General features: G+C 64.3%; 59 protein-coding genes, 1 other RNA gene and 1 pseudogene (2 of these 61 only partly in view). 21 read left to right on the top strand and 40 right to left on the bottom strand.

From position 1 onward, the window contains the following. From ybgF to tolQ, 7 genes are all read right to left on the bottom strand, one after another. Positions 1 to 302, bottom strand: partial view of a tol-pal system protein YbgF gene (gene ybgF, locus ACK8CP_RS19075; protein WP_414832852.1) — the 5' portion only. The gene continues 691 nt to the left of window position 1, outside the view; 302 of the gene's 993 nt are visible here — the first part of the coding sequence; it begins with the start codon at positions 300 to 302; its stop codon lies beyond the left edge, outside the window. A gap of 140 nt (positions 303 to 442) precedes the next feature. Continuing rightward, positions 443 to 946 (bottom strand): peptidoglycan-associated lipoprotein Pal, encoded by a 504-nt coding sequence (pal, locus tag ACK8CP_RS19070; protein WP_370642346.1) that lies wholly within the window; start codon positions 944 to 946, stop codon positions 443 to 445. Between the two features lie 224 nt (positions 947 to 1170). Next, positions 1171 to 1956 (bottom strand): class I SAM-dependent methyltransferase, encoded by a 786-nt coding sequence (locus tag ACK8CP_RS19065; RefSeq protein WP_414832851.1) that lies wholly within the window; start codon positions 1954 to 1956, stop codon positions 1171 to 1173. A gap of 36 nt (positions 1957 to 1992) precedes the next feature. Continuing rightward, a complete protein-coding gene (tolB, locus tag ACK8CP_RS19060) occupies positions 1993 to 3339 on the bottom strand; it encodes a Tol-Pal system beta propeller repeat protein TolB (protein ID WP_414832850.1) in 1347 nt (448 codons plus the stop codon). A 22-nt stretch (positions 3340 to 3361) separates the two neighbouring features. Then, a complete protein-coding gene (locus tag ACK8CP_RS19055; protein WP_414832849.1) occupies positions 3362 to 4372 on the bottom strand; it encodes a cell envelope biogenesis protein TolA in 1011 nt (336 codons plus the stop codon). A gap of 3 nt (positions 4373 to 4375) precedes the next feature. Continuing rightward, positions 4376 to 4828 carry a protein TolR gene (tolR, locus tag ACK8CP_RS19050; RefSeq protein WP_092815545.1) on the bottom strand — a complete coding sequence of 151 codons (453 nt, stop codon included), beginning with the start codon at positions 4826 to 4828 and terminating at the stop codon, positions 4376 to 4378. Next, entirely contained in the window at positions 4828 to 5541 is a 714-nt protein-coding gene (tolQ, locus tag ACK8CP_RS19045) for a protein TolQ (RefSeq protein ID WP_092815542.1), read from the bottom strand. Before tolQ ends, tolR begins: the two co-directional genes overlap by 1 nt. 244 nt (positions 5542 to 5785) lie before the next feature. On the opposite strand from tolQ, the gene ACK8CP_RS19040 reads away from it, so the two are divergent. After that, positions 5786 to 5923 (top strand): hypothetical protein, encoded by a 138-nt coding sequence (locus ACK8CP_RS19040; protein WP_234629031.1) that lies wholly within the window; start codon positions 5786 to 5788, stop codon positions 5921 to 5923. Positions 5924 to 5927: 4 nt separating this feature from the next. On the opposite strand, the gene ybgC is transcribed toward ACK8CP_RS19040, so the two are convergent. The 9 genes and pseudogenes from ybgC to ACK8CP_RS18995 form a co-directional block, all read right to left on the bottom strand. Then, complete coding sequence (gene ybgC / locus ACK8CP_RS19035; RefSeq protein ID WP_414832848.1) at positions 5928 to 6386, bottom strand: tol-pal system-associated acyl-CoA thioesterase; 459 nt, start codon at positions 6384 to 6386, stop codon at positions 5928 to 5930. Further along, the gene (ruvB, locus tag ACK8CP_RS19030; RefSeq protein WP_234629032.1) at positions 6370 to 7419 is read right to left on the bottom strand and encodes a Holliday junction branch migration DNA helicase RuvB; all 1050 of its coding nucleotides are present in this window, start codon (positions 7417 to 7419) and stop codon (positions 6370 to 6372) included. The genes ybgC and ruvB overlap by 17 nt, the downstream gene beginning before the upstream one ends. Further along, positions 7416 to 8042, bottom strand: coding sequence for a Holliday junction branch migration protein RuvA (gene ruvA, locus ACK8CP_RS19025; RefSeq protein ID WP_092815537.1), 627 nt, complete (start codon positions 8040 to 8042; stop codon positions 7416 to 7418). The genes ruvB and ruvA overlap by 4 nt, the downstream gene beginning before the upstream one ends. After that, positions 8039 to 8455, bottom strand: coding sequence for a type II toxin-antitoxin system VapC family toxin (locus tag ACK8CP_RS19020; RefSeq protein ID WP_128291007.1), 417 nt, complete (start codon positions 8453 to 8455; stop codon positions 8039 to 8041). The genes ruvA and ACK8CP_RS19020 overlap by 4 nt, the downstream gene beginning before the upstream one ends. After that, complete coding sequence (locus ACK8CP_RS19015) at positions 8452 to 8712, bottom strand: AbrB/MazE/SpoVT family DNA-binding domain-containing protein (RefSeq protein WP_414832847.1); 261 nt, start codon at positions 8710 to 8712, stop codon at positions 8452 to 8454. The genes ACK8CP_RS19020 and ACK8CP_RS19015 overlap by 4 nt, the downstream gene beginning before the upstream one ends. 204 nt (positions 8713 to 8916) lie before the next feature. Next, positions 8917 to 9411: pseudogene (gene ruvC / locus ACK8CP_RS19010) on the bottom strand (crossover junction endodeoxyribonuclease RuvC); the annotation flags it as partial. Positions 9412 to 9449: 38 nt separating this feature from the next. Beyond that, entirely contained in the window at positions 9450 to 10238 is a 789-nt protein-coding gene (locus tag ACK8CP_RS19005) for an SDR family NAD(P)-dependent oxidoreductase (RefSeq protein ID WP_307154276.1), read from the bottom strand. A gap of 52 nt (positions 10239 to 10290) precedes the next feature. Beyond that, positions 10291 to 11100, bottom strand: coding sequence for an SDR family oxidoreductase (locus ACK8CP_RS19000; protein ID WP_307154275.1), 810 nt, complete (start codon positions 11098 to 11100; stop codon positions 10291 to 10293). Between the two features lie 192 nt (positions 11101 to 11292). Next, positions 11293 to 13107, bottom strand: a complete 1815-nt coding sequence (locus tag ACK8CP_RS18995; protein WP_307154274.1) for a glycoside hydrolase family 15 protein — start codon at positions 13105 to 13107, stop codon at positions 11293 to 11295. Between the two features lie 179 nt (positions 13108 to 13286). Here ACK8CP_RS18995 and ACK8CP_RS18990 point away from each other — a divergent pair, with 179 nt between their 5' ends. Next, positions 13287 to 14714, top strand: coding sequence for an MATE family efflux transporter (locus ACK8CP_RS18990; protein ID WP_414832846.1), 1428 nt, complete (start codon positions 13287 to 13289; stop codon positions 14712 to 14714). A 169-nt stretch (positions 14715 to 14883) separates the two neighbouring features. Here the strand turns inward: ACK8CP_RS18990 and ACK8CP_RS18985 are convergent, their stop codons facing one another. Together ACK8CP_RS18985 and ACK8CP_RS18980 are read right to left on the bottom strand one after the other, a co-directional pair. After that, positions 14884 to 16797, bottom strand: a complete 1914-nt coding sequence (locus tag ACK8CP_RS18985; RefSeq protein WP_414832845.1) for a propionyl-CoA synthetase — start codon at positions 16795 to 16797, stop codon at positions 14884 to 14886. Between the two features lie 103 nt (positions 16798 to 16900). After that, positions 16901 to 17314 carry a universal stress protein gene (locus tag ACK8CP_RS18980; RefSeq protein ID WP_234629041.1) on the bottom strand — a complete coding sequence of 138 codons (414 nt, stop codon included), beginning with the start codon at positions 17312 to 17314 and terminating at the stop codon, positions 16901 to 16903. A gap of 245 nt (positions 17315 to 17559) precedes the next feature. Here ACK8CP_RS18980 and ssrS point away from each other — a divergent pair. The 9 genes from ssrS (at position 17560) to ACK8CP_RS18935 (ending at position 23337) form a co-directional block, all read left to right on the top strand. Then, a non-coding RNA gene (ssrS, locus tag ACK8CP_RS18975) (6S RNA) lies at positions 17560 to 17718 on the top strand. Positions 17719 to 17746: 28 nt separating this feature from the next. Further along, entirely contained in the window at positions 17747 to 18334 is a 588-nt protein-coding gene (locus tag ACK8CP_RS18970) for a 5-formyltetrahydrofolate cyclo-ligase (RefSeq protein WP_414832844.1), read from the top strand. After that, on the top strand, positions 18331 to 19161 hold the full coding sequence (locus tag ACK8CP_RS18965) for a TIGR00282 family metallophosphoesterase (protein ID WP_414832843.1): 831 nt from the start codon (positions 18331 to 18333) through the stop codon (positions 19159 to 19161). Before ACK8CP_RS18970 ends, ACK8CP_RS18965 begins: the two co-directional genes overlap by 4 nt. Positions 19162 to 19256: 95 nt before the next feature. After that, the gene (locus ACK8CP_RS18960) at positions 19257 to 19682 is read left to right on the top strand and encodes a GFA family protein (protein WP_414832842.1); all 426 of its coding nucleotides are present in this window, start codon (positions 19257 to 19259) and stop codon (positions 19680 to 19682) included. Between the two features lie 141 nt (positions 19683 to 19823). Next, positions 19824 to 20711: a transglutaminase family protein gene (locus ACK8CP_RS18955; protein ID WP_414832841.1), complete on the top strand. Its 888-nt coding sequence runs from the start codon at positions 19824 to 19826 to the stop codon at positions 20709 to 20711. A 71-nt stretch (positions 20712 to 20782) separates the two neighbouring features. Continuing rightward, entirely contained in the window at positions 20783 to 21604 is an 822-nt protein-coding gene (locus tag ACK8CP_RS18950) for a transglutaminase-like domain-containing protein (RefSeq protein WP_414832840.1), read from the top strand. A gap of 96 nt (positions 21605 to 21700) precedes the next feature. Then, positions 21701 to 22126, top strand: coding sequence for an aldo/keto reductase (locus ACK8CP_RS18945; RefSeq protein ID WP_414832839.1), 426 nt, complete (start codon positions 21701 to 21703; stop codon positions 22124 to 22126). A gap of 3 nt (positions 22127 to 22129) precedes the next feature. Continuing rightward, a complete protein-coding gene (locus ACK8CP_RS18940; protein WP_414832838.1) occupies positions 22130 to 22678 on the top strand; it encodes an NADPH-dependent FMN reductase in 549 nt (182 codons plus the stop codon). A gap of 137 nt (positions 22679 to 22815) precedes the next feature. Continuing rightward, entirely contained in the window at positions 22816 to 23337 is a 522-nt protein-coding gene (locus ACK8CP_RS18935; protein ID WP_414832837.1) for a GNAT family N-acetyltransferase, read from the top strand. 10 nt (positions 23338 to 23347) lie between these two features. Here ACK8CP_RS18935 and ACK8CP_RS18930 read toward each other — a convergent pair whose 3' ends face one another. Then, positions 23348 to 25897: an HWE histidine kinase domain-containing protein gene (locus ACK8CP_RS18930; protein WP_414832836.1), complete on the bottom strand. Its 2550-nt coding sequence runs from the start codon at positions 25895 to 25897 to the stop codon at positions 23348 to 23350. Next, positions 25890 to 26468, bottom strand: coding sequence for a biliverdin-producing heme oxygenase (locus tag ACK8CP_RS18925; protein ID WP_128290990.1), 579 nt, complete (start codon positions 26466 to 26468; stop codon positions 25890 to 25892). The genes ACK8CP_RS18930 and ACK8CP_RS18925 overlap by 8 nt, the downstream gene beginning before the upstream one ends. Before the next feature lie 394 nt (positions 26469 to 26862). Between ACK8CP_RS18925 and ACK8CP_RS18920 the strand changes: the two genes are divergently transcribed. From ACK8CP_RS18920 to ACK8CP_RS18905, 4 genes are all read left to right on the top strand, one after another. Further along, complete coding sequence (locus ACK8CP_RS18920) at positions 26863 to 27624, top strand: Crp/Fnr family transcriptional regulator (RefSeq protein ID WP_414832835.1); 762 nt, start codon at positions 26863 to 26865, stop codon at positions 27622 to 27624. Between the two features lie 191 nt (positions 27625 to 27815). Beyond that, positions 27816 to 29288 carry a sensor histidine kinase gene (locus ACK8CP_RS18915; protein WP_414832834.1) on the top strand — a complete coding sequence of 491 codons (1473 nt, stop codon included), beginning with the start codon at positions 27816 to 27818 and terminating at the stop codon, positions 29286 to 29288. Positions 29289 to 29327: 39 nt separating this feature from the next. Then, positions 29328 to 29747, top strand: a complete 420-nt coding sequence (locus ACK8CP_RS18910) for a response regulator (protein ID WP_205649856.1) — start codon at positions 29328 to 29330, stop codon at positions 29745 to 29747. Positions 29748 to 29771: 24 nt separating this feature from the next. Continuing rightward, positions 29772 to 30791 carry a histidine kinase dimerization/phosphoacceptor domain -containing protein gene (locus ACK8CP_RS18905; RefSeq protein WP_128290986.1) on the top strand — a complete coding sequence of 340 codons (1020 nt, stop codon included), beginning with the start codon at positions 29772 to 29774 and terminating at the stop codon, positions 30789 to 30791. A gap of 46 nt (positions 30792 to 30837) precedes the next feature. On the opposite strand, the gene ACK8CP_RS18900 is transcribed toward ACK8CP_RS18905, so the two are convergent. Beyond that, the gene (locus ACK8CP_RS18900; RefSeq protein ID WP_128290985.1) at positions 30838 to 31095 is read right to left on the bottom strand and encodes a YjhX family toxin; all 258 of its coding nucleotides are present in this window, start codon (positions 31093 to 31095) and stop codon (positions 30838 to 30840) included. Positions 31096 to 31443: 348 nt separating this feature from the next. Between ACK8CP_RS18900 and ACK8CP_RS18895 the strand changes: the two genes are divergently transcribed. Then, positions 31444 to 32193 carry a YebC/PmpR family DNA-binding transcriptional regulator gene (locus ACK8CP_RS18895; protein WP_414832833.1) on the top strand — a complete coding sequence of 250 codons (750 nt, stop codon included), beginning with the start codon at positions 31444 to 31446 and terminating at the stop codon, positions 32191 to 32193. Positions 32194 to 32267: 74 nt separating this feature from the next. On the opposite strand, the gene ACK8CP_RS18890 is transcribed toward ACK8CP_RS18895, so the two are convergent. From ACK8CP_RS18890 to ACK8CP_RS18880, 3 genes are all read right to left on the bottom strand, one after another. Beyond that, complete coding sequence (locus ACK8CP_RS18890) at positions 32268 to 33029, bottom strand: TSUP family transporter (protein WP_414832832.1); 762 nt, start codon at positions 33027 to 33029, stop codon at positions 32268 to 32270. A 46-nt stretch (positions 33030 to 33075) separates the two neighbouring features. After that, positions 33076 to 33762 (bottom strand): DUF1013 domain-containing protein, encoded by a 687-nt coding sequence (locus tag ACK8CP_RS18885; protein WP_092815458.1) that lies wholly within the window; start codon positions 33760 to 33762, stop codon positions 33076 to 33078. Positions 33763 to 33901: 139 nt separating this feature from the next. Beyond that, the gene (locus tag ACK8CP_RS18880; RefSeq protein ID WP_414832831.1) at positions 33902 to 34906 is read right to left on the bottom strand and encodes an NAD(P)H-quinone oxidoreductase; all 1005 of its coding nucleotides are present in this window, start codon (positions 34904 to 34906) and stop codon (positions 33902 to 33904) included. A gap of 139 nt (positions 34907 to 35045) precedes the next feature. Here ACK8CP_RS18880 and ACK8CP_RS18875 point away from each other — a divergent pair, with 139 nt between their 5' ends. Continuing rightward, complete coding sequence (locus ACK8CP_RS18875) at positions 35046 to 35234, top strand: DUF1192 domain-containing protein (RefSeq protein ID WP_128290982.1); 189 nt, start codon at positions 35046 to 35048, stop codon at positions 35232 to 35234. A gap of 319 nt (positions 35235 to 35553) precedes the next feature. After that, the gene (locus ACK8CP_RS18870) at positions 35554 to 36078 is read left to right on the top strand and encodes a DUF1465 family protein (protein WP_414832830.1); all 525 of its coding nucleotides are present in this window, start codon (positions 35554 to 35556) and stop codon (positions 36076 to 36078) included. Positions 36079 to 36361: 283 nt separating this feature from the next. On the opposite strand, the gene rpmE is transcribed toward ACK8CP_RS18870, so the two are convergent. Beyond that, on the bottom strand, positions 36362 to 36583 hold the full coding sequence (gene rpmE / locus ACK8CP_RS18865; protein WP_092816464.1) for a 50S ribosomal protein L31: 222 nt from the start codon (positions 36581 to 36583) through the stop codon (positions 36362 to 36364). Positions 36584 to 36792: 209 nt separating this feature from the next. On the opposite strand from rpmE, the gene ACK8CP_RS18860 reads away from it, so the two are divergent. Beyond that, positions 36793 to 38601 carry an ABC transporter transmembrane domain-containing protein gene (locus ACK8CP_RS18860; protein ID WP_414832829.1) on the top strand — a complete coding sequence of 603 codons (1809 nt, stop codon included), beginning with the start codon at positions 36793 to 36795 and terminating at the stop codon, positions 38599 to 38601. A gap of 141 nt (positions 38602 to 38742) precedes the next feature. Here the strand turns inward: ACK8CP_RS18860 and efeO (ACK8CP_RS18855) are convergent, their stop codons facing one another. The 4 genes from efeO (ACK8CP_RS18855) to efeU are packed head-to-tail and all read right to left on the bottom strand — an operon-like array spanning position 38743 to position 42982. Then, positions 38743 to 39579: an iron uptake system protein EfeO gene (gene efeO, locus ACK8CP_RS18855; protein ID WP_414832828.1), complete on the bottom strand. Its 837-nt coding sequence runs from the start codon at positions 39577 to 39579 to the stop codon at positions 38743 to 38745. 29 nt (positions 39580 to 39608) lie between these two features. Continuing rightward, positions 39609 to 40940 carry an iron uptake transporter deferrochelatase/peroxidase subunit gene (gene efeB, locus ACK8CP_RS18850; protein ID WP_414832827.1) on the bottom strand — a complete coding sequence of 444 codons (1332 nt, stop codon included), beginning with the start codon at positions 40938 to 40940 and terminating at the stop codon, positions 39609 to 39611. Position 40941: 1 nt separating this feature from the next. Further along, entirely contained in the window at positions 40942 to 42084 is a 1143-nt protein-coding gene (gene efeO, locus ACK8CP_RS18845; RefSeq protein ID WP_414832826.1) for an iron uptake system protein EfeO, read from the bottom strand. Positions 42085 to 42115: 31 nt separating this feature from the next. Further along, positions 42116 to 42982 carry an iron uptake transporter permease EfeU gene (gene efeU, locus ACK8CP_RS18840; protein WP_414832825.1) on the bottom strand — a complete coding sequence of 289 codons (867 nt, stop codon included), beginning with the start codon at positions 42980 to 42982 and terminating at the stop codon, positions 42116 to 42118. 252 nt (positions 42983 to 43234) lie between these two features. Between efeU and ACK8CP_RS18835 the strand changes: the two genes are divergently transcribed. Beyond that, a complete protein-coding gene (locus ACK8CP_RS18835) occupies positions 43235 to 44044 on the top strand; it encodes a DUF2189 domain-containing protein (RefSeq protein WP_414834301.1) in 810 nt (269 codons plus the stop codon). Between the two features lie 3 nt (positions 44045 to 44047). Here ACK8CP_RS18835 and ACK8CP_RS18830 read toward each other — a convergent pair whose 3' ends face one another. From ACK8CP_RS18830 to ACK8CP_RS18795, 8 genes are all read right to left on the bottom strand, one after another. Next, positions 44048 to 45163, bottom strand: a complete 1116-nt coding sequence (locus tag ACK8CP_RS18830; protein WP_414832824.1) for an Acg family FMN-binding oxidoreductase — start codon at positions 45161 to 45163, stop codon at positions 44048 to 44050. A 256-nt stretch (positions 45164 to 45419) separates the two neighbouring features. Continuing rightward, entirely contained in the window at positions 45420 to 46448 is a 1029-nt protein-coding gene (locus tag ACK8CP_RS18825) for a peptidoglycan -binding protein (RefSeq protein WP_414832823.1), read from the bottom strand. Between the two features lie 3 nt (positions 46449 to 46451). Next, on the bottom strand, positions 46452 to 47516 hold the full coding sequence (locus tag ACK8CP_RS18820; RefSeq protein ID WP_234629065.1) for a flagellar motor protein MotA: 1065 nt from the start codon (positions 47514 to 47516) through the stop codon (positions 46452 to 46454). 83 nt (positions 47517 to 47599) lie between these two features. Further along, positions 47600 to 48394, bottom strand: a complete 795-nt coding sequence (locus ACK8CP_RS18815; RefSeq protein ID WP_234629066.1) for an inositol monophosphatase family protein — start codon at positions 48392 to 48394, stop codon at positions 47600 to 47602. A 16-nt stretch (positions 48395 to 48410) separates the two neighbouring features. Further along, positions 48411 to 48974: an elongation factor P gene (efp, locus tag ACK8CP_RS18810; RefSeq protein ID WP_234629067.1), complete on the bottom strand. Its 564-nt coding sequence runs from the start codon at positions 48972 to 48974 to the stop codon at positions 48411 to 48413. 49 nt (positions 48975 to 49023) lie between these two features. Beyond that, positions 49024 to 50133, bottom strand: coding sequence for a 5-(carboxyamino)imidazole ribonucleotide synthase (locus ACK8CP_RS18805; protein WP_414832822.1), 1110 nt, complete (start codon positions 50131 to 50133; stop codon positions 49024 to 49026). Beyond that, on the bottom strand, positions 50123 to 50587 hold the full coding sequence (purE, locus tag ACK8CP_RS18800) for a 5-(carboxyamino)imidazole ribonucleotide mutase (RefSeq protein WP_234629400.1): 465 nt from the start codon (positions 50585 to 50587) through the stop codon (positions 50123 to 50125). The genes ACK8CP_RS18805 and purE overlap by 11 nt, the downstream gene beginning before the upstream one ends. A 213-nt stretch (positions 50588 to 50800) precedes the next feature. Next, on the bottom strand, positions 50801 to 51028 hold the full coding sequence (locus ACK8CP_RS18795) for a YdcH family protein (protein ID WP_092816487.1): 228 nt from the start codon (positions 51026 to 51028) through the stop codon (positions 50801 to 50803). A 213-nt stretch (positions 51029 to 51241) separates the two neighbouring features. Here ACK8CP_RS18795 and ACK8CP_RS18790 point away from each other — a divergent pair, with 213 nt between their 5' ends. Then, positions 51242 to 51424 (top strand): YdcH family protein, encoded by a 183-nt coding sequence (locus tag ACK8CP_RS18790; RefSeq protein WP_128290971.1) that lies wholly within the window; start codon positions 51242 to 51244, stop codon positions 51422 to 51424. A gap of 339 nt (positions 51425 to 51763) precedes the next feature. On the opposite strand, the gene ACK8CP_RS18785 is transcribed toward ACK8CP_RS18790, so the two are convergent. The 3 genes from ACK8CP_RS18785 to ACK8CP_RS18775 all read right to left on the bottom strand — a co-directional run. Beyond that, on the bottom strand, positions 51764 to 52288 hold the full coding sequence (locus ACK8CP_RS18785; protein ID WP_234629070.1) for a tautomerase family protein: 525 nt from the start codon (positions 52286 to 52288) through the stop codon (positions 51764 to 51766). Positions 52289 to 52297: 9 nt separating this feature from the next. Continuing rightward, the gene (locus ACK8CP_RS18780; protein WP_414832821.1) at positions 52298 to 53296 is read right to left on the bottom strand and encodes a crotonase/enoyl-CoA hydratase family protein; all 999 of its coding nucleotides are present in this window, start codon (positions 53294 to 53296) and stop codon (positions 52298 to 52300) included. A gap of 191 nt (positions 53297 to 53487) precedes the next feature. Continuing rightward, positions 53488 to 53924, bottom strand: the end of a protein-coding gene (locus ACK8CP_RS18775; protein ID WP_234629072.1) for a putative bifunctional diguanylate cyclase/phosphodiesterase. Its footprint extends 1852 nt past the window's final position; only the last 437 of its 2289 coding nucleotides appear in the window; the start codon falls outside the window, past its right edge — the gene reads right to left on this strand; it ends in the stop codon at positions 53488 to 53490.

The raw sequence follows: 53924 nt of genomic DNA, 5'->3' as shown, positions 1-53924 counted from the left end.
AATTGCTGGCCACCGTTCGGCTGGGCGTTCGGCTGGGCGCCCGTCTGTCCGCCGTTCCAGCCAAAGCTCTGGTCCATCGGGGCATCTTCCCCGCCTTGCGGCGGGCCGGCGATACCGGCCTGACGGCGGGTGACCTGCAGTTCGTGCTGAAGTTGCTCCACCTCACCAGTCAGCTGGCGCACCCGCTCTTCCAGCTGCTGGATGTAGAGCCGCATCTGGCCGATCTCCTGCGGGCTCTGCGCCTGGGCGAGGCCCGGGAAAAGGAGAAGGCCGACAAAAACAAAAAGAATACGTCCGCTCATGACAAGGTCGCTAGCATGACTGAGTGAGGCTCCACCACCTCCAGATCAATTCGGCCAAACTTCGACACGTGTGACAGGAACGCAAAAAAGGCGGCCGAAGCCGCCTTTTCTTTACCTCTGTGGCAGGACTGCGACGGCGATCAGCTGCCGGCGCCGCCCACGACCGTAACCGCGCGGCGGTTCTGGTTCCAGCACGAGGCCGCATCGCAGACCGCGACCGGGCGCTCCTTGCCGTAGGAAATCGTGCGCATGCGGCCGGGATTGATGCCGCGCGAAGCGAGATAATCGCGGGTTGCAGCCGCGCGCCGGGCGCCGAGGGCAAGGTTGTACTCGCGCGTGCCGCGCTCGTCGGCATGGCCTTCGACGGTGATGGTGTAATTCGGATACTGGTTCAGCCACGCTGCCTGACGGTCGAGCGTCGCCCGTGCTTCCGGCGTCAGCGACGAGGAATCGACGATGAAGAAGACGCGGTCGCCGACATTGACCTGGAAGTCCTGCGGGCTGCCGGGCGTAGCCGCACCTGCGCCTCCTCCGGAACCGGCCAGATCCAACGCCTTTTGCTGGTTGGCGCAACCGCCAGCCGTCAGAAGAAGGGCTGCGCCGAAGGCAGCAGCTAGCATACGGATATTCAGGCGAAAGCTCATCGCCGCAAGCTCCTGGTGGAATCGAAGGGCTTTGATAACCCTGACAGGGTTAAGGCCTCATGAACGATTAGGGTTAAGAAGGCGTGAACGCAGACAGATGGGCGACGCAAAACAAAATGTCCGAAGAGAGCGGTGGCCACCGAATGCGGCGGAAGCTTGGCGCTCGCGCACCTTTTTGGCCACAAAGCGCGGCCTCGGCGCCTCAATTGCCGATGAGCGAGGCCTTATCCCGCGACGACGATGATCTCCGGGCTTTTTGGGCCGAACTCGCTGCGGTCAAAGGAGCCGTAGAGATTGACCTCCGAAAACCCGGCCTCGGCCAGCTTCTCCTTGAGAAGATCGCACGATGTGAACCGCACTTGATCTTCCAGGATGACTTCTTCCTCGCCGGGAAAGCGCAGATGCGTGCGATAGGCGATGATGTCGTCTTCCGCTGAGACCAGGGACAGATAGGTCTCCACGCTCGCGCTCCCGATCGGACGAATGAGGCGACGGCTGCGCCCGGGCGTCCATTGCCGCCAGCCCTCGACGACCGGATTGCGGCTTTCGAAAGCGAACCGGCCGCCCGGCGAAAGCTGCTCCCGCACCGCTTGGAAGGCGGCGTCGATGACCTCGTCGCTCAACAGGCACTGGAAGCTGTGCCCGGTCATCAGGACGAGATCGAAGGGCGCCGCCGCATGACGGGTGGTGGCATCGCCCTCCACCCAATCGACACGCTCCGCCCCGGCCCCGCGGCGTGCAACCGCCAGCATCGCCGGCGCCGGATCGGTCGCCGTCACCTTGTGCCCGCGTCGGGCGAGAGCCCGCGCCAGGGCACCCGTGCCGCAGCCGATGTCGAGGATCGCAAGCGGCTCGCGTCCGCCACCCTGTTCTTCACTCTGCGCTTCAGGCTCTCCCTCGGGCTGCCTTTTGAGCTGTCCGGCAAGCTGAATGTAGAAGCGCGTATCCTCGCCCGGCGGATTGAGCAGGTCGTAAAGACCCGCCAGGCGTTCATCGCAATATGAGCTCATGGAATTTGCCTGCCCTCCGGCACCGGGCTGCCAGCATCAATCGAGGAGCGGGCTCCACGCCGGATCGGAAGCATAATTCGGCGTCGGCACGACCCGCTCGTTATAGCCGGTGATGTCGACGGAAAGGAGCTGCGGGCCAGCGCCGCCGGACTGGTCGCGGAAGAACATCAACACGCGGCCGTTGGGCGCCCAGGTCGGACCCTCGTTGTGGAAGCCTTCCGTGATGACGCGCTCGCCCGACCCGTCCGGCGTCATCACGCCGATGCCGAAGCGGCCACCTTCCTGCTTGGTGAAGGCGATGAGATCGCCGCGCGGCGACCAGACGGGGGTCGCATAGCGTCCCTGTCCGAAGGAAATCCGCTGCGCCGGGCCGCCATTCGCGCCCATCACGTAGAGCTGCTGCGTGCCGCCCCGGTCGGATTCGAAGACGATGCGCTGACCGTCCGGCGAAAACGACGGCGCCGTATCGATCGACGGCGAATCGGTGAGCCGCGTCATCTGCCGGTTCCTGAGATCGAGCAGATAGATGTTGGAATTGCCGCCCTGGGCGAGCGACAGGACCACCTTCTGCCCGTCCGGAGAAAAGCGCGGCGAAAAGGTCATGTTGGAGAAATTGCCGATCTTCTCCCGCTGCCCGTTCTCCGTGTTGAGGAGAAACACCTGCCACTGGTCGCCGGAGAGCGCCGCATAGGTGATTTCCTGGCGCGTGGGCGAGAAGCGCGGCGTCAGCACGAGATCGCTGCCGTCGGTCAGATAGCGCACATTGGCGCCGTCCTGGTCCATCAGGGCGAGCCGCTTGACGCGCTGTTCCTTCGATCCGGATTCGTCGACAAAGACGATGCGGGTGTCGAAATAGCCCTTCTCGCCGGTCAGGCGCTCATAGATCGCATCGGCGATGATATGCGCCACCCGCCGCCAATTGTCGGGGCTCGCCACGAATTGCTGACCCGTCAGCTGCCGGCCAGCAAAAATATCCCAGAGGCGGAATTCCGCCTGCACCCGCCCGTCCGGGGTCGCCGCAACCCGCCCGGAGACGAGCGCCTGGGCGTTGAGCGGACGCCAATTGGCGAAATCGGGCGTCACGTCCGGCGGGATCGTCGGCTGGATGAAGGCAGCCGGATCGACCGGCGCGAAAAGGCCCGAATTCTTCAGATCGGCCGTGATGACGTCGGAGATCTGCTGGCTGAGCTGGTCGGGCTGGCCACCTGTCCCGACGAAGGCCGGGATGGCGATCGGCATCGGCTGGATCGTGCCGCGCGTGATGTCGACGCGCAGCTGCGCCGACGCGCTGCCGATCAGAGCGCCAACCAGCGCGAACTGGGCAAGCGCTGCGGCGATGGCGAAGGGGAAAGCCCGACTTCTCAAGCGGTCGGTAAAGGACATGGGCGTGAAGCTCCGTCAAATCTCATCCGCCGAGCATTTCGCTCGGGTCGAAGGTGAATTCGATATCCCGCCACAAGGAGTATTTCTCTGGCGGTAGTATGTCGTAAGGGGCGCATTCGTGGACGGCGCGGATGGCGCTCTCCATCGCCACCCGGGAAAGCTCGTCGAAACCGCCACCGACCGGGCGGGGCGGTGCCGCAAGCGTTCCGTCCGGCTGCAGGCTGATAGCGACCGTCACCCGGAGCCCGCCCGCCTGGCGCACGCCGATCGGCGGATTCCAGCACTGATAAAGCCGTGCCTTCAGCGCCTCGATCTCGCTTTGCGTCATCGCCGCCTCGGCCTTGCCCTCGCGCGCGCCGAACGTCTGCGGATCGGGAGCGGGATTGGGGTCCCCGCCACCCGTCGGATCGCGCTTGTCGAGAAGTGCCGCGATATCGTCGGGCCGGAAATCCCGCTTCGGCTCAGGCTTTTGCGTCACCTTCGGCTTTTCCGGCACGGGCTTTTCCGGTGCCGGTTTGGTCTCGGCCGGCTTCGGCGGCTTGATGTCCTTGGGCGGCGTCGGGCGCGTCTTCGGCAGGGTATCGAGCGCGGGCGCCGCCTCTTGCGGCGTCGCTTCTGGCGCCTTCTCCGGCTGCGCGTCGGGACGAGGCGCGGGCTCCGGCTCGGGCTCGGGTTCCGGCGGCACAGAGGCGACCTTGGTCTCTTCCGGTTTCGGCTTTTCCTCCACCTTCGGCGTCGGCCGCGGCGTCGGTTCCTTCACCGATTGAACAGGTTTCGGCGCCGGCTTTTCCGCCGGCTTCGGGTCCGGCCGATCCGCCTTGGCTTGCGCCTTGGGCTGAGGCTTTTCGTCAGGCTTCGGCTTGGCCGTCTTGGAGCCGGCAAGAAGATCGGTCACTTCGGAAATCGGCACGAGATCGACAGGCAGGGCTTCCGTGTGATCCACGCTGAAAGGCTTCGCGTCCGGAAACGCGAAGAGCCCGAGCGAGATCAGCGCCAGGTGAGCCGCAAGTGAAACGCCGAGGCCGACACGCATTCCTTACCCATCAGTCTCTTGCAGGGTGACGAGACCGATCCGGCGATAGCCGGCCGCATTGAGACGGCCCATCACCCGCATGATCGTGCCGTAATCGGCATTGCGATCGCCGCGCACGAAAATGCGCTCGTTGAGTCCGTTTTTCGCAAGCGCCTGCAGTGTCGCCACCAGCTTGTCGGACGACACCTCCTGCTCCTGCAGATAGATCGACCCATCGGCATTGACCGACACCGTCAACGGTTCGGTGTCGGCATCCATCGCCTTGGCCTGCGTTTCCGGCAGGTCGATCGGCACGCCGACGGTGAGAAGCGGCGCCGCCACCATGAAGATGATCAGCAGCACCAGCATGACGTCGACGAACGGCGTGACGTTGATCTCCGCCACCAGCGCATGGCGGCGGCGCAGACGATGGCGGCTGCTGCCGCCCCTGCTCGGTGCGATCATCCCGGCGCCCATCAGGCCGCTCTCCGCTCGTCGATCTGGCGTGACAGGATCGCCGCGAACTCGTCGGCAAAGCCCTCCATGCGCGTGGCGAGCCGGGAAACCTGGCTGGCGAACTTATTGTAGAACATCACCGCGGGAATGGCGGCGAAGAGGCCAAAGGCCGTCGCGAGAAGCGCTTCGGCGATACCTGGCGCCACCACGGCGAGATTGGTGTTCTTCGAGGCCGCGATCGCCTGAAACGAGGTCATGATGCCCCACACCGTGCCGAAGAGGCCGATGAACGGGCCGGCCGAGCCGACGGTCGCGAGCACCAGGAGCCGCCGTTCGAGCCGGTCGACCTCACGTGCGATCGTGACGTCCATCACCCGGTCGATGCGCTGCCCGAGGCCTGCGAGCGACTTCGCGCCTCCCTCATAGGTGCGCTTCCACTCCTTCATCGCGGCGACGAAAAGCGCCGCCATGCCGTGCGCTTCGCGCGCCGACACCTGGTTGTAGAGCTGTTCGAGGGACTGTCCCGACCAGAACGTATCTTCGAACTTGTCGAGCTGGCCCTTCATCCGGCGGTAGAGCAGCGTCTTGTCGATGATGATCGCCCAGCACCACACGGAAGCTCCGAGCAGGCCGAGCATGACGATCTTCACGACGATATGCGCCTGCCAGAATAGAGATAGCAGGGAAAAGCCACCCGCCGGATCGGCGAGCGCTGTCTGGGCAACTTGATCCATGGAATGAGATCGCTCTTTTTCGATCTTGGCGGCTCTTGACCGCCGAATGTGACAAAAGCACGGCCTGAGAGAGCCTGCCCCGATGAAACCAGTCTAAAGGATGAGAGATCATCACGGTTAACGAACCGTTAGGAGCGGGTCCTCACAGCAAACTTTTCTTGTCCACGATAAACGATTGGAACCGTTGGAGTCGGAAGGCGTTTGGAATTCGAAACAGCAGGCCATTGCGGCCAAGAGGAATCCCATGTCGCGCTTTGATGCCCGCCTTGATCAGACTGCAGATCAGCCGACCGAGACCGACTCGCGCTTCACCGACACCTTGGTCGTTTCTGCGCTCGGCCTCTCCGTCTTCCTGGTCGCCCTCGGAGGACTGGCCGCTTAAATTTTTATGGGCTTTGTTTGAAGGAGGCGCTCAGAGCCTCTCGCACTTTTCCCGGCAGGCGCGCCGGACGGCCTTCCCCGGTCAGAAGCGCCGCTTCAACGACAGCCTTGACGAGAATGGCGTCGCCTGAGCGCAGCTCCTGCGCCAGCGTGACTCGCGCCCCGCCCACTTTTTCGGGCCTCGTGAGAACGGTCACGATATCGTCAATACGCGCCGGCTTTTCGAACTCGATCGTCATCCGCCGCACGGCAAAGGCAAGGCCGTCCGCGGCGAGCACGTGATGATGCACGCCGAGAAGGCGTAGAAAATCCGAGCGCCCCCTCTCCAGAAAATGCAGATAGCGGGCGTGATAGACGAGGCCGGAAAAATCCGTGTCTTCGAAATAGACCCGTTGATGCAGGATATGCCCATCCACCGTCAGCCGGCCGGAAAGTTCGGCGGGCGCGTCAGCTGTCGTCGTCATTCAAGAAAAGTCCCATCTGCGCGGCCCGGTCCTGCGTCGGCACGGCAAGGCCCAGATGCTGGAAGGCTCTCGGCGTCAGCAGGCGGCCGCGCGGCGTTCTTTGGATAAACCCCTGCTGGATGAGATAGGGCTCGACGATGTCTTCGATGGCGTCGCGCGGCTCCGACAGCGCCGCCGAAATCGTCTCGATCCCCACCGGGCCGCCGCCGAAATTCTCCGCAATCATGAAAAGATAGCGTCGGTCGAGGAGATCGAGCCCGCGGGCATCGACCTCGAGCGCCAGAAGCGCCTTGTCGGCAAGAGAGCGTTCGATCCGCTCCGCCCCATCGACGGCCGCGAAATCGCGCACGCGCCGCAGAAGCCGGCCGGCGACGCGCGGCGTGCCCCGCGCCCGCCGGGCGATCTCGCTCGCCCCCTCGTCGGAAATCGGCGCCCCCAGAATGCGCGCTCCCCGGCGCACGATCTTTTCAAGCTCCGCCTCGGTGTAGAAATCGAGCCGCACGGGAATGCCGAAGCGGTCGCGCAAGGGTGTGGTCAGAAGCCCGAGCCGCGTGGTCGCGCCGATCAGCGTGAAGGGCGCGAGATCGATCTTCACCGAACGCGCCGCCGGCCCTTCGCCGATGATGAGATCGAGCTCGAAATCCTCCATCGCCGGATAGAGAATTTCTTCCACTGCCGGGTTGAGGCGGTGGATCTCGTCGATGAAGAGCACGTCGCGCTCGTCGAGATTGGTGAGAAGGGCTGCGAGATCGCCCGCTTTGGCGATGACCGGTCCCGACGTGGAACGGAAATTGACGCCGAGCTCGCGCGCCACGATCTGCGCGAGCGTCGTCTTGCCGAGCCCTGGCGGCCCGACGAAAAGCACATGATCGAGCGCCTCCGAGCGCGACCGCGCCGCCTCGATGAAGACTTTGAGATTGCCCCGCGCCTTCTCCTGGCCGACGAAATCGGCAAGCCGCTCCGGCCGGAACGAGGCGTCGGGATCGCTGTCCTCGACGCGCGCATCGGCGCTGACGAGACGGTCTGTGCTCACTGGCTGAGCTCCTTCAGGCCGAGCCTGATCAATTTCGCGGTTTCGGCCCCCTCGCCCGCATCACGCATCGCTTTGGCGATCGCGGCCGAGGCCTGCGCCTGGGCATAGCCGAGATTGACGAGGGCGGAAACCGCATCGGCTATCGGCTGCGGCGCGACCTGATCGCCGAGATCCGATTGCAGGCGCGACAGCGACGGATCGCCACCGATGCCACCGCCGAGCGCCGGCGCCTTGTCCTTGAGCTCCGAACAGATGCGCCCGGCAAGCTTCGGCCCGACGCCGGGCGAGCGCGCGATCATTGCCTTGTCCTGCAGCGCGATCGCCGAGGAAAGATCGGCCGGCCGCAGCGTACCGAGCACGCCGAGCGCCATCCGCGTGCCCACCCCCTGCACCGAATTCAACAGCCGGAACCATTCGCGCTCAACATCCGAGGCGAAACCGAAAAGTCGGATCTGATCCTCGCGCACATAGGTCTCGATCGAAAGCGTCGCCGCCTCTCCGGGCGACGGCAGCGCCTGCAGCGTCTGCGTCGAGCAATGCACGACATAGCCGACGCCGCCGACATCGACGATGACCCAGTCGGGTCCGTAGGAATCGATGCGCCCTTTGAGTTTGCCAATCATGGATGGGTGTCCGGCGAGATGATCTGAAGGAGCGGAAAGTACTGCCGATAGCGCTCCGGATCACGGGTCAGCAGGAAATACCCCCCGAAATCGGCGTGCGCGCCAATATAGAAATCCGGCAGTGGCGAACGTCTGGCGCCGCCGGCGCGCCGATAGGCGAGAAAGGCACGGCCTGCCGCGAAGGCTGCATCCCATGGCAGTGCCTCGCGCCGGTAGATCGCCGGGCTCAATGCCCGCTCCGCCTGGCGCTGGGTGCTGTAGCCGCAGGAGACTTCGGCGTAGATGATCGGGTTGATGACGAGCCCGCCCCGCTGCCGTCCCTGGCGCAGCTGGGCCTGCGACCACGCCGCCCATTCCGCGTCTTCCTGCAACACATCGATCAGGATGTTCGTGTCGACCAGCGTCTCGCTCATTCGTCGCGCAGGAGCTTCATGAAGGCGTCGGTGCTCATGCCGGTCCGCAGAGAGCCCCGGGCTCGCTCCAGATAGGCGTCGAACTCCGCATCCTCCGCCTTCTCCGACGCGGCCGGCCCCGCCCGGCGCAGGACGATCTCCTCGCCACGTTCGCTCACCTCAAAGCGCGTCCCGACCGCAATGCCGCGACGATCACGGATTCCCTTCGGAATGGTGATCTGACCCTTCGTCGTCACGGTCGTCGAACTCTTCGGCATTCTTACCTCGCGAAGTAAGAATAGAACATTACAGAAACGTCGGCAAGGCGACGAGGCGCATTCTCCTGGGCTTCACCCCCGGCCGCGCACCAACCGCATGAGCTCGTCCGACGAAAGGTGTTCGTTCGCACTGCGCGAGCCTTTGATCGCCTCGATCCCCCGGCCGCCACGCTGGCGCTTCGCCTCGACCGCAGGGCTCGCCTCCGCCTGAGCCACGGCGCTGCCGCGGTGATGCGCGTGACAGATGGCGATGGCGAGCGCGTCGGCGGCATCGTCGCTGTCGAAGGTCGCCTTCGGCATCAGGATCGACACCATCGTGCGGATCTGCCCCTTCTGCGCATGGCCGGCGCCCACGACCGACTTCTTCACCATGTTGGGGGCGTATTCCGCCACTTCGAGCCCCGCCTTCGCCGGCGCCAGAAGGGCAATTCCGCGCGCCTGCCCGAGCTTCAGCGTGGCGCCCGCATCGCGGTTGACGAAGGTGTTTTCCACCGCCGCTTCGCCGGGGCTGTGTTCGGAAATCACGGCGACGAGCCCGTCATAGAGCGCCGCCAGCCGGTCACACAGTGCGTCTTTTTCGTCGGATCGGACCGTGCCGGCCGCGACGAAGGCGAGCCGTGTGCCGGACATATCGACGACGCCCCAGCCGGTGCGGCGCAGGCCGGGATCGATGCCGATGATGCGAATCGTCTGCTTCATCGGCTGATCATAGCGAAGACCGGGACGAACGGCGCAGCTTACGAATCCTCGGTCGAAACCGTGAAATTGAGCGGCAGGCGCCCGCCGTCGACATAGACAGTCTGCCCGGTCATGTAGCTCGCATCGTCGGAGGCGAGGAAGGCTGCGACCGCGGCCACCTCGCTCGGCTCGCCGATGCGGCGCAGCGGCGTGCGTGTCAAAATGCGCTGGCGGGCTTCGGCATCGTCGGCGACATGCCCCAGCATGTCGGTCATGATGGAGCCCGGCCCGATCGCGTTGACGCGGATGCCATGCGGCGCGAGCGCCAGCGCCATCACCTTGGTGAGCTGGTTCACGCCGCCCTTGGAGATCGTGTACGGCACCTGGTCGGGGATCGCGACGACGGCATTGACCGAGCTCATATGGATGATGACGCCCGGATCGCCGCCCGCTTCGATCTGTTTGACCATGCGCTTGGCGACGGCCTGGCCGACGAGAAACGCCCCCTTGAGATTGACGTTGAGGACGCGGTCAAATTCATCCTCCGTCAACGCCAGGAAATCCGCCTTGAGCGCGATAGCAGCACAGGAGACGAGGACGTCGATGTCGCCATAGGCGTCGACCGTCGTCGCCAGGAGATTGCGTACCGAGAGCTTTTCGGCGACGTCGCAATGCACGAAACGCACAGGCCCGAGATCGCCGAGCGCCTCCACCGAAGCGCTGCCCGCATCGTCGTCGATATCGGCGAGGACCACCCGCGCCCCCTCAGACAGGAAGCGCTTGGCGACGGCACGCCCAATTCCCTTCGCTCCACCGGTCACGATGGCGACCTTGTTTTCCAGCGACATTGGCATCTTCCCTTTTGGCCCGTCCGGCCCGAACGGCGGAGACCGAGTCGCCTCAGCCGTTGCCGATGAAGCCGGGATAAAGCGTCATGCCTCCATCGGCAAACAGACAATGGCCGTGCACATAATCGGCGGCGTCCGACACGAGCCAGACGACGGCCTGAGCGATATCCTCCGGTTCGCCGATCCGGCCATAGGGGATGAGGCTGCGGATCGCATCCGCATCGTCGGCACGCTCATCGGCGTTGATGTCGGTGGCGATGGCGCCGGGCCCCACGGAGTTCACCCGGATTTTCTCATGGCCCACCTCCTGGGCGAGCGATTGCATGAGGAGGGAAACGCCCCCCTTGGAGGCCGCATAATTGACCCGCCCGGCCCAGGGAATGCGCTCATGGACGGAGGAATTGAAGACGATCTTGCCGAGTGCCGGGCTCACCTCTTCGCGCAGTCCCTTCTTGCGGAAACGTTTGACGGCCTCGCGGGAGACCAGAAAGGCGCCGGTGAGATTGGTGGAGATGACCGCTTCCCAATCGGCAAGCGACATCTCCCCGAAGGCACAGTCGCGCTGGATGCCGGCATTGGAGAAGACGATATCGACCGGACCGAGCTCCGCCTCGCAGCAATCGAAAAGCTTGTGGACATCGCTCTCGCACCCGACATCGCCGCCGATGATGACGCCTCGGCTTCCGGCTCGTTCGACAGCGGTGAGTGTCTTGGCCGCCCCTTCCTCGTCGGAATGGTAGTTGATGACGACATCGGCCCCCGCCTTCGCCAAGCCCGCGGCGACGGCCGCTCCGATGCCCGAGCTCGCCCCCGTCACGACGGCGTTCTGTCCTTCCAGGCTTAGTCCGTTTTGAGCTGCCACTGAGCCCCTCCTGAGCGTGAATGGGTGGAAGGGCGCAAGCGATGTCGGCCGAGCGGCCTTTCGCGTCGAAGGCGGATCGCCTGAAGAGAAGCCACCGGCACCCTGCACCGTCCTGCGTCCCTTTGGAGCGTCTCTCTAGAACGTCTCCCCTATGAAACGTGTCACTGAGACTGTGTCCCTGGGTGGCGAACGTCAGGCTGCGAACCGGGTTCCCTCATCGCCGTCGAGAGCCCGTTCCAGCCAGTGGGCGGCCGAAATCAGAGAGAGATGCGTGAGCGCTTGCGGGAAGTTCCCAAGATGCGCCCCGGACGGGCTGAGCTCCTCCGCATAGAGGCCGACATGGTTGGCGTAAGAGAGCAGTTTTTCGAACATGAGCCGCGCCCGCGGGAGATCGCCTGTCCGTGCCAGCGCCTCCACATACCAGAAGGCGCAGGTGGTGAAGGCACCTTCGCGCCCGGAAAGCCCGTCGACGTCTTCGGCGCCCTCCGCCTCGTCGTCGTAGCGCAGGACGAGGCAATCCTTGACGAGACGGTGCTCCACGGCACGCATCGTTCTGAGCCAATAGCGGTCGCGGGGATTGATGAAGCGCACGAGAGGCATCAAGAGGACGGAGGCATCCACCGTCTTGGAGCCCTTATACTGCACGAAGGCGCCGATCTCCTCGTCCCAGAACTCCTCCATAATGGAACGATAGATGGTGTCGCGCTCGGCCCGCCAGGCTTCCACCGGCCCCGCCAGGGAATATTTCACCGCCATGCGGGCCGCGCGGTCGAAAGCCACCCATGACATCAGCCGCGAAGACAGAAATTCCCGGCGCGGCCCACGCACCTCCCAGATGCCCTCGTCCGGCCGGTGCCAATTCTCCTTGAGCCAGTCGAGCATCTTGACGATTTCTCGCCAGGCTCGGACCGATGGCTGGCCGAGCGATTTTGCCGCCACATAGATCGTGTCCAGAAGCTCGCCATAAATGTCGAGCTGCAATTGCTCGTAGGCCGCGTTGCCGATCCTGACGGGCTGCGAGTTCTTCCAGCCTTCCAAATGGTCGAGCGAGACTTCTTCGAGATCGTGGCGCCCGTCCATGGCGTACATGATCTGCATCTCACCATCGTCGCGTCCCTCGGTCAGACCGAGAAGGAAGGTCGTAAACTGATGCGCTTCCTCGTAACGGCCGAGACGGGTGAAGGCGTAGACGGAAAATGCCGCGTCGCGGACCCAGCAATAGCGGTAATCCCAGTTGCGACTGTTTCCGGCCACCTCCGGCAGGCCAAAGGTCGCCGCCGCGGCAATCGAGCCGTGTTTCTGCGAGGAGAGGAGTTTCAGGACCAGCCCGGAGCGCACCACGACGTCGCGCCAGCGCGAGGGATAATGGCCGTTCGCCACCCAATCGTGCCAGAAATCGCTCGTTTCGATGAAACTCCTGGAAACGTAATCGGCATCGATCGGCGGGGCGTCGGCGCGTCCCGGACAGAGGACGACGAAGGCATGTTCGCCCTCCTTCAAGCGGAAACGTGCCTCTGCGGCCCCTTCCGATATGCCGAGCTGGACGTGACTGTAGAGAAAGAGATGCCTCTCCCCGTCTGAGAACTTGACCCCGTAGGGGATCGCCTCCGCGCTCGTCGTGCCGCGCGCGTAATCGAAGCGTGGTGCGCAGGAGAGCGTGAAATCGACCTCGCCCTGAATCGCCTTCGCCCGCCGCACGATCCGCCCCGACCCGTCGAGCGGCATGAAGTCGGAAACCTCCGCAACGCTCTCCTCGCCCTGGAAGCGGGTGATCAGAATATTGGTGTCGGGCAGATAGAGTTGGCGCGAACGCAACCCGTCGCACGCTGCACTCAACTTGAAATGTCCGCCCTTCTCCCGGTCGAGAAGCGAAGCGAACACCGTGGGCGAATCGAAATTCGGATAGCAGAAAAAGTCGATCGTGCCGTCGAGCGCGACGAGCGCCGCCGTCTGCATGTCGCCAATGATGGCGTGATCTTCGATCGGCGTGAAGGTTTTGTCTGTCATGAGGGATGATATGTGAAGGACGAAGAGCCGGCTTACTAGCCTAGCGCTCGCCTTCCCACCGTCCAGGGCGGAAAGGCATTCTCCGACGGATACGCTGAAGACGGCCTTTCCGTGCAACCGAAAGGCGGTTGGCTTTCACCGGTGTCGCCATGTACTCCCCCGGCTCCTGGTGGTGAATCATGCAGCCCTTGAATCGTTTCCGTTCCCAACGCGAAGTCCCGGCCGATGTCCCCGGCAGTGGCAGGCTCTCGTGGCCAGGCCACGCCGGCGCGACCGTCGTCTTGGCCTTGCCGTTGATCGGCACCCAGCTCGCGCAGGTGACGATGAACGTCACCGACACGGTCATGGTCGGCTGGCTGGGCGCGCGCGAGCTGGCCGCGGCGGTGCTCGCCACCCAGGCCTTCTTTCTGTGCTTCATGTTCGGCGTCGGTTTCGCCCAGGCCGCGCTGCCGCTGGCCGCCAATGCCGAGGGCCGCAACGACGTGCGCGGCGTGCGCCGCTCGGTCCGGATGAGCCTCTGGGTTCTTTGGCTCTACGGCGCAGCGATGATGTTCCCGCTGTGGGAGATCGAGGCGATCCTCGTCGCCTTCGGTCAGGAGCCGGATCTGGCCGCGATGGCGGCCGATTACATGCATGTGGCGCAGTGGTCGATGTTTCCTGCCCTCCTGATCATGGGCCTGCGCTCCTATCTGACGGTCGTGGGCCGCGCCTATCTGGTGCTCGCCGTCATCATCGTCGGAGCACTCGCCAACGCGCTTTTGAACTACGTGCTGATCTTCGGCCATCTCGGCGCCCCCGCCCTTGGCCTGGTGGGCGCGGCGATCGCAACTTTGGTGTCCAATCTTCTGATGGCGGGCCTGCTTGCGGCCTATACGGCGCGGGCGACAGGGTTGCGCCGCTATGAACTCTATGTCCGGTTCTGGCGCCCCGACTGGTACGGCTTTCGCGAGATCGTGCGGCTGGGCTGGCCGATCGGCGCCACGATCATCGCCGAAGTCGGACTGTTCGCCGCCGCCTCGGTGATGATCGGCTGGCTCGGCGCCGTGCCGCTGGCCGCCCACGGGATTGCCCTGCAGATCTCCTCGATCACCTTCATGATTCCCCTTGGGCTGGCGAGTGCGGCCACCGTCCGCGTTGGCCTGGCGGCCGGGCGCGGCGACCGGATCGGGCTCGGTCGGGCCGGTACGGTCGCTCTGGTGATGGGTGCGGCGATCGCGGTCGGCGCCGCGACCACCTTCCGCTTGCTGCCGGAGGAGCTGATCGGGCTCTATCTCGACCCCGCCAACGTCAATGCCGACGAAGTTCTCGCCTATGCGGTGCCGCTGCTCCTGGTAGCCGGTGTGTTCCAGATCGTCGATTCGCTGCAGGCGGTGGCTGCTGGCATCCTGCGCGGCCTCAAGGACACGCGGGTGCCGATGATCATCGCGATCGTCAGCTATTGGGTGATCGGCACGCCGACCGCCTATGTCCTCGGCTTCGTCCTGAACTGGGGTGGTGTCGGGGTCTGGTGGGGTCTGGCTGCGGGCCTTGCGGCCGCGGCCGTGCTTCTGACGACGCGCTATCTGCGCCGCGAACGCCACGGTCTCGTCCGCTTCGAGCCGGTGTGACGGGGCAAACGGCAAAGCTGTTCGTGATGCCATCCCCCTCGTCCGAAGCCGATTGAAGTTCCAGGACGGCCGACAAAAAAAAAAAGCGGCCGCTCGAAAGCGGCCGCAGCAGCCTCATCCACGTAAACCGATCAAGGCCGCCGGGACATCCGGACGGCCCCGAAAAGTCTCAGCTCGCCCGCATCTGATCGACGTGTTCCACGACGCCCTTGATCTCGTCGAGGATCGCCGGATCGTCGATCGTCGCCGGCATGCGGAAATCCTCGTGATCGACGATATGGCGCATCGTGGCACGCAGGATCTTGCCCGAACGCGTCTTCGGCAGGCGATGCACGACATGCACCGTCTTGAAGGCGGCCACCGGTCCGATCTCCTCGCGCACCAGGCGGATGCACTCTTTCTGGATCTCCATCGGGTCGCGGTCGCGTCCCGCCTTCAGGACGACGAAGCCCATCGGCATCTGGCCCTTGAGCGCATCGGCGGCACCGATGACGGCGCATTCGGCGACGTCCGGATGGTTGGAGAGCACCTCCTCCATCGCGCCCGTCGACAGGCGATGGCCGGCGACATTGATGATGTCGTCGGTGCGCGACATGACGTAGACATAGCCTTCGTCGTCGAGCATGCCGGCATCGGCCGTCTTGTAATAGCCCGGGAACTCCAGGAGATAGTTCTCCTTGAAGCGCTCATCGGCGTTCCACAAGGTGGGCAGGCACGCCGGCGGCAGCGGCAGTCTGACGACGATGTTGCCGAGCGTGTTCGCGCCGACCGGATGGCCGGCATCGTCGAGGATCTCGATCTTGTAGCCCGGCATGGCGACCGTCGGCGAGCCGTACTTGACCGGCAACAGGCCGAGGCCGGCGGGATTGGCGGCGATCGCCCAGGCCGTTTCCGTCTGCCACCAATGGTCGATCACCGGCACGCCGAGCTGGTCCTGCGCCCAGCGGATCGTATCGGGATCGGCGCGCTCGCCCGCCAGAAACAGCGTGCGCATCTGGCTGAGATCGTAGCGGCCGACATGCTCGCCCTGCGGATCTTCCTTCTTGATCGCGCGAAAGGCCGTCGGTGCCGTGAAGAGCGCGGACACCTTGTGCTCCTCGATGACGCGCCAGAAGACGCCGGCATCGGGTGTGCCGACCGGCTTGCCCTCGAAGACGATCGTCGTGCAGCCGTGCAGAAGCGGCGCGTAGACGATGTAGGAATGGCCGACGACCCAGCCGACATCGGAGGCGGCCCAGAAGACCTCGCCCGGATCGATGTCGTAGATCGCCTTCATCGACCATTTGAGCGCCACCATGTGCCCGCCATTGTCGCGCACGACGCCCTTGGGCCGTCCGGTCGTCCCGGAGGTGTAGAGGATGTAGAGCGGATCGGTCGCCGCGACCGGCACCGGCGGCACCTTCGTGCCGGCATTCTTGGCCGCCTCGACGAGCTCCAGATAATCGTAGTCGCGCCCTTCGGTCAGCTCGCAGGGCCCCTGCTCGCGCTGCACGACCAGGCAGAACTCCGGCTGGTGGCGGGCGATGTCGAGCGCATGGTCGAGAAGCGGCTTGTACTTCACCACCCGGTTCGGCTCGATGCCGCAGGAGGCGGAGATGATCGCCTTCGGCTCGCAATCGTTGACGCGGGTCGCGAGCTCGTTTGCCGCGAACCCGCCGAAGACCACCGAATGCACGGCGCCGAGCCTGGCGCAGGCGAGCATGGCGAAAAGCGCCTCCGGCACCATCGGCATATAGACGATGACGCGGTCGCCCTTTTCGACGCCCTTCTCGCGCAGCACGGCGGCCAGAGCTTCCACCTCGGAGAGGAGCTCCTGATAGGTGATCGTACGCTTCGCACCGGTGATCGGGCTGTCGTAGATGATCGCCGGCTGGCCGGGACGGCCCCGCTCCACATGCCGGTCGACGCAATTGTAACAGGTGTTGGTTTCGGCACCGGCAAACCAGCGCCCATACATGCCCATCTCGGGATCGAAGATCTTCTCGGCTGGCTTCGACCAGTCGATCTCCTCTCCGGCTTTGGCCCAGAAGGCTTCCGGATCCTCTTCCCAGGACTTGTAAACCTCGTGATATCGGCTCGTCATATGTGTTTCCTCCCCGTCAAGTGGTACATTCCGCAGGCCCGGCCGACAATCACCTCCTGGTAGCTCCGGCCTTGCTGCACCTTCGCTTCCGATTGCCCTTCGCTCAGCGAACGACAAAGACGGAAATATCGCTGTGCGTCGCGAGATAGCCGGCACGCGAGGAGAAAACGTGCTCGGCGAAACCGGGCACATGCGAAGCCATGACGACGAGATCGGCGCCCGTCGCATGAACCTGCTCGCTCAACGTCTGGTCTAGATCTCGCGTCGGATCGTGGCTTGTCACCGCCTTGGCTTCAAATGTAACGCCGTGCTTATCGCTCTGCCGGGCTGCGAATTCACTAAGTCTTTCGGCGAACTCTGCCGGATTATGTGAAAGAGAGCCGGGAAGGGCAGACGAGACACCCACCAGGACCAGGCGCGAGCCGTATTGTTTGGCAAAACCCGCGGCCGCCTCCAGGGCTCGATCGAGCTTGTCGGCATGGGCAAGATCCGCAGGCACGAGAATGGTTCGAAACATTTTAAGCCTCCCTGGTCGTGCTGTCCCTAAGCCTAGGTCATGTGGGCCGGAAGGAAACGCATCGAGCCGCTGGCTCGACGATACGCCGTCACGTGCGCACCGGCGCGGCATCCTGTCTCGCCCCCGCATCTCTCCCGCCGGCAATTCCTCGGGCCGCACCGCCGCAAGCTTCTTTGGAGGATATCGAAACCTCGCCATCAGGTTTCGTTTGCCGAGGCCTGAGGCTCTCCCTATATCTCGCCTTCGCGCGGCTGCCCGGTTCGACAGGAGTCACATTCCCCGGGGCCTTATCGATCTCGAAGGGAGCTGTCCCTGGTCTCGCCCGTGGGCTTGACCAAAACGGCGCCCACCTACTTTGTAGGTTTCCCGGGATCGTACACTCCACCGGCCATGGCGGCCGCGCTCTCAACCCCCTTCCTCATCGATTTTCTCATGGACGTCTCCTCAGCCAAGGCCAAGCTTCGCACGCAGGCATTGCTGCGGCGCGCAGCCCTCGGCGAGAGCGAGCGGCGCCTGCGCTCCGCCCACGCTGTCCGCCACATCGAAAAGCTCTTGCGCCCCGGAGAGACGGTGGCGCTTTTCTGGCCGATCCGCGACGAGATCGATCCGCGCCCGCTCCTGCCGCTGATCGCGGCCCAGGACGGCACAGCGGCGTTGCCGGCAATCGTCGAGCAGCGTCTCGTCTTCCGCCATTTTCGCGATGAGGAAAGCCTCGAGGCCGGCACGTTCGGCACCCGTCACCCCTCGCCCCATCACGGTGAAGCGACGCCCGATCTGATCGTTGCGCCGCTCGCAGCCTTCGATCGCGCCGGCGGGCGGATCGGCTATGGCCGCGGCTATTATGACACGGCCGTGGCCGAACTGCGGGAGCGCGGTCACGCACCGCGTCTTGTGGGGCTCGCCTTCTCGTGTCAGGAGGTCGATATTGTTCCCATGGAAGATCACGATATCCCCCTGCCCCTCATCGCCACCGAAGACGAGCTCATCGACACCACCGCCAAGCCCACGGAGGCCCTGTGAGGATCCTGTTTCTCGGTGACGTCGTCGGCCGGTCCGGCCGCAAGGCGGTCCGACATCACCTCCCCTCCATGGTCGACCGCTGGAAGCTCGATTTCGTCGTCGTGAACGGCGAGAACGCCGCTGGCGGCTTCGGCATCACCGAAAAGATCTTTCAGGAGCTTCTCGACGCCGGCGCCGATTGCATCACCACCGGCAACCACGCCTTCGATCAGAAGGAGGCGCTCGTCTTTGCCGAACGGCAGGAGCGGTTTCTGCGTCCGCTCAATTATCCGCCGCAGACGCCGGGCCGCGGCGCCAACATTTATACGGCCCGTTCCGGCGCGCGCGTCCTCGTCATCAACGTCATGGGGCAGCTCTTCATGACCGCGCTCGATGACCCGATCGCCGCCGTGGAGCGCGAAATCGCGGCGATGCCGCTCGGCCGCGACTGCGACGCCATCATCGTCGATTTCCACGCCGAAGCGACGAGCGAAAAGCAGGTCATGGCGGCTTTCCTCGACGGCCGGGCGAGCCTCGTCGTCGGCACGCACACGCATGTGCCGACCGCCGATTACCGCATTCAGCCGGGCGGCACGGCCATGATGACCGACATCGGCATGTGCGGCGATTACGATTCCATCATCGGCATGCAGAAAGACGAACCTCTGCACCGCGCTGTCACGAAAATCTCTTCCGGCCGTCTCGGGCCTGCCATGGAAGAAGCGACCTTGTCGGGGATCGCCGTCGACGTCGATGATACGACAGGGCTGGCGAGGAAGGTCGCGGCCGTGAGGCTCGGGCCGCATCTGGAGCGATCCGTACCGACCTTCTGGACCGACGAAGACTGAGCCGAGGAAGACTGGGCCGAGGAAGACTGAGCCGACGAAGACGGGGCCGACCGCTCGCCGCCCCCGGACCGGTCGTCGAGAGAAAGGCGCGTGAAATGGTCGACCTGCCTTTGCACGGGCGCTGCTTTTGCGGCGCCATTCGCTTTGAGGCGAAAAGCGAACCCCTTCAGGTCTCCTGGTGCCATTGCCGCGATTGCCGGCGTCAGACGGGCGCGCCGGCCGTCGTCTGGGCCGGATTTCCGAGCGATCTCGTCGTCTGGCATGGCACACCGAAAGACCGGCAATCCTCTCCGGGCGTCACCCGCTCCTTCTGTGCCGATTGCGGCACGCCCCTGACCTATAGGGATTCCCGCCTGCCCGGCGAGATCTACATCCATGCCGGGCTTTTCGACGAGGCCGACCGCCTCTCGCCGGACCGCCACGCTTATGTGACGGCCAAACTCTTCTGGCTGCATCTCGACGACACTCTGGCGAAATACGACGACGACACCCGCCACCGCCAGGACGCGCCCCACCCCTGAGGCCGCATCCGCGGCCATTTCCTGGCTGAGATGAGCCACCGTCGCGCCGGCCATGTGCGATCGTCACGCCGGCACAAGCGTTTTGCGGCTATGATGTGCGGATCAGATTCGGGAACCCCCGAAGAGACGCCAGGGCCCGTCGTGCCGATCTACACAGTCACTCACCTCACGACCTATCGCTACCAGAAGCGGGTCGGCTTCGGGGAGCATCGCATGATGTTCCTCCCGCGCGAGGGGCACGACCAGCATCTCCTCTCCTCCACGCTCACCATCACGCCGGAGCCGGTCAGCCTGCGCTGGCACGACGATGCGCTCGGCAACCGCGTCGGCGTCGCGCGCTTCACAGGCGGCAGCACTTCCGTCCTCGCCACGTCGCTCGTCTTCGAAAGCGTCATCCGCGTGGCGCATTTCCGGGCGCATCCCGCCGGCATCAATCTGGACGAGGAGGCGCGCTTCCTGCCGGTTTCGCTCAGCGACGCGGACAAGGAGGATCTGCGCCCCTTCCTTGTCCGCCGCTATCCCGACCCCGACGGCACATTGTTGCGCTGGGCGGAGGGCTTCCTCGACCCGTCGGAGCCGCTTCCGACCTTCGAGCTTCTGACCGCGATGATCCACGCGATCCGGCACGACCATGCCTATATTCGGCGCGACCACGGCATCCAGGATCCCGCCGAAACGCTCACGCTGCGCAGCGGCACCTGTCGCGATTTCACCGAATTGATGATCGAGGCTCTGCGCGCTCTCGGCCTGCCGGCGCGTTTCGTCTCCGGCTACCTCTATGTGCCGGCCCGCGACAGCCACGACATCCACGGCGGCGGCGCCACCCATGCCTGGGTGCAGGTCTATCTCCCGGGGGCCGGCTGGGTCGACATCGACCCGACCAATGCCATCCTCGGCAATGAAGGCCTGATCCGCGTCGCCGTCGCCCGCGACCCGAGCGAGGCCCTGCCCCTGTCGGGCTCCTATCTCGGCATGCCGGACGACGATCTAGGCATGGAGGTGATGGTCAAGGTCGTGCGCGAGGAGTGAAACGCGAAATTTGCCTAAAATTCCACCTGCTGCGACGGGAACCGCGTGACCTTCCAACCACTTGAGAAGAAATGAAGATCAGAGCCGGTTTCGACATCGAATATGAGTGTGTGCAGCCGACGCCCATGCTGCTCGTCCTGTCGGTGCATCCCTCGCGGCTCCGCGATCTTGAGACCCCGCACCACATCACCTTCGACCCGGAAATCCCTTCGCGCGATTACCGTGACGATTTCGGCAACATCTGCACCCGCATCGTGGCCCCGGCCGGGCTTTTGCGCATGTCGACGCAATTCACCATCCGCGACGATGGCCTGCCCGACGAGGTCGCGCCCGACGCCCGCCAGACGCCGGTCGACGAGCTTCCCGACGACGTGCTCCTCTTCCTTCTCGGCAGTCGCTACTGCGAGACGGACCGGCTGACCGATCTCGCCTGGTCGCTCTTCGGGCATGTGGCGCCCGGCTGGCAGATGGTCCAAGCCATCTGCGACTATGCCCACGAGCGCATCACCTTCGATTATCTGAAGGCCGATCCGATGCGCAGCGCCGTGAACGGCAATTACGAACAGACGGGTGTCTGCCGCGATTTCGCCCATCTCGCCGTCGCCCTGTGCCGCTGCATGAACATTCCCGCCCGCTATTGCACGGGCTATCTCGGTGATATCGGCGTGCCGGAAGATCCGAACCCGATGGATTTCAGTGCCTGGTTCGAGGCCTATCTCGATGGTCGCTGGTACACGTTCGATGCCCGCCACAACCATCCGCGCATCGGCCGCATCCTGATGGCGCGCGGACGCGATGCGACCGACGTCGCGATCTCCACGAGTTTCGGCGCCTCGCGTCTCGCCGGCTTCAAGGTGATCACCGAGCAAGTCGTCGAAGAGGCCGCCACCTGAAATCCACGCCGGCCGGTCATGCAATCCAGCCTCCCGCTTTGAAGAACCCCGATCGGGCCTTATGTGCACCGCAACGGAAACAACGGGAGTTCCCCCATGCTCGACACACCAGCGAAGACGAATCTGCCGACGAAACGCTTCGGCCACACCGATATGCACATGCAGTCGGGTCTCTTGAGCGGTCGCTTCAGCGTCGAGCGCGCGCGGGCCCTGCCGGCGGACGACTGGCGCTCCAGAAACCCCGACTACACCGGCGAAAAACTCGAAAAGAACCTGGCGCTTGCCGAGAGCCTGAAGCCGATCGCGGAAAAGCACGGCACCACGGTGCCCGCCGTCGCCGTTGCCTGGACGCTCGCCTGGCCGGGCGTCACCGGGGCCATCGTCGGCGCCCGCAATCCGGGTCAGGTCGATGGCTGGATCGATGCCGCGTCTCTCGAACTGACCAAAGACGATCTCGCTGACATCGCCAAGGCCATCGAAACGACAGGTGCCGGCACCGGCCCGGCCATGCCGCAGGCCTGAACGATGTCGTCCTCGAAAACGAAACTCCTCGGCCTGCCGGGGAGCCTTCGCCGCGAGAGCTATTCCCGCGCCGTTCTGCAGGGCCTGGCGGCGGACAATGATGGCACGGTCGAACTTCAGATCGGCCATGTCGATCTGCCGCTCTACAATGCCGATCTCGATGGCGATGACGCGCCGGAGGCGGTGCGCGAATTCCGTCAGGCGGTCGCGGCAAGCGATGGCCTCGTCATCGCCACGCCGGAATACAATCACGGCATTCCGGGCGTCTTGAAGAATGCGCTGGATTGGGCCTCCCGCCCGCGCGGCTCGTCCTCTCTCATGGGCAAGCCGGTTCTGGTCGTCTCTGCCTCACCCGCCTTCACGGGCGGTGTCAGGGCGCAGGCACAGCTCAACGAGACGCTCCACGCCGCCGAATGCCGGCTCGTCGGCGGGCCGCAGATCGTCATCGGCAATGTCGGTGACAAGGTGCGGGACGGCCGTCTCGTCGACCCCGCCATCCTCGATTTCGCCCGCGATGGCCTGAAGCGCCTGCAAGCCATGATTGCAGGCTGACACCCGCACAGAGGGGGCGCCTGAAGGCGCTCCCTCGAAACCTCTCTGCCGCCCTCTCTGCCGCGGCCTCCCGCCTCGCTTGCGCCTTGAAATAATTGCCTTTATCTGCCCCGAGCGCGGGCTGGCGGATGAGGACCATGAGCGAGCTGCAGATCCGGGATCAAAAGGAGGCGGACCGCCCGGCCGTCAAGGAACTGGTTCGCCGAGCCTTCCTGCAAAATCCGCACTCCGATGGCACCGAAGCCTTTCTCATCGAAGCTCTATGGACGCGCGGCACGGCGACGATCGCGCTCGTCGCGGAAGCCGATGGCCGCATCATCGGCCAGGCCGCCTTCTCGCCCGTGACCCTTGTCGGCGACGACGGTCAGGCAAGAACGGGCTGGCACGGGCTCGGCCCGATCGCCGTCCTCCCGGAAGTGCAGAGAAAGGGCGTCGGGTCGGTGCTCATGGAAGTGGGCCTGACGAAGCTCCGTGCGCTCGGCAGCGAGGGCTGCGTGCTCGTCGGCGATCCCGCCTATTACGAACGCTTCGGCTTTGAGACGTTTGCAGAGCTCAAAATGCCGGGCGTGCCGCCGGAAAACCTGCTCGCCCTCCCCTTCACCGACACCCTGCCGGCCGGCGAGATCATCTTCGACGAGGCCTTCCAGGCGACCTCGTAGGACGCTCGGGCTACGCCCGCTCGGCGCCGATCATCGCCTCCTGCAGCAACTGCGCGCTGTAAGGCTTGCGCACTTTGTGCGTGACGTCGAAAGGCGCGGGCAGTGCCGCCTGCTCGCCGTAGCCGGTCGCGAATGCAAAGGGTACACCCATCTCCGCCAGCCGCTCGGCGATTTCGAGGCTCGTCTCCGCGCCGAGATTGACGTCGAGAAGCGCGAAATCCGGCGCTTGACGCTCGATCTCCTTCAAAGCATCGCTCACGCCGCTCGCGGTGCGGACATTTCCGACACCGAGCGACAGAAGCATCTGCTCGGTGTCGAGCGCGATGATCATATTGTCTTCGACGACGAGAACATCCGCCGGAAGAGCGATCTCCTGCTCGTCGGCCCTGACGGCCTCTTTCACTGTGTCCACGACGATCTCGCTGCGTTGGAAATGTTTGGGCGGAATGACGAAGCGCGCCTTGAGCCCCGTCAGTTCGTAATCGACTTTCGCCTCGCCGCCGAGGTCGTGCACGATCGACTGCTCGATCACCGTGGAGCCGAAGCCGTAGCGTCTCGGCGGCTTGACCGGTGGGCCGCCGCGCTCGCCCCAATCGATGACGAGCCGGCCGAACGTATCGAAATCGGTCATGATGTCGATCTGGCCGCGGCTGTCCGACAGCGCGCCATATTTCGCCGAATTGGTGATGAGCTCGTGGATGACGAGAGCGACGGTCGTAAACGCCTCCGGCTGCACGAGCACGTCGGAGCCGGTCAGCACGACCCGGTCGGCCTTGCCGCCGAGATAGGCGCCCGCCTCCGTCGTCACCAGATTTCGGAATGAAGCCGGGCTCCAATCGTCCGAGGTGATCTGGTCATGCGCACGCGCCAAAGCCTGGATGCGTCCACCGACGACTTCCGTAAAGGCTTCGATGCTGGTCGCGTCCTTGCTCTGGTTGATGACGCCGCGAATGAGGCTCAGGATATTGCGGACGCGATGGTTGAGTTCGGCGATGAGGAGCTTTTGCCGCTCCTGCGCGCGGCGGCGCTCCGCTTCCGTCAGATTGGACAATTGGAGGATGACTTCCAGAAGGCTGACGCGCAGGCCCTCGGCGATCCGCTCCTCCACCGGCGACCACGGCATCGACTGTCCGCTCACCGTCTCCTTCCACATCTCGAAGCTCTTGCGCGGCGTGAGCCGCGCCCCGAGCGGTCCGACGCTCACCGGTTTTTCCGGATTTCCCGCCCAATTGACGCTGCGCGTCACCTCCTTGCGGAAGAAGACGAGATAATCACCCGGCTGCCGAGACAGGGGCACGACGAGCATGCCGGCGGCACGATCTGAGAAGCGCCGTGCGGGTTCGTATTTCGCCCCGATCTCGTGCTCGGCGCACACCGCGTTCACGCCCCTGTCGCGCAGATACCCCGCGAGCCCGGCAAAGTCGTCTTCATTTGGGGTCAGGCCCCGCAACGTGGCGCGCCCCTCCACCCACAGGCCGATGCCGTCGCAGACGAGAAGGTCGGCGATCTCGTCGAGATGGTCGACGATGCTCTCAAACCGCGTCGCTTCGGTCGCCATCACGGCGACGAGCTGATTGTGCAGCTTGCTGGAGCGCTCCTCATATTCGGCTTCGGTCTGGCGCTCGCGGTTTTCCACCAGAAGCGAGAACATCTGACCGAAGAGTTCCGCCGCCGTCCGCCGCTCGAAAGTGACGTGATGCGGCGCGTAATGATGGCAGGCGAACAAGCCCCAAAGACGGCCTTCGCGCAGGATCGACACCGACATGGAGGCATCGACGCCCATATTCTGCAGATATTCGATATGAATGGGCGACACGCTGCGCAGAATGCTCATCGACAGATCGAGTGGCTCACCGTTGCGGTCGAGCGCCGGCTCGACGGGCGACGGCTCCGCCGAGATATCCGGGATGATCCGCAGCCAGTTCTTCTCGTAGAGAATGCGCGCCTGGCGCGGGATATCGGTCGAGGGATAGTGCAGCCCGAGAAACGAGCCGATGCCGGAGCGCGCCGATTCCGCGATCACCTCGCCCGACCCGTCATGATCGAAACGATAGATCATCACCCGATCGAAGCCGGTCAGAGCCTGCATTTCGCGCGCGGCGATGCGGTAGAAATTCCTGAGATCGTCCGTGCGCTGCAGTCGCGCCACCATGCCCCGCACCATGGCGGCTGCATTGGCGGCGGGCTCGGCCACGGAGCGTTCGCACTCCACGACCACCTCGTCGCCGGAGAGATGCACCGCCATGTCGCAGACGAGGCCAGCTTCCGTGACTGTCACGCCGAAGGCGCGCGCCACTGTCTCGCCCATCACCGCGCCCTGCAGATTGTTGCGGATCGTGTGCACGGCCTGCCCGAGAAAGACCTGGTCGATCGGCAGACCGACGAGCTCCTCGCCCTGACGTCCGAGCCACTCCGCCGCGTTGCGCGAGACGCGCGTCACCACCCAGCTCGAGCGCGACACGGCCACGAGGAATCCGAACGGCTGTACCGCCCCGAGAAGATGGATCGGCTCGCGATCGCAATTCGTCAGATCGACTTCGAATTGGGTCGGATCAGACATGGGCGAGCACTCGGTCGGCCTTTGCAACGCTCTCTGCTGCCGCATCGAAAAGCGCAAAGACGGCTTCGGCGCCCTTCACAGCCTCGTCCGGCGCGTCGTGCACGGCGGCCGATTCCTCCAGTCTTTCGACGAAGCTCGGCCACAATTTCCGGCCTTCGCCGTGACGAAGAAACCGTGAGGCCACCTTCATCCGCGGGCCCGCCTCGGCGAGGATGTCTCGTGTCAGGATCTTCGCGCCGAGCCGCGAGCCTTCCAGCACATAGACCGCCCCCAGCATGAAGGCTTCGCCGTGCATTTCAGGCGCAGAAACGGGTTGCGGGCGCTCCGCCCCAAGAATTTGGATGTCGTCGAGAAGCACCGCACTCCGCCGGCGTTCGTCCCAGTCTGGAAGCAGCGCCTCGATGCCGGCAATCTCCAGCGTCTCTTCGACGGGGAGGATCGCGGCCGCATTCGCGCGCAGAAACGAAGCATACCCCGTCTCGCCTTGAACGAGCATCGGATTGAGACGCGCTTCGACCTCGGCATGAAGCTCGGCCGTAGCGGCGTGCAGAAGAGCGCGGACAGACCTCAATGAAAGAATTTCCTAACGAACAGTCGGGTGCAACCGCATCACGTGCCACTGGCTGTTACGCCCAGATGCGGTGAGCGGAGCGAATCTGACGCACGAATTCGGCCAGCTCTGGGCCGCTAGCAAGCACGAACTCCGCCCCGCTGTCTGTTCACTTGTGAACACAAGGCAGGGCAAGGATACCTATTTACCCGCAAAGGGCTCGAAAAACCGGCCTTTTGCGGGGTTTACTCATCCTCACGGGCGTCCTGCGGGGGTGACAGCGCTCTGCAAAGAGGCAACAAGCTCGCCTCCAGATGCGACGGAGTGCGGCACAATCGCCACACATCATGGGTTGCGCTGTGTTCACTACCGCACATAAAACCGGGAAACTGAGACACGCGCGGGACGAGCGCCAATGTTACACGATCCGGCCCGGGAGACTTTGGCGGAGACGCGCCCCCTCAACAATCTCCTGAAGGTGCTGAAGGACGAAGATTACGCCCTTCTTGCTCCCCATTTCCAGCTGCTGCACCGCCACAGCGACCATGTCATGTACAATCCGGGCGATAACGTCGACATCGTCTACTTTCCGTGCGGACCGGCGCTCGCCTCGTTTCTCGTCGCCAACGAGGACGGCGAAGACACCGAGACCATTCTGATCGGCCGCGAAGGCGCCGTCGGCGGCATCGTCAGCGCCGGCCGTCTCCCCGCATTCTCCCGCATCATCGTCAAATTCGAAGGCCCGTTCGTCGCCCTGAAGCTCTCGGAGCTCGAGGCGGCGAAGCAGCAATCGCGGGCGGTGCGGCACCTCTTTGCGCGCTACGCCGATTGCCTGGTCGCACAGATGCTGCAATCGATCACCTGCAATGCCATTCATTCCGTCGACCAGCGGGCGGCGAAATGGATCGTCGCGACGATGGAGCGGACAGGCGACCACATCGTTCCGCTGACGCATGAGCAGCTCGCCCGCATGCTCGGCGTCGGTCGCTCCTATACGAGCCGCGTCATGCAGACCTTCAAGGCGGAAGGCATTCTGGAAACGCAGCGCGGCTCGCTGTTGGTGCGCGATCATTCCGCGCTCCATGCCCGCTCGTGCAAGTGCAACGATGCCGTCAAACATCATTTCGACGCTGTTCTCAAAGACGTCTATCCGGAGCCCGACCAGGAGGCCAATTGAGGGCTACGGCCGTGCGCCTTGGTCACCGCGCCGAAAACGGCGACGAGAGGCCGAACCCCGGCCAGTCGATCCATCGCCGGCCGCCGCTCGAAAGATCAGGCGATCAATTTAGCCGGCGTCCCTCCCGCCGATTGAGCCGCGCCTGCAAGCGGGCTATGGCCTCTTCTCTTCCTGCCGGGTGACCCAGAACCATGAAAAATTCGGAACGGCGCATCAGCCGCTTCATCTTGGCTGCAATCGTCGGCGGCTTTCTCGTGCTGCTTGCCGCAGGCGTCAGCTTTCTGGTCGTGCTGCGCCAGACCCAGGTCAGTGCGGAATGGGTGGTGCACACGCAGGAAGTCGCCGCAAGCCTTGCCGAGCTCGGGGCTGCGCTCGAACGCTCGGAAACGGCACGGCGCGGCTATCTTCTCTCGGCGGACGAGCGTTTTGCCAACGCCTTCGAAGAGCTCGCCGGCGAGATCGAGACCCGCATGGATGCGGTCGAAGCCCGTATCACCGACAATCCCGAACAGCAGAAGCGCCTCGAAGCCCTGCGCGAACTCGTCGCAACCCATCTCGCCTATGCGCGAGACACGCTTCAAAATCGCCGCCAGAGGGCAGGCGCCGCGGCCGGCACGACGACGTTCGATGACGACGACATCGCCGTCATTCGCCGGGCCCGCGCCGCAGCCGCCGAGATGCTGCAGGCGGAAGAAGCTCTCCTCGTCGAACGGCGCGCCCGCCAATTCCGCAACGTGCAGCTCTCTTATGTCGTGCTGGCGCTGTCGGGCATCGTTTTCATAGCCCTCGCGGGGGGCACGATCTGGGCGACCCGCCGCAACGTTCATGCCCTGACGACCGCCGGCGAGCGCTTGCAGCTCCTCAACGAAGATCTGGAATCGGCTGTCGGCGAGCGCACGGCGGAATTGCAGCGGGCGAACGACGAGATCCAGCGCTTCGCCTACATCGTCTCCCACGATCTGCGCTCGCCGCTCGTCAACGTCATGGGCTTCACCAGCGAGTTGGAGGTGGCAATCAAGCCCCTGACGGAGCTGATTGCAAAAGCCCGCGAAGAAGCGCCCGACCTCGTCACCGAAGAGGTGCGGCAGACGATCGAGGAGGATCTGCCCGAGGCCATCGGCTTCATCCGCTCGTCGACCCAGAAGATGGACCGTCTCATCAACGCCATCCTGCATCTGTCGCGCTCCGGGCGCCGGGTTCTCTCGCCCGAGAAGATCGACATGAACGGCCTGGTCTCCGGCATCGCCGACACGCTGCAGCACCGCCTGCAGGAGCTCGACGCCGAGATCCGCATCGAGCCGATACCGACATTGGTGACCGATCGCCTCGCCATCGAGCAGATCATCTCCAATCTCGTGGAAAACAGCGTCAAATACCTGAAGCCAGGGCGCCCCGGCCTCATCAAGGTGCGGGGCCGCCAGCAATCCGGGCGCATCATCATCGAGGTCCAGGACAACGGACGCGGCATCGATCCGAAGGATCACGAGCGCATCTTCGACCTCTTCCGCCGTTCCGGATCGCAGGATCAGCCGGGCGAAGGCATCGGCCTCGCACATGTCCGTGCTTTGGCCTACCGCCTGGGTGGAACGATCGAGTGCGATTCGAAGCTTGACGAAGGCGCAACCTTCCGTCTTTCAATGCCGCCAGAATTGCAGAAAGCGTAGGAACCCGTCGTGTCGAGCCATCAACCGGTCACCATCATCATGATCGAAGACGATGAGGGGCATGCGCGTCTCATCGAAAAAAACATCCGGCGCGCAGGCGTCAACAACCCGGTCCGCCATTTCGTCGAGGGAACGGCCGCGGTCGAATTCCTCTTCAACAGCCCCGAGGGCCCGACCCATAATGGCCCGGCACTGGTGCTTCTCGATCTCAACCTGCCCGACATGAGCGGCACCGACATCCTGATAAGGATGAAGGAGGAAACCAGTCCTCTCCGCCGCACGCCCGTCGTGGTTTTGACGACCACCGACGACAAGATGGAGATCGAGCGCTGCTACGATCTTGGCGCCAACGTCTATATCACCAAGCCCGTCGAGTACGAATCCTTCGCCCAGGCGATCCGTCAGCTCGGCCTGTTCATTTCGGTTATCCAGGTTCCCGAACCCGAAATCGAAGCCTGATTTACCCCTTGAAGACCGGATGAAATGCCCCGCATTCTCTATATCGACGACGACGAGGGGCTACGGCGCCTGACGCGCCGCGCGCTTGCCCGCCGAGGTTACGAACTCACCACCGCCGGAAGCGCTGACGAAGGTCTCGCCCTTCTTGAGAAAGACAGGTTCGATCTCGTCGCCATCGACCATTACATGCCCGGCAAGACGGGGCTCGACGCGCTTCCTCTCATCAACGCGCTGCCCTCGCCTCCTCCGGTCGTCTATGTGACCGGCTCGGAGGAGAGCTCCATCGCGGTGGCGGCTCTCAAGGCCGGCGCCCAAGACTACGTCGTGAAGACCGTCGGCGAGGAATTCTTCGACCTTCTCGCCTCCTCCTTCGCGACGACGCTTGAACATCAGCGTCTGATCGCGGCCCAGCATGAGGCGGAGCACGCACTCAAAGCCTCCAATGAGCGCCTCTCAGCGCTTCTGCGCGAGGCCAACCACCGCGTCGCCAATTCGCTCCAGATCGTCTCTTCCTTCATCCAGATGCAGGCCAACGCCGTCGAGGCGGAAGAAGCGAAGATCGCGCTCAAGGACACCCAGCAGCGCGTCTATGCGATCGGCCAGGTGCATCGCCGGCTCTACACCTCGCAGGACATCAACAGCGTCGACATGGGCGATTATCTGAGCGCGCTCACCGCCGGCCTGGAAGAGACCTGGTCGAGCGAGACCGCGGCGCGGCGCGTCCATCTCACCACCGACGGGCTGCGCCTCACCACCGATCAGGCCGTCTCGCTGGGCGTCGTCGTCAACGAGCTCGTCTCCAATGCGTGCAAATACGCCTACGGAGAGGAAGAGGACGGCGACATCCGCGTCGATCTCACGACCCTGCCGGGCGGCTTCCGCCTCAGCGTCGAGGACGACGGCAAAGGCTTCAACGGCACAGCAACCCCCACCGGCACGGGTCTCGGCACCAAGCTCGTCACCGCCATGGCGAGGAGCCTGAATGCCGAGATGTCTTATGAAGGCGGGCCACCGACCCGCATTCTGCTGGTCAAAACGGCGTAGCGCCGGAGAGCGCCCCGCCCACGGTTTCCTTCACCGCCCGCGGTTTTCACCGATTATCGAGCTGTGCCCGCACGCTGCGGCGGCCCCGTTCAGAAATCTGATAGGGCGCGCCGCCGCGCGATTCGATCAGCCCCTTCGACAGAAGCCGGGAAAAGACCGGCAATGTGCAATCGGAGAGCACGAAACCGTCGCGGGTAAAACAGGTGACGTGGGTGATCTTGCGACCACCGCTTCGTTCATGACGAATGCGTCCGCCCTGAGCGAGCGCGTGCAACACGCGCTGCTCGAACTTCGAGATATTCATGGAAAATGCCTGGATCGGAGAAAGCACGGGGCAGAGCGCGCACGCCGCCCTCAGGCCGCGCCCGTTCGTTCTGCCGCTTCGCGTCTCCACCTGGATAAACGTCCAGGGGAGCCTCAGAGGGCTCTGACAATCTCCAGCATCAAGGCTCCATCGCGCGGCAAAACCCCGCGCGTTGCCTCAGCACCTACTCACAGGCATCAATTGCGGCAAGTGACCGCTATGCCGCAGGCCCAAAATGCGGCGCGGCGACAGTCGATCGTCTCCTTCCCCACCTAGACGCCTTCGCCACTCCCCATTATATCCTCCGTTCCCCAGAGACATTCACGACAAGACGCAGGTAAAACCGCAATGGCGGGCCATTCACAGTTCAAGAACATCATGCACCGCAAGGGCCGCCAGGATGCGGCCCGCTCCAAGCTGTTCTCCAAATTGTCGAAGGAGATCACCGTCGCCGCCAAGGTCGGCGATCCCGATCCGAATTCGAATCCGCGCCTGCGCCTGGCCGTGCAGAATGCCAAGGCGCAGTCGATGCCGAAGGACAACATCGAGCGTGCGATCCAGAAGGCGACCGGCGGCGACGGCGACAATTACGAAGAGATCCGTTACGAGGGCTATGGCCCGGGCGGCGTCGCCTTCATCGTCGAGGCGATGACCGACAACCGCAACCGCACGGCCGGCGCGGTGCGCTCCTATTTCGCCAAGAACGGCGGCTCGCTCGGTGAAACCGGCTCCGTCGCCTTCATGTTCGAGCGTGTCGGCGAGATCTATTACCCGGCCTCCGCCGGCGACCCGGAGAAGGTGCTCGAAGCCGCGATCGAAGCTGGCGCGAGCGACGTCGAAAGCGACGAGGAAGGCCACACCATCCTCACAGAGTTCGAGGATCTGGGCGACGTCTCCTCCGCGCTTGGCGAAACGCTCGGCGATGCGGAATCCGTGCGCGCCATCTGGAAGCCGCAGACCCTGACGCCGGTCGACGAAGAAAAGGCCGGCACGCTGATGAAGCTCATCGCCACGCTCGAAGACGACGACGACGTGCAGAACGTCTATGCGAACTTCGACGTCGATGCAGATGTCATGGAGCGGCTCTCCGCCGCCTGAGCATCTGAGAAACGCGGCTTCGGAAAGACCGCGCCAAAACCGGCAGCCGGCGTCCGGCCGGCTGCATTGCACGCTTACCGCAGCACCCCGTCGAAGGCGGGCGAAGCCATGATGGCGGCGGCGACGATGAGGCCGAGCGCCACCCTCCGGAACACTTTTTCGGAGGCAAAGCCGAACATCTTCTGTCCGAGAATGAGCGCGACGAAATAGACGGGCGCGGCGACCGCCGCACGGATCAGCGCGTCTTCGCTGAAGATGCCGTTCGCCCAGAACGACAGACCGGTGATGACCGTCGACAGCGCGAAGAAGACGATGAGATTGGCACGGATTTCCGCCGCCGCCTCGTGCCCGCTCATCCAATAGACGACGACCGGCGGCCCGGAGAGCTGCGTCGCACCGCCGAGAACCCCCGACAACATGCCGACGCCGAAAGCGGAGGCGGGGCGCCGTGGCCCGGTGAAGCGCAGGCCGGAGCCGAGCAGGACGACGAGCGCGAGAACCACCGCCGACATGCCCCAGCGCAAGACGAGCGGATCCGCGGTCGCAAGGAGATAGGCGCCGAAGGGCGCGCACAGCGCCACACCGCCTGCCGCCGGCAGGACGGAGCGGTAATTGCACACACGCAAAGCCGGAATGAGGATGGGCAGCGTCGGCAGGGAATCGATCGCCCACAAGATGATGACCGCGGCGCGAGGTCCGATCAGAGATCCTGCAAAGGGGACGAAGACGAGGCCGGCGCCGAACCCGGCAAAGCCTCTGACGGTGCCGGCAACGAGCACCACCAGGGTCAAAGAAAGGGTGGCGGGATCACCCGCCACCGTCAGAAACTTCTCCACAAGCCCTCCCGAAAACTCAGCTGCTCACAACTGAGCTCACGCGAGATCAGGTGACGTCGCTCGACTTCAAATTCTTGAGCTTGGCGAAAACCGAATCCGGATCGATGTCGGGCTCGCGCTCGTGTCCGGTATCGCTTTCGGAAGGCTGCGGACGGCGCGTCGTCTCTTCCGCGGACAGAAGGCGTGCGCCCTCTTCTTCCACGGCCGGGGCGTTCTTCGCCGCTTTGCGGACTTCGAGGTCGAGTTCGAGCTGCGAGCACAGGCCGAGCGTGACGGGATCGGCCGGCTGCAGGTTCGCCGAGTTCCAATGCGTGCGCTCGCGGATCGCCTCGATCGTCGGCTTCGTCGTGCCGACGAGACGGATGATCTGCGAATCCTTCAGTTCCGGATGGTTGCGCACCAGCCACAAAATGGCGTTCGGCCGGTCCTGCCGCTTGGAAACGGGCGTATAGCGCGGTCCGCGCCGCTTCGTCTCCGGCACGCGCACTTTGGAGACCAGGATTTTCATCCGATAGGTCGGATCGCGCTCGGCCTTTTCGATCTCATCGCGCGCCAGCTGTCCGCCGATCACCGGATCGATCCCTTTGATACCCTGGGCGGCGTCACCATCGGCGATCGCTTTGACTTCGAGAGGGTGCAGCCGGCAGAAATGTGCGATCTGCTCGAAGGTGAGCGAAGTATTGTCGACCAGCCATACGGCGGTCGCTTTCGGCATCAGAGGCGTTGACGCCATGGCATGATCCTCCTGTGTTCTCTGCCGGAGGGTCTCCGGCAGAGCGTGATTCACGTCGGTGGACGGGAAGTTGCCCGACATATACGGGCACCCGGCGAAGCACGCAATGCGCCGTTGCGATAAGCTTGAGGTCGCAAAGCTATGCGCGCGGATCGACTTTCAAGACGATCTTGCCGACATGTTCAGCATCAATCATCTGGTGCGCTTCCACGACATCGGCAAATGGCACCACCGCGTGAATGACCGGCGTGTAGCGTCCAGCCGCGATCGCCGGCCACACCGTTTCCTCCAGCATGCGCGCGAGTTCGGCCTTCGCGTCCACCGATTGCGGCCGCAAGGTCGAGCCCGTCAGGATGAGCCGTTTCTGCATGATCAGCGCGAGATCGAGCTCCACGCGCTGCCCTTTGAGAAACGCGATCTGCACGACCCGTCCGTCGACCGCCGCGGCCTGCAAATTGCGCTGCGTATAGCTGCCGCCGACCATGTCGAGGATGACGTCAGCGCCGTCGCCGCCGGTAAACTCACGCACCACCTCGACGAAATCTTCGCTGTTGTAATTGATCGCCCGGTCGGCACCGATGCGCCTCGCCGCCTCGCAGCGTTCATCCGACCCCGCCGTCACCAGCACATGGGCGTTGAAGGCCTTGGCGAGCTGGATCGCCGTCGTGCCGATGCCCGACGTGCCGCCATGAACGAGAAGCGTCTCGCCGGGCCTGAGCGAGCCGCGCTCGAAGACATTGTGCCAGACGGTAAAAGTCGTTTCCGGCAAGGCCGCGCCTTCGATGAGCGACAGGCCTTGCGGCAGCGGCAGAGCGTTCGTCTCCGCCACTGTCGCATATTCGGCGTAGCCGCCGCCAGGCAGAAGCGCCACCACCGCATCGCCGATGCTGAAGCGTTCCGCGCCCTCGCCTGCCGCCACCACATGACCGGAGATTTCGAGCCCCGGAATATCGGAGGCCCCCTTCGGCACGGGATAGCGGCCGAGCCGCTGCAGGACGTCCGGCCGGTTGATGCCCGCCGCTGCGACCTTGACGAGAAGCTCGCCTTCTCCCGGCTGCGGCACGGCGCGCTCTTCGACCGCCAGCACCTCCGGCCCACCCGGCTCGGTGATGGCAACGGCTTCCATCGTCTGCGGAATGTTCATGCATCCTCCCCACAATCTGCCATGAACCTAGCGCGTGGAAGTCGGATTTTGAATGGGTGAAGCATCGGCAATGAAACGCTGACAGCCAGCGGATGCAGCGTTATCCTTCGCGCCAAAGGCCGAAACCAGATGGGCGACGATGTTTGCAGACGACGACAGGCCGGTGAAAAAGCCGGTCCATACGGTGGGGGAAGACCTCTCGCTCCTTTCAGAACACGAGCTCGAAGAACGCATCGCGCTTTGCGAGGCCGAGATTGCGCGCATCCAACAGGAGCTGACGCGCAAGAAGGGCGGGCGCGCCGCGGCGGACGCGGTTTTCAAGCGCTGAGGGCCGATCGTTCAGCTTGTCGTTCCCCGCTTAACCGCGGATTAACCTTTCTAATTTCTAATGGCACCATCCAATCAGGTTTGGATCTGAGTGATCCTGTTCACTCTGTTTGACGCCTCCCTGTATCAGCCTAAGAGCCGCCCAGCGGCTCTTTTTTTAGGCCGCGTCGCAATCTTTACTATTTGATTACAATCCGTTTGAATTCGGCCTCGTCGGGGTGTCGAACTGGCTCCACGATCGAGAAGCCGGTGGAGAACCCGGCTCCCGCACTTGCCGAGGCGCGGCCCTCGGCTTTGAATAGCCAAAAGGGATCAAGTCCATGCGTCAAACGGGTAGCCGCGAAGAGCCACTGTCTTTCGGGCGCGCATATGCGCATTCGCAGACATTCAGCGAATTGTTCCAGGCGGGCATGCGGCTCGTCGAGGAGACGGCAGCCTATCTCGATGGGGACGGGCGGGCCGCCGCATCCGGGCTCAATCGTCCCGCGTCCATCGTCTATGCAACGGAATCCATGCGTCTCACCACGCGGCTGATGCAGCTCGCCTCCTGGCTCCTCCTGCATCGCGCGGTAAACGAAGGTGAGATGACGCTCGACCAGGCGGCGGAAGAAAAGCACAAGATCCGCCTCGATCAGGCGCTGACCGCCATGCGCGGTCCCGGCTGGGACGAGCTTCCAGAAGGGTTCAAGGCGCTGATCGACCGCTCCGTGTCCCTGCAGAAGCGGGTGCAGATGATCGACGCGGCGCTTTTCGACGATGGTCGTTCGACCCTGGAGGAAGCACCGAGCCCGGTGGCAAGCCAGCTTGCAGCCCTTCAGGACGCCTTCGAGAAACGTGTCGGCTGACGCCCGCACGGCAAAGCACGCTCGAGCCGCCCCGCGGAACGATGCCCCGCGAAACGACGCCCCTCGCCAGGGCGCAGTTTCGGCTCGCATATCGGCATTGCCGGCTCCCTTCGCCGACGCCGCCTACGAAGATGCCGCCGATAAAACTCGCGCTAGCAAAAAAGGCCGCCCCTTCGGAGCGGCCTTTTCGATTCTGACGTTCAACGAACGCAGGCGGCGTTTTGCGGCTGCCGCGCCTTGCCGCTCCCTAGGGAGCGGACCCTTTCGGAGCGGCCAACGCGACTTAGCCGAGGAAGCCGGCGTACTTGTTCTTGAAGCGCGACAGGCGACCGCCGCGGTCGATGAGGTGCTGGCCGCCGCCGGTCCAGGCCGGATGCGTCGAAGGATCGATATCGAGCTGCAGCGAGGCACCATCCTCGCCATAGGTCGAACGGGTCCAGTATTCCGTGCCGTCGGTCATCACGACCTTGACCGGATGATAATCCGGATGGATGTCTTTCTTCATGTCTCGTCTCGTCGGTTGGAGCGGCCCGCCAGCCTTCGGCGCTCTCGCCCAAGGCCCGTGCCCTTCGTCGCTGCGCCCATCGTCACGCCACGGCTTTCACCGCGCAGAAAGGCAATTGTCGTCGGCGATATACAGAAGCCGGCATGCGCTATCAAGTCCGTGCAGCAACCCTTGCACCACATGTCCAATCGTGCTCCCTGCAAAACCAAATGACCGATCGCTCTTCTAAAAGGCCCCGCAAGGCCGGCCGCTCGTCGTTGCGCCCTCTCAAGGCGCTTGTCCCCTATTTCGCCAGATATCGCGGACGTGTCGCAGCAACGCTTGCGGCGCTGATCCTTGCGACACTGGCAACGCTCGCGATCCCGATGGCGGTGAGGCGTGTCGTCGATTTCGGCTTCTCCGCCGACAACGTCGGCTTCATCGACAGTTACTTCACCATGCTGCTCGTGGTGGTGGCGGTCCTCGCCGGTGCGAGCGCCGCGCGCTTCTACCTCGTCACCACGCTCGGTGAGCGGATCGTCGCAGACCTGCGCGACGGCCTCTTCACGCGGATGATGCAGCTTTCGGCAGGCTTCTACGACACGGCGCGCTCCGGCGAGATTTTGTCGCGCCTCACCGCCGACACGACGCAGATCCGCGCCGCGATCAGCTTTGCCGCCTCCGTCGCGCTCAGAAACATCATGATGTTCCTCGGCTCGGTCGTGATGATGGTGGTGACGAGTCCGGGCCTGTCGGCGCTGGTGCTTGCTGCGATCCCCTTCATCGTCGTGCCGATCCTGTGGTTCGGGCGGCGCGTACGCCAGCGTTCGCGCTTCGCCCAGGATCGCCTGGCGGAGGCCTCCGCCTATGCCTCGGAAGCGATTTCGGGCGTCCGCACGGTCCAGGCCTTCAATCAGGAGACCCCGGCGCGGCGTTATTTCGGCGTGCGCATCGAGGATGCCTTTCAGGCCGCCCGCAGCGCCACGGCGGCGCGTGCGGCCCTCACCGCCTTTGCCATCTTCATCGTCTTTGCGAGCGTCGTCGTCGTCCTTTGGTGGGGCGCGCAGGCGGTCGTCGACGGCACCATGACGGGCGGTCGCCTCAGCCAGTTCGTGCTCTATTCGGTGTTTGCGGCCGCCGGCCTCGGTGAGATCGGCCAGGTCTGGGGCGAGATCAGCCAGGCCGCCGGCGCCACCGAGCGGATCGTCGAGCTTCTGGAGACGGAACCAGAAATCAAGAAGCCGCAAAATCCTGTGGCCCTGCCGACCCCGGCCCGCGGCGAGGTGCGCTTCGACGACGTCTCCTTCGCCTATCCCCAAGGCTCAGGCCCGGTTCTCCACAATGTCGCCTTCGACATCCGAGCCGGCGAACGGGTGGCGATCGTCGGACCTTCGGGCGCCGGCAAATCGACGGTCTTCGCGCTCCTCATGCGCTTTTACGACCCGCAGACGGGCTCGGTCATGGTCGATGGCGTCCCCATCACCAAGGCGGACCCGGAAGAGGTCCGCCGCCGCATCGCGCTCGTGCCGCAGGACGTGGCGATCTTTGCCGCGACCGCCCTCGACAACATCCGCTTCGGCAACGAGACGGCAAGCCGCGAGGACGTCGAGGCAGCCGCCAAAGCCGCCAACGCCGACGAATTCATCCGCGCGCTTCCGGAAGGCTACGACACCGTGCTCGGAGAGCGCGGCATCACCCTTTCGGGCGGCCAGAAGCAGCGCATCGCCATTGCCCGCGCGCTGTTGAAGGATGCGCCGATCCTTCTCCTCGACGAGGCGACGAGTTCGCTCGACGCGGAAAGCGAGGTCGCCGTCCAGGCCGCCCTCGAAACGCTGATGAAGGATCGCACCAGCCTCGTCATCGCCCACAGGCTCGCGACTGTGCGCAATGCCGACCGCATCCTGGTGATGGAGAACGGCGCGCTCGTCGAGGAAGGCACGCATCAGGCGCTCATTTCCAAGAGCGGCCTTTATGCGCGTCTGGCCGAGCTGCAGTTCAACGACGGTGGCCGCGAGCCGGAATCTGCGGCCGCAGAATAACCCGGCTCCGCCTTAAGCCGCTTCCGAGCCACGCATCAAAAAAGCCCCGCTGGCGGACAAGCCGCAGCGGGGCTTCCTGTTTCACGCGTGTTGTGAACTGCCGTCGGAGAAAGACGGCCTTTCCCACTCTCCGCGGAGAGCTCAGCCGAGGCCGAGCTTGCCACGCAGCGTGGAAAGATCTTCCGCCAGCGTATTCACCTTGGTGGAAAGCAGGTTGCGATCTTCGTCGCTCAACTCTGTGTAGGAGACGTAGCCGCCCTCGTCGGTTTCGTACTCTTCGAGCACCTCATAGACGGCGTCGAAATTACCCTGGACCGTCTCCAGGAACTCTTCGGAATCCTTCTCTTCGAGGATCGGCTTCAAGAGATCGAAGATCTTGTAGGCGCCGTCGAAATTCGCCTTGAAGTCCCACAGATCGGTGCGGCTGTAGCGATCTTCCTCACCGGAGATCTTGGTCGCCGCGACCTCTTCCATGAGCGTCGCCGCACCGCCGACGACCACTTCAGGCGGGAAGGTCAGCTCGTTGATGCGGTTGTTGAGATCTTTCACGTCTTCCATGAGCTGGTCGGCGTACTCTTCGAGGCCTTCCGTGGAGCCTTCCTCCCAGAGCCCGTATTCGAGACGATGGAAGCCGGTAAAGGTCGGATCCTGTTCGCCCTTCTCGTAATCGTCGGCGCGGGCGTCGATCGACACGTCGAGATCGGAGAACAGCTCGGCGATCGGCTCGACGGCCTCGTAGCTGGTGCGCGTCGGCGCGAAGAGCTCTTTCGCCTTGTCCACGTCGCCGGCCTTGATTGCTTCGACGAAAGCCTGCGTATCCTTCACCAGCTCTGCGGTGTTTTCGGCCACGTAGATCTTGTATTGGGCAAGCGGCTCAACGAGGTCGAGTGAGGCGTCTTGCGCCATGGCGCCGGTGAGGGCCGTGGTGCTGAGGGCGAATGCCAGGGCGCCTGCGCGCAGATGTCGGGTGAAGTTCATAAGGGTATCTTTCCTTTCCCTAGGTTGGTTCAGATCGGCGTGTCGGCGGTTGAAACCGCTTCGATGAGGTCCTGTCCGAGATAGCGATCGGGGCTTGTGACCCCGGGCAGGACAAAGAAGTACCCGCCGCCGACGGGCTTGATGTATTCCTCCAGCGGCTCGCCATTGAGCTTTGTCTGGACGGCGATGAAGCCCTTCTCCAGATCCGCCTGATAGGCGATGAACAGGAGCCCCTGGTCGAGCTGGCCGGACTTCGTGACGCCGTTCGAATAATTGAACGGCCGCCGCAGGATGAGATTGTCGTCGGCCTCCGGCGTGCGCGGATTGGCGAGCCGGATATGGGAATCGAGCGGTGTCACTTCGCCCTGCGGATCGCTGGAATATTCCGGAACGTCGCTTTCCCGCGCCCCGCCGAAGGGGGCGCCGCTGTCCTTCTTGCGCCCGAAAATCTCTTCCTGCTCCTTGAGCGGGGTGCGGTCCCAGCGCTCGACGAAATTGCGGATGATCCGCACCGCCTGATAGCTGCCGCCATGGGCCCATTGCGGCTCGTCATCGCCCTCGCCGACCCACACGACCTTCTGCATGAGGTCGTGATCGTTGGAATCTGGATTGGCGGAGCCGTCGCGAAAGCCGAGGAAATTGCGTGCGCTTTCCGTCTCCCCGTCGGGCTTTGGCGGAATGACCGGGACATCGCCTTCCTGCATCCAGCGCAGCACCAGATATTCGGGCAGGTTCTTCACGATATCGCGCAGCGCGTGGATGTTGGTGTCCTGCAGATTGGCGCAGAACTGCAGCGAGAGATCCCCGTGACAGCGCTCCGCATCGAGCGCGTCGTTCGGGAATTGCGTCATCCGCTGAAGCGTCCGCGGCTTCAGGGGCGTCAAGAACTCCCGCCGTTCAAACAAAGAGGCGCCGAGACCGACGGTGATCGTCAGATTGTCGGGGGCCACCACCGGCCCCAGAATTCCGGAATCCGGAGGCGGCAGCTTCGGATCGAGCTCCGGCACCTCACCGCCCTGGGTCAGGAAGACGATGCGCTCCGTCAGCTTGCGCAGCATCGTCTCAAGGTCGTCCGGCGTGCGTGCGACGACATCGAAAGCCGCCATGATGCCGGTCGCCGGTCGCGGCGTGACGACCCCCGCCTGATGCTTGCCGTAGAACGGCACCCGTTCCGACGTGCTGTTGAGACCCGTCGGCGCATCGGTGACCTGATGCCCGTCGCCCTCTTCGGCCAGTGCCGGGACCGCTCCCAAGGCGAGCACGCTGCCCGCACCCCCGAGCCCGAAGAGCACCTGGCGGCGGCTTGCAAACGGGCAGCCGAAGCCCAAACGCGCCGTGTTGTCCTTGATCCTGTCTGTCATCTCAGCTCACTCCGATCACCTGGTCGAGCCGGTCGAGAACGTCGGCGAGGTCCTGGAAAGCCTCAGAAAGGGAGGCGCGCGCGGCCGCGTCGACGCTGTCGTAGGACGGGTAGCCATCCGGCCCGGACAGCTCCGAGAGCTTCGTCTCCACCGCCTTCAGCTTCGCGTCGATCTCCTTCTCGAGAGCCGGATCGACGGGCTCCACGACGGATTGCAAAAGCCCCGTGATCTTGGCGATGCCCTCGAAATTTGCGGCGAAATCGGCAAGGTCGGTGTGGGCGTAATGGTCCTCGCCGGCCTTGATCTTCCCGCCCGAAAGCTGCCGCGCCATGTCGCCCGGGATCGCCATCAAAAGCGCCGGGTCGAGCTTGAGCTTGCCGAGACGCGATTTGAGTTCGCCCATATTCGCAACGAGTTCGTCGGCAACCGGCGCCAGCCCCTCCGTCGTCTCCTCGGAGAAGAGCCCGTATTCGAGACGATGGAAGCCGGTGAACGCCGGGTCGGCCTCGCGCTTTTCCAGATAATCCGCGACCGGATCGATGGCGTTTTCGAGATCCGACAGGCGGTAGGCGACCGGCTCCACGCGCTTATAGGGAAGCCGCGCCTCCACCCACAGATCCTGTGCCTCCTGCAGGTTGCCGGCCTTGATCGCCTCGGCGAGCGCCTCGCTGGCGGACACGGCGGCCATCCCCTGCTGCACGAGGTAGACCTTGTATTCCGACAAGGGCCCGAGAAAATTTCTGAGGCCGACGGTGCTCGCGGCCGTCCGCGCCTCTTCCGATTCCGTCACATGCAGAATGCCGCGCGGATTGGAGAGAAGGCCGCAGGTGATCTCGTAATCGCCCGGGCGAAGCTGCGCTGTCAGCGTCTGCTTGAAGCCGGGCGCGATGTTCTCGCGCTCCGCCACGACCATGACGCCGTCGAGGATTTCCCATTCGATCGGCCGTTCCGACGTATTGAGGATCTCAAACGAGCGCTTGCCGCCGGGCACCGTGATTTCGTTGGGCTCGCAGGCGGTGGCACTGACGGCGACGCGGAACTGATCGGCCGTGTCTGCCTGCCCCGCGGCATGCTGGCTCGCATAATAGAAGGCCGTGCCGCCGGCGATGGCGAGAAGCGCGGCACCGGCGATGGCAAGGGTCATGAGCCCCGAACGAGGCGTTTTGGGCTGAGGCTCAGGCGCCGGCATTGGGACGCTCCGCGGTTGGGCTCGGCGCGTAGACGCTCGCCCCCTTCCCCGGCCGCGCGGGCTTCAGGAAGAAGAAGAGGCTCACGCCGAGGAAGAGGACATAGAGAAGGATCTCGCCGACGCTCGGGCTCTCCTGGTAGCCGAGGATGCCCGACAGGATGGTGCCGACGACGCTGGAGACCGGCAGAACGCGGCTGAGGTCGTATGCCGGCGTCTGCAGCTCGTTCCACAGTCCCGCCTCGTGCAGATTGCCGAGCGCGCTCGCCAGGATGCCGGCGGCGACGAAGAGGATGAAGACACCAGTCCAGCGGAAGAAACGGCGCAGATTGAGCCGGAGCCCGCCCACATAGATCGCAAAGCCCGCCGCGACGGAGACGAGCACGCCGGCAAGCGCTGCAAGCGGCACCCCGGGGCCGGAACTCTGCTGAAAAATGGCGAGCAGGAAGAAGATCGATTCAAGGCCTTCCCGCGCCACCGCGAAGAAGACCATGGCGATCAGTGCCCAGGCCGCACCTTTGGGCGCGGACAGCGCCGCATCGATGGAATCGTGCAATTCCGCCTTGATGGAGCGCGCCGCCTTGCGCATCCAGAAGACCATCGAGGTCAGGATGACGACGGCGACGAGACCGACGCAGGCCTCAAACAGCTCCTGATACTTCTGCGGGAATTCCGCGCTCACCCATTGCAGGGCGGCGCCGACGAAAAGCGACAGGGCGACGGCGAGAAAAATCCCGACCCAGACGAGCGGCATCCATGCGGAACGCCCGGTCTGACGCAGATAAGTCGCGATGATGCCGGTCACCAGAGCGGCTTCGAGGCCCTCGCGCAGCATGATGAGGAAGGAAGCGAGCATACCCGTCCTTTGGAAGATCACGGGCACAGCTAAAAAATCTGACTTTGAAATGCAATAATTAAATTTCGAAACGAGGGCCTTCAAAACGCGCGGCCGTCGCAGTCTTCGGGGGCTTTTCTCCGCCGCCTCGCCCATCCGATACGTGACACAAGAGCTTCCGTCAAAACGTGAACCGCTCTAGATTTTTCAACAAGACGAGCCGGAACGGCCGCTGAGAAAAGCCCATACGGTCCTGGGAGGGACGCTGTGACGATGACGGGAGAGCCGCGCGCGGCCGAGGCGCCGCGCATGCCGGATGTCCGCGAGATCGGCTTCGCCGATCTCAAGGCCGCGCTCAAAGACGGGTTCGCGGATTTCCTCGCCGAACCTCTCTACGGCCTGTTCTTTGCGGCGATTTTCGTGGCCGGCGGCTTCGTCGTCCTCGGCCTCCTCATCGCTCTCGACATGCCCTGGATGATCCTACCCTTCGGCGTGGGCTTTCTCTTGCTGGGCCCTTTCGTGGCCGCCGGGCTCTACGAGGTGAGCCGCTGCCGCGCCCGCGGCGAGAAACCTGGATGGCGGCGCGTGCTGACGACCGTCTCCCGCCAGCGCCAGCGGCAGATGAGCTGGATGGCCTTCGTCATCCTCTTCATCTTCTGGATCTGGATCTATCAGGTGCGACTGCTTCTGGCGCTTTTCCTCGGCTTCAAGAGCTTTTCGAGCCTTGCCGACTTTTTCGCCGTCGTCACGACGACGCCGGAAGGGCTCGGCTTTCTCCTCGTCGGCACAGCGGTGGGCGCCTTCCTGGCACTCGTCCTCTTCTCGTCGACGGTGATCGCCATGCCGCTCCTCCTCGACCGGGAGCTCGACTTCGTCTCGGCGATGATCGTGAGCTTCAAGGCGGTGCGCAAGAACCCGGGGCCGATGCTCGCCTGGGGCCTCATCGTCGGTGCGCTCACCCTTCTGGCGCTCGCGCCGACCTTCCTCGGCCTCTTTATCGTCCTGCCGGTGCTCGGCCACGCCACCTGGCATCTCTTCGAAAAGGTCGTCGGCTCCAGGATGGGAGGGCCGGCGACGACCTGAGCCTCACACCGTCACGGCGGCGACGGGTCTTCTAAGCGACATCGGCACTTTGGCACCCCGGCCGAAACGGAGGACGAGCGCCGGTCTCAGCCCCTCGCCGAGCCAGGACGCGAAGGCGTGCCGGACCGAGGCGACCTCCACCGGCTGGTTGACGAAGCTCGTGCGGATGTCGCGCGCCTCCGCCTCCAGCATGAAGCGCTGCGCGGCGCGCCCGACCGCGAAGAGCCCAGCCGCATCGTTCTTCTCGGCGAAAAGAACGAGTGCACCGGCCGCCCCGTCGATCTGGGCGACATATTTCGGGTTCTCCGCCGCGGCGGTGAAGACATAAGGAAAGATCGCTCGCCCGAGCCAGCGCGGCGTCACGGGATTGCCCGAGGCGCCGGCAAAGAGTCCGTCCAGCCGGCGCACCGCATCGCTCTCGTTGAAGCGCACCCAGCTTCGAAGCTCCTCGACGAAGGCCGCGTCCCCGCATTGCGCCGTGTTGCCCCAGACGACGAAGTCTTTCAGTTCGTCGAGCTCGGCTCGGGCGGTCAGGAACCGCGTGCGCACGCCGGGCCGGTCGATCGCCCCCTCCAGGGCGCGAAGCTCTTCGGCAGAGAGGGGCGAGACATCGAAAGGCGCGCGGGTCGATTGCCGGCGCGGGATAGCCTCGAACGCCGGCAAGCTATGTGGAGCTGCGGGCGTCAGCGAGATGACGGCCGCCTGCGCGTCGTCGTCGAAGCGCGCCTCCGCGGCAAAGCCCGCCGCGCCGGCTGCCAGCACGAGATTCTCGGCAGCGCAGCCGAGCGAAGCGAAGAGATGCCTGTCCTCGGGATCGACCGCGGGGCAGCGGCGCGAAAAATCCGGCGCGATGCGGATCTCGCGGCCGGAGACGCCGAAGAGCCAGGGCTGCGTGTTGTGGCTGTTCGCGGCCAGGGTCGCATAGCGGATGAGGCCGGAAAATGTCTCACCATCCCCCGCGCCAGACGCGGCTCCCGCGGCTTCGACGTCCAGCCTCCGTCGCGAGGCGTCCACCGCCGCGGCATAGGCCGGGTCGGTGCCCGGCCAGAGAGAATAGCCAAGGCCCGCCCCGGCGAGAACCACACCGGAACCGACGATGATATTGCGCCTCGAAAGCATCGTATGCCTCCGTCAGCTTCACAGCGGAAGCTAGCAGGCAGCGGGCGGCTGAGCCTTGATGCGGGTCAAGCAGCCGGGAGTGCCTCAGGCCGTCCGAGTGAGACGCTCCGCCTTGATCTCGTCGTCGCGCAGCCGCACCTCGGCGAGGTCATGCGCCGCCTGCATGCGAGCAAGGTCTCGGCGCTGACGCCAAAGGCCTTTTCGAAATGGATCGCCATCAGTGACAATCCTCCAGGTCGAGACGCTCGATCGCCCCTCACCGCTCCGTCAGCTTCAGCTCGATGCGGCGGTTCCTGCGATAGGCTTCTTCGCTCTCGCCTTCATCGAGCGGCTGGTATTCGCCAAATCCGGCGGCGACGAGATGCTGCGGCGAAACCCCCTGGTCGATCAGATAGCGCACGACCGAAATGGCGCGCGCCGCCGACAGATCCCAGTTCGACTGGAAGCGTCCTGTGCCGGAAACCGGTCGCTTGTCGGTGTGGCCGTCGACGCGGATCACCCAGTTGATCTCTTTCGGGATCTCCGCTTCCAGCTCCTTGATGGCGTCCGCAAGCTCGTTGAGATCGGGCTTGAAGGAATCGGTGATCTCGTCCGTGCCCGTCGGAAAGAGCACGGAGGCCGGCAGCACGAAGCGGTCGCCCACCACCTCGATGTCGGAGCGCCCTGCGAGGATCTCTCTGAGACGCCCGAAAAAGTCGGAGCGGTAGCGCGACAGCTCCTGCACCCGCTGGGCGAGCGCCACGTTGAGCCGTCGGCCGAGATCGGCGATCTTGGTCTGGCTCTGCCGGTCGCGCGTTTCGGAGGCTTCGAGCGCATCTTCCAGGGCCGCGATCTGCCGGCGGAGTGCCGAAAGCTGCTGGTTCAGAAGCTCCACCTGCGCCAGCGCGCGCTGGCTCACCTCTTTTTCGTTGGCAAGATCGCTGGTGAGCCCGGAGATGCGCTCCTCCGCCTCGCCGGCGGCCCCCGATGAGGACGACAACAGCCCCTGCAGCCGGTCGCGCTCGCCTTCGGCGCTCGAAAGGCTCGCCTGCAATGAGGCGATCGTCTCCGTCATGTCGCGATTGTCGGTGCGCTCCAGCGCCAGAAGCTCGGTCAGCTCGGCGATCTGCGCGTTGAGGCGGTTCAACACCTCGTCACGCCCGGAAATCTCCTGGGAGAGGAAGAACTGCGCGATGAAGAAAACGGTGAGCAGGAAGACGAAGACGAGCAAAAGCGTCGCCATGGCGTCGACGAAGCCCGGCCAGTAATCCGTGCGCTGCATGCGCCGTGCGCGCGCGAGCGCCATGGATCAGCGCTCCCTGCCGGTTTCCGTCAGGCCCGGCATGCGCTGCGGATAGGGCTTGTCTTCCTCGCGCATCCGCCGCGTCTTGGCCTCGGCCCCGTCATGGCCGAGCCGCTCGGCGATGGCATCGAGCGTGTTCTGCAGATACTCGCGCTGCTCGGCCTGCCCCTCCATCCAGTCGCGCACCATCTGCTGCTCGTTGCGCATATGCTGGACGAGGCCCTGGATGCCTTCCGCGAGATTGGCCATCGCCGCAATCGAGGGCCGTCCTCCGCCCTCCATATTGCGCGACAGCCTTTCGACCGCGAGGCGGATCTCCTGCACCGTATTGCCGGTCTCCGCATCCTCGAGGTCGAAATCCTCGAGGTCGGTCATCGTGGACAGCCAGTCTTCGAGCTCGGTGTAGAAGCGGTTCTGCGCCTGCCCGGCCTGGAGATCGAGAAAGCCGAGGACGAGCGAGGAGGCAAGGCCGAAGAGCGAGGACGAAAAGGCGATGCCCATGCCGGAAAGCGGCGCTTCGAGCCCGGCCTTGAGATCTTCGAAGATGACCCCCGCCTCGCCGGAATCGACCCGCAAGGATTGGATCGTCTCGCTGACGGAGCCGACGGTGCGCAACAGCCCCCAGAACGTACCGAGAAGCCCGAGAAAGACGAGAAGCCCCGTCAGATAGCGCAGGATCTCGCGGTTTTCATCAAGCCGCGTGGCGATGGAATCGAGGATCGAGCGCCATGTGGAGGTCGACAGCATCGCCTCGCGTCGGTCGCGCAGAAGCGTCGCCATCGGCGCGAGAAGCCTGGGCGAATCCTCCGAAAAGCCGGCTTCCTGCCGGCGGAAGGAATTCACCCATTTGACTTCCGGCATCAGCATGATGACGCTTCGGAAGGCGAGCAGCACGCCGATCAGAAGCACGCCGATGATGAGCCCGTTGAGGCCCGGATTGGACATGAAGCCGACGGCGATCTGGCGATACAGGATGAGCGGCACGAAGGCCGCGATCACCAGAAAGATGAGCATCCGAACCAGAAAGATTCGGGGCGAAGAGAGCCGGTAGGGATCGTATTCTTTCGCCATATTATCCAGGGTTCGGCCGCGCTTTGGTCCAATCTAGCGTGATTTGCCGGAAGGACGAAACAGTCGCGGCCGATTCCGGCGATTTATCCGCCAGCGCCCTTGAGCAATCCGGCGAGATGCTGGTGCACCGCCTCATTGCCGGCAACGATGGTGCCGGAGGTGAGCATCGCGTCCCCGCCCTTGATATCGGTGACGAAGCCGCCCGCCTCGCGGATGAGGAGAATGCCCGCCGCCATGTCCCAGGCCGACAGATGGCTCTCCCAGAAGCCGTCGAAGCGGCCGGAGGCGACCCAGGCGAGATCGAGCGCAGCCGCACCGAACCGCCGGATACCGGCGGCCTCCGCCATGACCGCCGCCATCTGGCGCAGATACGGCCCATGCTCGCCGCGGCCGAAATGCGGGATTCCAGTCGCGATAACCGTCTCCGCAAAAATGCGGCGCTGGGCGACGCGCAGGCGTCGATCGTTGAAGAAGGCTCCTGACCCACGCTCCGCGGTATAGAGCTCGTCCGTGACAGGATTGTAGATGACACCCGCCGTCAGTCGCCCCTGGCGCTCGAGCGCGATCGAGACGGCGAACATCGGAATGCCGTGCAGAAAGTTCGTGGTGCCGTCGAGCGGATCGACGATCCAGCGGTGCTGGGGATCCTCCCCGATTGTCTCGCCGGATTCCTCCATCAGGAAGGAATAGCCGGGGCGCGCGCGCTCCAGTTCCTCGCGGATGATTTCCTCCGCGCGCCGGTCGGCGGCGCTGACGAAATCCGCCGGCCCCTTGCGCGACACCTGAAGGTGCTCGACCTCGCCGAAGTCGCGGGCGAGCACGCGCCCCGCTTTGGTGGCGGCGCGCACCATCACATTGAGAATTGCCGATCTTGCCATGTCGTGTGAGCCGTACCTACTCGGCCCGCTTGACGTAGGCGATCTCGTTGGTGTCGACGACGATCCTCTCGCCGGCCGTGATGAAGGGCGGCACCATCACGCGCACGCCGTTTTCCAGCATCGCCGGCTTGTAGGAGGACGCGGCCGTCTGGCCTTTGATCGTCGGCTCGGTCTCTGTGATGGCGAGCACCACCTGGTCCGGAAGCGCGATGCCGATCGGCCTCTCTTCATGCATTTCGAGCGTCACGGTCATGCCGTCCTGCAAAAAGGCGGCGCGCTCGCCGACGAATTCCTCGGCGAGATTGATCTGCTCGTAGCTCTCGGAATCCATGAACACCAGCACGTCTCCATCCTTGTAGAGAAACTGGAAGTCCTTGGTTTCGATGCGGACGCGCTCGACCTTTTCGTCGGAACCGAAGCGATTGTTGAGCTTGCGCCCGTCGATCAGGTTCTTGAGTTCGACCTGGTTGTAGGCCGGACCCTTGCCGGGTTTCACCTTATTGGTTTTCACCGCCACCCAGAGCGTGCCGTCATATTCGATGACATTGCCCGGGCGGATGTCGTTACCGCTGATTTTCATCGCTAATCCTGTCGAGAGATCGGCGGCCTTGCACCACACTTTGCGGGGCTTAGCAAGGCGCCTTGGTAAGCGGCTGAAGCCGCGTCACATGCCCCATCTTACGTCCCGGCCGGATTTCGCGCTTGCCGTAGAGCGTCAGGCAACAATTGTTCTCGCCCGCAAGTGCCTGCCAATCCTCGGCCTCTTCGCCGATGAGATTGGTCATCACCGCATCGCTGTGGCGGGAGACGGACCCGAGCGGCCAGCCGGCGATCGCCCGGATATGATTTTCAAACTGCGAGCAGACGCAGGCATCGCGTGTCCAATGGCCGGAATTGTGCACCCGCGGCGCGATCTCGTTGACGAGGAGCAGCTCGCTGCCCTTCACCTCGATGACGAAGAGCTCGACGCCGATGACACCGATATAATCGAGTTCGGTCACGATGGTGGCGGCGATTTCCGCCGCCTTCTGCCGCGTCGCGAGCGAGATATTGGCCGGCACGGTGGAGGTGTGGAGGATATGGTTGCGGTGGACGTTTTCCGGCACGTCGTAAACCGCCGTCTCGCCGTTCACCCCGCGCACCGCGATCACCGAGACTTCGCGCGAAAACGGCACGAAGGCTTCCAGAACCGCCGGCGCACGCGCGATCGCCTCATAGGCCGCCTCGGCATCTTTGGCGTCGTCGATGCGCACCTGCCCCTTGCCGTCATAGCCGAAGCGGCGCGTCTTCAAGATCGCCGGCGTCTTCAGGTGTTGAAGCGCGGCCTTGAGCCCGTCGAGATCGTCGATCGCCGCATAGGGGCCGACCGGCACGCCGGCGCCGGTCAGAAAGCTCTTCTCGTTGAGCCGGTCCTGCGCCACTTCGAGCGCACGCGGTCCGGGCCGCACCGGGCAGGTCGCCGCAAGCAGCTCCGCCGCATCGACGGCGATGTTCTCAAACTCGTAGGTGACGACGTCGACGTCGGCCGCAAAGGCTTCGAGCGCGCGCGGATCGTCATAAGGGGCGACCGTGTAATGCGCCGAGACGTCGAAGGCCGGACTGTCGGGATCCGGACAGAAGACATGCGTGGAGAGGCCCAGCTGTGCGGCGGCGACCGCCAGCATGCGCCCGAGCTGGCCCCCGCCCAGAATGCCGATGGTCGCGCCGGGCGCGAGCGCCCCTGTGTGGTCAGCTGTCATCGCGCGGATCCTCGCCGACGGCATCGCTCTGCCGCAGGCGGAAGGTTGCGAGCCGCTCCGCCAGAGCCGCATCGCCGAGCGACAGGATGGAGGCGGCGAAGAGCGCCGCATTGGCCGCGCCGGCCTCGCCGATCGCAAAGGTCGCCACCGGAATGCCGGCCGGCATCTGCACGATCGAATAAAGCGAATCCTGCCCCGACAAAGCGCGCGATTGCACGGGCACACCGAGCACCGGCAGGCGCGTCAGGGAAGCGACCATGCCGGGCAGATGCGCCGCCCCGCCGGCCCCCGCGATGATCACCTTGAAGCCGCTCGTTTCGGCCCCTTTGGCGAAGTCGTAGAGCCGCTCCGGGGTGCGGTGCGCGGAGACGATGCGCGCCGCGTAGCCGATGGCGAGCTCGTCGAGCTTTTCGGCCGCGCGCTGCATGGTGGCCCAGTCGGAACGACTGCCCATGACGAGTGCGACGGGAACGGAAGATGATGCGGTCAAGGCGACAATGTCCGCGTTGTCAGGGAAAGAAAACCGGAAAGACGCCGGATTAACGAATGCGGAAGCCTCCCGCAAGACGACGGACCGGCCCAAATATCAGGCAAAGAGTGAGCGCGTCATGCGGACGAACCTGCCGCAAACACCGCGCCCTCCACCAGGTCTTGCGCCCGGCAGACCTTACGCGATGATATCCGGCAGAAGCCTGTCTTCGAGCGCCAGGATACGGTCCTTCAAGGAGAGTTTCTTGCGCTTCAGGCGCTGCAATTGCAGGTAATCGGGCTGCGGCGAGGCCGTATGAAGGGCTTCGATGGCATGATCGAGATCGCGGTGTTCCTGACGCAAGAGAGCAAGCTCCGCCCTGATCTCCTTCTGCGTCAGCTCCACGACGTTGTCGCTACCATCCATCATCACCTCCAGGGGCGGCAATCTATCACGAGGAATTGTCTCATGCAGCCTATCGGCCGCGGATGCCAGCGTACGGTTCGAAAAGCCGCAGCTTGAAGCGAAAAAAATGCGTGATCAAATGATCAGCAGATATTAACGGACCCTGCCACTCCGTTAGACAGAGTGGTGAAGCTATGTCACACTTTAACTCCCCCACCATAGATGGAGACGCAAATGCCCCTTGAAGCGCGCCTTGCCGAGCTTGAGCGGCGCCATGAGGCACTCGAAAAAGAGATCGAGGAAGCCATGGCCCACCCGGCCAGCGACGATCTTGAAGTCGCGGAGCTGAAGCGGCGCAAGCTGCAACTCAAGGACGAGATTTCGCGCCTGAAAGGCCAGCAGGAAGGCGCTCTCTAGAGCCTTTTCGAACGCTCATCCGGTCCTTCCGGCTCTCGGTCTGAGGGCCAGCCGGAAGGACAGAAAAAGGCCCGCGGGGCGCAGGGCCGCCCCGGTCCTTCCAGCGCCTCTTCCGGCCACGACGGTGCAAACCTCTTCGGCCCGCCCGCATCCCCTTTTTCATCTCTGACCTGTCTCGCTTTGGCGCCCGTTTCGCGGCGGCCCATGTCGCATGAGGTCAGGACGATCTCGCGGCGCCTGCCAGAACAACCGGCCGGCTCAAGCCTCGCGGCACCTTCCGTGCGCGCCGGCCGGGCTTCAACAGGTCTGAACTTGCGGGAGATCGAGCTTGCGGGAGATTCAGGCCGCGATCCCGGCTCTGCCCGTCTTGCGCTCCCGCTCCGGAAGCTGGCCGTCGCCCGCATCGCGCTCCTGTCGCCGCGCCGCGATCTCGCGCCGGGCGACCCAGCGCATGATGTCGCGCCAGCGCCAGATCTTGCCCGCGCTCGCCCAGTTCCCGTCGGGCACCTCGTCGATCAGACACCAGACCCGGTAGGCGTCGTCCTCGGTGAAAGGCGTGCCTTCCGCGGCCAGGATCGCGTTCGTCGATTTTTCCACGAGCGAGCGCTTCTTCTCCTCGTTCAGGGCGCCGAGCGGCACCGTGTAGGAGAGCCGGTAGCACGGCGCATTGGAGAGATTGCCGCCGACATAGGTGCGGCGCGGCTCGAACTCCGTCACTTCGAGGCGCGTGATCGAGCGCGCCACGGCACTGCCCGGCCGCGCCCCCTGGTGCTCCAGGAGAATCGCAGTCAGATCGCGCGCCAGAATGTCGAGCTTCGCGTCCGACAGCGCCCCGCGCGTCAGTCTCAATTCAGCAAGAGGCATGGATCATCCTCATGAATGCGCGGCTGCGGGCATGGCCACGGCGCCTTTGAGCCGGTCCTGGGCTTTCACCAGCTTCTCCATCTTGCGCAGATCGAGATCCGTAATGCCGAGCGCGCATTCGACCCAGATATCCGTGACGTCGCGCAATTCCTCGTAGCTGAGCGGCATGACGCGGCGGCGCGTGCGATACACGCCGACCTGCGCGTTGTGGCGCCGTTGCGAGCGCTCGATCAGGTCGCGCACGGCCTTTTCGCCAGTGCCGTCCTCCACCACCTCGTCGATGACGCCGGCTTCCAGCATCTCGGCCGCCGAATAGGTGCGCCCGGACAGCATCAGCTTTTCCGCGATCCGGCTCGACACCTTGCGGCTCAGATAGGAATAGGCGCCCATGCCGGGGAAGAGATTGAAGAGCACCTCGGGCAACCCGAAGGTCGCGCTTTTTTCGGCGACGATGAGATTGCAGGACAGCGCCGATTCCAGCCCGCCCCCGAGCGCCTGCCCCTGCACCAGCGCGATCGTCACGATCGGCAGATCGGCGCTGATCGAATTGAGGTAGGTCATCTTGGCGCAGGCATGCGCATAATCGCGCAGCCCCTCCTCGTCCCGCGCCCGGATCAACCGCGAGAAAAGGTCGAGATCACCGCCGAGGCTGAAGATCGACGGCGTTCCGGATTGATAGACGATGTATTTGAGAGCGAGCGATTCCGCATCTGCGAAGCGCGCATTCAGCGACTGGAACAGGTGAATGTATTCGCTCACCAGCCGCCGCGTAAAGCACGGCCGGCCCGGCGGCACCATGGTCGACCACAAAGTCGCGCTCTCGGCCTCGAAAGAAAGAACGACCTCCCGCACGTCCTCCGCAATCTCGGAAACCGCGGCTCGAACACTTTCTACCGAACCTTTCGCCGGCATCGCGACATCAACTGCACCAGATGTACGCGCTGTCCGCTCATGTCCGACAATATCTTCGCCGCGGACTTCGCACGCCGCCGCTTCAAGTCTGGCCATATTCCACCCCCCGCCGCAGAGGAACACTGACACTTATTACAAAATTCTTCATGACGTTAATATAAACTTTAGGGTACCGGCAAGCACGCAACGCTTTGTTAAGGTTAACATTTAACCTGTGAAATGAAAACCCGTGCTGCACCGCAAAATCGTGATTTGGCTGAGATTCCCTGGGCCGCAGGCGGCTGGACCTAGGCCGCCGCCTGCTTCTCCTTCCGCGATGCAAAAAGCCTGCCAAGCTTCTCCGCCGGCACCGGGCAGCTGATCAGGAAGCCCTGCACCTCGTCGACGTAGCCGTCCGCCATGACGATGGCGAGCTGATCGTCGCGCTCGACGCCTTCGAGCGTCACGGCAAGCCCGAGCTCGGCGGAAAGTCGCGCCACACCGCGCAGCATGATCAGACGCTGCGGATCGGCATCGAGGCCGGAGAGGAAGGAGCGGTCGATCTTGACCTTGTGGAACGGGTAGTTCTGCAGATAGGCGAGGCTCGAATAGCCGGTGCCGAAATCGTCGAGCGAGATGCGGATCCCCATCTCGGCGAGTTCCCCGAGGGCCTGGCGCGTGCGCTCGGTCTGTTCGAGCAGCACCGATTCCGTGACCTCGATCTCCAGCCGGTCGGCCGGCAGCC

Origin of the sequence: Afifella sp. YEN Y35, from assembly GCF_047553465.1 — a bacterium.
Lineage (GTDB): Bacteria > Pseudomonadota > Alphaproteobacteria > Rhizobiales > Afifellaceae > Afifella > Afifella aestuarii.
This window is presented reverse-complemented; position numbering and strand designations above follow the sequence as displayed.

Excerpts from the sequence above, each read along its gene's own strand:
- pal (WP_370642346.1), bottom strand. The coding sequence starts at position 946 with ATGAGCTTTCGCCTGAATATCCGTATGCTAGCTGCTGCCTTCGGCGCA.
- ACK8CP_RS19065 (WP_414832851.1), bottom strand. The coding sequence starts at position 1,956 with ATGAGCTCATATTGCGATGAACGCCTGGCGGGTCTTTACGACCTGCTC.
- tolB (WP_414832850.1), bottom strand. The coding sequence starts at position 3,339 with ATGTCCTTTACCGACCGCTTGAGAAGTCGGGCTTTCCCCTTCGCCATC.
- ACK8CP_RS19055 (WP_414832849.1), bottom strand. The coding sequence starts at position 4,372 with ATGCGTGTCGGCCTCGGCGTTTCACTTGCGGCTCACCTGGCGCTGATC.
- tolR (WP_092815545.1), bottom strand. The coding sequence starts at position 4,828 with ATGGGCGCCGGGATGATCGCACCGAGCAGGGGCGGCAGCAGCCGCCAT.
- tolQ (WP_092815542.1), bottom strand. The coding sequence starts at position 5,541 with ATGGATCAAGTTGCCCAGACAGCGCTCGCCGATCCGGCGGGTGGCTTT.
- ACK8CP_RS19040 (WP_234629031.1), top strand. The coding sequence starts at position 5,786 with ATGTCGCGCTTTGATGCCCGCCTTGATCAGACTGCAGATCAGCCGACC.
- ybgC (WP_414832848.1), bottom strand. The coding sequence starts at position 6,386 with ATGACGACGACAGCTGACGCGCCCGCCGAACTTTCCGGCCGGCTGACG.
- ruvA (WP_092815537.1), bottom strand. The coding sequence starts at position 8,042 with ATGATTGGCAAACTCAAAGGGCGCATCGATTCCTACGGACCCGACTGG.
- ACK8CP_RS19020 (WP_128291007.1), bottom strand. The coding sequence starts at position 8,455 with ATGAGCGAGACGCTGGTCGACACGAACATCCTGATCGATGTGTTGCAG.
- ACK8CP_RS19015 (WP_414832847.1), bottom strand. The coding sequence starts at position 8,712 with ATGCCGAAGAGTTCGACGACCGTGACGACGAAGGGTCAGATCACCATT.
- ACK8CP_RS19005 (WP_307154276.1), bottom strand. The coding sequence starts at position 10,238 with ATGTCGCTGGAAAACAAGGTCGCCATCGTGACCGGTGGAGCGAAGGGA.
- ACK8CP_RS18995 (WP_307154274.1), bottom strand. The coding sequence starts at position 13,107 with ATGACAGACAAAACCTTCACGCCGATCGAAGATCACGCCATCATTGGC.
- ACK8CP_RS18990 (WP_414832846.1), top strand. The coding sequence starts at position 13,287 with ATGCAGCCCTTGAATCGTTTCCGTTCCCAACGCGAAGTCCCGGCCGAT.
- ACK8CP_RS18985 (WP_414832845.1), bottom strand. The coding sequence starts at position 16,797 with ATGACGAGCCGATATCACGAGGTTTACAAGTCCTGGGAAGAGGATCCG.
- ACK8CP_RS18980 (WP_234629041.1), bottom strand. The coding sequence starts at position 17,314 with ATGTTTCGAACCATTCTCGTGCCTGCGGATCTTGCCCATGCCGACAAG.
- ACK8CP_RS18970 (WP_414832844.1), top strand. The coding sequence starts at position 17,747 with ATGGACGTCTCCTCAGCCAAGGCCAAGCTTCGCACGCAGGCATTGCTG.
- ACK8CP_RS18960 (WP_414832842.1), top strand. The coding sequence starts at position 19,257 with ATGGTCGACCTGCCTTTGCACGGGCGCTGCTTTTGCGGCGCCATTCGC.
- ACK8CP_RS18950 (WP_414832840.1), top strand. The coding sequence starts at position 20,783 with ATGAAGATCAGAGCCGGTTTCGACATCGAATATGAGTGTGTGCAGCCG.
- ACK8CP_RS18945 (WP_414832839.1), top strand. The coding sequence starts at position 21,701 with ATGCTCGACACACCAGCGAAGACGAATCTGCCGACGAAACGCTTCGGC.
- ACK8CP_RS18940 (WP_414832838.1), top strand. The coding sequence starts at position 22,130 with ATGTCGTCCTCGAAAACGAAACTCCTCGGCCTGCCGGGGAGCCTTCGC.
- ACK8CP_RS18935 (WP_414832837.1), top strand. The coding sequence starts at position 22,816 with ATGAGCGAGCTGCAGATCCGGGATCAAAAGGAGGCGGACCGCCCGGCC.
- ACK8CP_RS18930 (WP_414832836.1), bottom strand. The coding sequence starts at position 25,897 with ATGTCTGATCCGACCCAATTCGAAGTCGATCTGACGAATTGCGATCGC.
- ACK8CP_RS18920 (WP_414832835.1), top strand. The coding sequence starts at position 26,863 with ATGTTACACGATCCGGCCCGGGAGACTTTGGCGGAGACGCGCCCCCTC.
- ACK8CP_RS18915 (WP_414832834.1), top strand. The coding sequence starts at position 27,816 with ATGAAAAATTCGGAACGGCGCATCAGCCGCTTCATCTTGGCTGCAATC.
- ACK8CP_RS18910 (WP_205649856.1), top strand. The coding sequence starts at position 29,328 with ATGATCGAAGACGATGAGGGGCATGCGCGTCTCATCGAAAAAAACATC.
- ACK8CP_RS18905 (WP_128290986.1), top strand. The coding sequence starts at position 29,772 with ATGCCCCGCATTCTCTATATCGACGACGACGAGGGGCTACGGCGCCTG.
- ACK8CP_RS18900 (WP_128290985.1), bottom strand. The coding sequence starts at position 31,095 with ATGAATATCTCGAAGTTCGAGCAGCGCGTGTTGCACGCGCTCGCTCAG.
- ACK8CP_RS18895 (WP_414832833.1), top strand. The coding sequence starts at position 31,444 with ATGGCGGGCCATTCACAGTTCAAGAACATCATGCACCGCAAGGGCCGC.
- ACK8CP_RS18885 (WP_092815458.1), bottom strand. The coding sequence starts at position 33,762 with ATGGCGTCAACGCCTCTGATGCCGAAAGCGACCGCCGTATGGCTGGTC.
- ACK8CP_RS18880 (WP_414832831.1), bottom strand. The coding sequence starts at position 34,906 with ATGAACATTCCGCAGACGATGGAAGCCGTTGCCATCACCGAGCCGGGT.
- ACK8CP_RS18875 (WP_128290982.1), top strand. The coding sequence starts at position 35,046 with ATGTTTGCAGACGACGACAGGCCGGTGAAAAAGCCGGTCCATACGGTG.
- ACK8CP_RS18870 (WP_414832830.1), top strand. The coding sequence starts at position 35,554 with ATGCGTCAAACGGGTAGCCGCGAAGAGCCACTGTCTTTCGGGCGCGCA.
- rpmE (WP_092816464.1), bottom strand. The coding sequence starts at position 36,583 with ATGAAGAAAGACATCCATCCGGATTATCATCCGGTCAAGGTCGTGATG.
- ACK8CP_RS18860 (WP_414832829.1), top strand. The coding sequence starts at position 36,793 with ATGACCGATCGCTCTTCTAAAAGGCCCCGCAAGGCCGGCCGCTCGTCG.
- efeO (WP_414832828.1), bottom strand. The coding sequence starts at position 39,579 with ATGAACTTCACCCGACATCTGCGCGCAGGCGCCCTGGCATTCGCCCTC.
- efeB (WP_414832827.1), bottom strand. The coding sequence starts at position 40,940 with ATGACAGACAGGATCAAGGACAACACGGCGCGTTTGGGCTTCGGCTGC.
- efeO (WP_414832826.1), bottom strand. The coding sequence starts at position 42,084 with ATGACCCTTGCCATCGCCGGTGCCGCGCTTCTCGCCATCGCCGGCGGC.
- efeU (WP_414832825.1), bottom strand. The coding sequence starts at position 42,982 with ATGCTCGCTTCCTTCCTCATCATGCTGCGCGAGGGCCTCGAAGCCGCT.
- ACK8CP_RS18835 (WP_414834301.1), top strand. The coding sequence starts at position 43,235 with ATGACGGGAGAGCCGCGCGCGGCCGAGGCGCCGCGCATGCCGGATGTC.
- ACK8CP_RS18830 (WP_414832824.1), bottom strand. The coding sequence starts at position 45,163 with ATGCTTTCGAGGCGCAATATCATCGTCGGTTCCGGTGTGGTTCTCGCC.
- ACK8CP_RS18825 (WP_414832823.1), bottom strand. The coding sequence starts at position 46,448 with ATGGCGCTCGCGCGCGCACGGCGCATGCAGCGCACGGATTACTGGCCG.
- ACK8CP_RS18820 (WP_234629065.1), bottom strand. The coding sequence starts at position 47,516 with ATGGCGAAAGAATACGATCCCTACCGGCTCTCTTCGCCCCGAATCTTT.
- ACK8CP_RS18815 (WP_234629066.1), bottom strand. The coding sequence starts at position 48,394 with ATGGCAAGATCGGCAATTCTCAATGTGATGGTGCGCGCCGCCACCAAA.
- efp (WP_234629067.1), bottom strand. The coding sequence starts at position 48,974 with ATGAAAATCAGCGGTAACGACATCCGCCCGGGCAATGTCATCGAATAT.
- ACK8CP_RS18805 (WP_414832822.1), bottom strand. The coding sequence starts at position 50,133 with ATGACAGCTGACCACACAGGGGCGCTCGCGCCCGGCGCGACCATCGGC.
- purE (WP_234629400.1), bottom strand. The coding sequence starts at position 50,587 with ATGGGCAGTCGTTCCGACTGGGCCACCATGCAGCGCGCGGCCGAAAAG.
- ACK8CP_RS18795 (WP_092816487.1), bottom strand. The coding sequence starts at position 51,028 with ATGGATGGTAGCGACAACGTCGTGGAGCTGACGCAGAAGGAGATCAGG.
- ACK8CP_RS18790 (WP_128290971.1), top strand. The coding sequence starts at position 51,242 with ATGCCCCTTGAAGCGCGCCTTGCCGAGCTTGAGCGGCGCCATGAGGCA.
- ACK8CP_RS18785 (WP_234629070.1), bottom strand. The coding sequence starts at position 52,288 with ATGCCTCTTGCTGAATTGAGACTGACGCGCGGGGCGCTGTCGGACGCG.
- ACK8CP_RS18780 (WP_414832821.1), bottom strand. The coding sequence starts at position 53,296 with ATGGCCAGACTTGAAGCGGCGGCGTGCGAAGTCCGCGGCGAAGATATT.